The sequence below is a fragment of the Acinetobacter terrestris genome, assembly GCF_004331155.1.
GTDB classification, from domain to species: domain Bacteria; phylum Pseudomonadota; class Gammaproteobacteria; order Pseudomonadales; family Moraxellaceae; genus Acinetobacter; species Acinetobacter terrestris.
Window position 1 is genome coordinate 1 of record NZ_SJNZ01000021.1, and the last position, 56,219, is coordinate 56,219.

Here is a 56,219-nt window from a genome sequence, read left to right on the forward strand (position 1 = left end):
AAGTTTCGCTCAACATTTAGGGAAAAAAGGCTGGACAGTTCAGCGCTTACTCAGAATAATTCAAGTGAATTTATTTGAAATAAAAACCTTAAAAGCGTTATTTTCACCCGATAAAGTCCCCATCAAACAAGAGAAGCTTAAATGAGCTTCCTCTTGTAAAAATTGTGGGACAGCAGTGGCCTTAGGCTCCTTTTTATCTGGAATTGGAATTAAGAAACTAATTTAGGCTTGGACGAAACTTGTGGATTGCGCTTTTGAAATTTAAGTACACTATCCTCAAATCCGGCATTTTTTAATGTTTTACGATCAGCCAGATAATTATTGGTCACATTCCAAGGCGCATGTTTACCTTGTTTCGGCATGACATCCGCTGCACGTGCAATATAACCTGAAGATAAACTCCCCATTACGGTATCTTCCATCAATTCGGTCTGATCACCCTGAGCAATCACCTGGTCATAGCCGTTCTTTTCCATATAATTAATCAGACGACAAATATAATCAGCCGCAATATCAACTTTAAGTGTCCAGGACGCGTTGATATAACCAATGATCATCGCCATATTCGGTACATCACTGACCATAATTCCCTGATACAACATATGTTTAGAGGTATCCATAGGTTTTCCGTCAATGGTCGCTTTAATACCACCTAAAATTTGAATCTGCAAACCTGTCGCCGAAACAATAATATCCGCATCCAAATGCTGGCCTGATTTCAGCTGAATACCTGTTTCAGTAAACTTCTCAATTTGATCCGTTTCTACACTCGCCTTACCTGAGCGTAAAATCTTAAATAGGTCCCCATCAGGTACCACACACAGACGTTGATCCCATGGATTATAAGAGGGTGTAAAGTGCTTCATATCCACTTTACCCTTCAACTGCATCTCAATGGATTTGAGTAACAGTTTACGCAGTAATTTCGGCTGCTTTTGGGCAAGCGCATAAATCCCGCGTTGCATACCAATGTTACGTGCACGCGTCAGTTTGTAAGCAAGCGCTTCAGGCAAGACTTTACGCATTTTGTCATATACAAAATCAATCGATGGAACAGAAGCGATATAAGTTGGAGAACGCTGCAGCATGGTGACATGTGCTGCTCCACCTTTTGCCATTGCAGGCACCAGGGTAATGGCGGTTGCACCACTGCCGATAATCACGACTTTCTTAGCTTTATAGTCGAAGTTTTCTGGCCAATGTTGCGGATGAATGAGCTGACCTTTAAAAGCTGCTTGGTTTGGAAAATCCGGTTGGAAGCCTTGGTCATAATTGTAATAACCCGTGCAGCCTAGTACAAAATTAGCAATCCAGGTCTGTTGTTTCTGATTTGCATCTTCAATTTGCACCACCCACTTGCTGATGGAAGAATCATAATTAGCAGACACCACCCTATGTTTAAAATGAATTTTGTTTTTTAAATTATATTCATCAACAACTTCAGATAAATAACCTTTAATGGATGCCCCATCTGCAAGGACATTGGCCTTTTGCCATGGTTTAAAATTAAAACCAAAAGTCGACATATCAGAATCTGAACGAATCCCTGGATATTTAAATAAATCCCAAGTTCCACCAAAACTTTCACGACGTTCAATAATATCAAATTGACGTTGCGGACAATTCTTTGAAAGGTGTGCAGCCAGACCAATACCTGAAATACCTGCGCCCACAATCAAAATATCAATGTGCTTTTCCATGTTCTTTTTATAACCTTGTTGAACTTTATTTTATTAAACCATAAATCTGACAATACACAATGTCAAGTTTAAATAAATCTGACAAAAAATATATCAGTTCAGGACAAAATCTAAATTTGTCTGACAATAAAAATCATCAGGCATAAAAAAAGACCGGTGAAACACCGGTCTTTTTCCGAACAACTGAAGTTCTTTTTGCGAAATTATTTAACTTCGCGATCTACTAGCTCAACGTAAGCCATCGGTGCAGCATCACCTGCACGGAAGCCCGCTTTAAGAACACGTAGATAGCCGCCGTTACGTTCTTTATAACGAGGGCCAAGAACTGTAAATAATTTACCTACAGTTGCAGCTGAACGAGTACGAGCAAACGCCAAACGACGGTTTGCTACAGAATCGACTTTAGCTAAAGTGATTAAAGGCTCAGCAACACGACGTAATTCTTTTGCTTTAGGAACAGTAGTTTTAATTAACTCATGTTCGAACAAAGAATTAGCCATGTTTTGGAACATCGCTTTACGATGACTGCTTGTACGGCCTAATTTCACACCACTATTACGATGACGCATGGTGATAGTCCTACTTAATTAACGGCTACGATAAGCAAAGCGATCGTCCATGCGGAGGCTAGCCGGTGGCCAGTTCTCTAAACGCATGCCCAATTGCAAGCCTTTCGATGCCAGAACATCTTTGATTTCAGTTAACGATTTTTTACCTAAGTTAGGAGTTTTTAACAACTCAACTTCAGTACGTTGAACCAAATCACCGATGTAGTAAATATTTTCTGCTTTCAAACAGTTAGCAGAACGAACAGTAAGCTCTAGATCATCTACTGGACGAAGCAAGATTGGATCCACTTCTTCGCGAGGCTCTTGAGCAACAGGAGCTTGATCTTTCTGAAGATCAACAAAAATTGCAATTTGTTGCTGCAAGATTGTTGCCGCTTTGCGGATAGCTTCTTCTGGATCAACTGTACCATTAGTTTCAAGATCAATGATCAATTTATCAAGGTCAGTACGTTGTTCTACACGAGCATTTTCAACTGTGTAAGACACGCGCTTGATCGGGCTATAAGAAGCATCTAACTGTAAACGACCCACTGGGCGAGTTTCGCCTTCTGGGAAACGTGAGTCAGAAGTCTCATAACCACGGCCTTGAGAAACTTTCAGGCGCATTTTTAATGAGCCTGAAGCACTTAACGTGCCAATCAAATGCTCAGGGTTTACCACTTCAACATTATGAGGTAAACGAAGATCAGCGGCTGTTACGTTGCCAGGACCTTGTTTTTCTAATGTCAAATATGCTTCGTTTTGATCGAACAGCTTAATCGACAATCCTTTTAGGTTCAGCAAGAGCTCGACGATGTCCTGCTGCAAGCCTTCCAAGGTACTGTACTCGTGCTCAACCCCTTCTATTTCAACTTCAACCACAGCAGCGCCAGGTAAAGAAGAAAGAAGGATACGACGTAAAGCATTACCCAAAGTATGACCAAAGCCACGCTCTAAGGGTTCTAGAATCACTTTTGCCGAGGTCCCGCTAGCCGCTTCGACCTTGATCGCTTGCGGAGTTAGAAACTCATTTGCAGTACGCGTCATTATTGCTACCTCAAGGGATTATTTAGAATACAATTCTACAATCAAGCTTTCATTGATTTCAGCAGGTAAATCAGAACGATCCGGTGCAGCTTTAAACGTACCTTCCAATTTAGAATGGTCAACTTCCATCCAAGAAGGAATACCACGTTGAGTAGCTAACTCGATTGCGCCTTTAATACGCAATTGTTGTTTAGCACCTTCGTGAACTGCAACCACGTCACCCGCTTTAACTTGGATTGAAGCGATGTTAACGCGACGACCATTTAAAGTGATTGAACGGTGAGATACAAGCTGACGAGCTTCTGCACGTGTAGAACCAAAACCCATGCGATAAACGACGTTATCAAGACGGCTTTCGAGCAATTTCAACAAGTTTTCACCTGTTGCGCCTTTAACACGAGCAGCTTCTTTATAGTAATTACTAAATTGACGTTCTAACACACCATACGTACGACGTACTTTTTGTTTTTCACGTAATTGTAGTGAATACTCAGATTGTTTGCTACCACGAGCCCCGCCATGTTGGCCAGGAGCTTTAGCATGTTTTTTAGTTTTTACATCAAACGGTTTAACGCCTGATTTAAGTTGCAGGTCTGTCCCTTCGCGGCGAGAGAGTTTGCATTTTGGACCAATATAACGAGCCATGAATGTTTCTCCTTACACGCGACGTTTTTTAGGTGGACGACAACCGTTGTGCGGGATTGGCGTCACATCGGTAATGCTGTTAATTTTATAACCCACTGCACCTAAAGCACGAACCGCAGATTCACGACCAGGACCAGGACCTTTTACAAGGACGTCCAAGTTTTTCAAACCGTAATCTAAAGCAGCTTTACCAGCGACTTCAGCAGCTACCTGAGCAGCGAACGGAGTTGATTTACGTGATCCACGGAAGCCTTGTCCACCTGAAGTGGCCCAAGCCAATGCATTACCTTGACGATCGGTAATAGTAACAATGGTGTTATTAAAAGAAGCGTGAATGTGTGCAACACCTTCAGAGACGGTACGAGTGACCTTCTTGCGTGTGCGAGTATCTTTAGCCATCTTTTAGCTTCCAGAAATCTTATTTCTTAATAGGTTTGCGCGGACCTTTACGGGTACGTGCGTTAGTTTTGGTGCGTTGTCCACGGACAGGCAAGCTGCGACGATGACGAAGACCACGGTAGCAGCCTAAATCCATTAAACGTTTAATGTTCATGGAAATTTCGCGACGTAAATCACCTTCGGTCGGAACCTTAGTAATTTCTGCACGAATCGCATCAAGCTGAGCATCATCCAATTCACGGATCTTAGTAGTAGTTGGAATACCTACAGCAGCTAAGATGTTCTTAGCAGTGTGGCGACCGATACCAAAGATATACGTGAGGGAGATAACAGCATGCTTGTTATCCGGAATGTTTACACCGGCAATACGAGCCATTCACTTTCTCCAAAAAGGCAGTAGAGATAATCAACCGCCCGACAAAAACCTTGAGGGGCGGATATTAACCCAATTCGCCTACTGAAATCAACAGGTCTTGATTAGATTAACCTTGACGCTGTTTATGACGAGGTTCTGCGCTACAAATCACGCGGATAACCCCATTACGACGGATAACTTTACAGCTACCACAAATTTTTTTAACAGAAGCTTGTACTTTCATGATGAAACCTCAAGTGCGCTTATCCCTTAGGATGAGCAGTCGTTTTTCTCATTAACGTTTGATTATCGTATTGATGCGAGGTGAGATGTGCTTGTAGCTGAGCCATAAAGTCCATCACGACTACCACAACGATCAGCAAAGAGGTACCACCCAAAGAGAATGGAATACCAAATGAGCTCTGTAATACCATCGGCATTAAACAAATCACTGTGATATAAATCGCGCCAATAAAGGTCAAACGATTGAGAATATGATCTAAGTAACGAGCAGTTTGCTCACCTGGACGAATACCAGGCACATAAGCTCCGCTGCGTTTCAAGTTCTCTGACACTTCTTTAGGGCTAAATACTAGCGCAGTATAGAAATAACAGAAAAAGATAATTAACGCACCAAAGAGCACCAAATACAACGGCTGTCCAGGCGACAACACGAGCGCCAAATCTTGCAAGCTACGTTTGATAATTCCTGCACTCGGATCAGCACTCCCCACCCATTGACCCAAGCTCGCAGGGAACAAAAGCAATGAACTGGCGAAAATTGCCGGAATCACACCCGCCATATTAATTTTTAATGGCAAATGTGTCTGCTGTGCAGTAAATACACGACGACCTTGTTGTTTTTGAGCGTAATTGACTGGTATACGACGTTGTGCTTTTTCAATAAACACAATCGCTGCTAACACACCAATCGATAACAAGCCAAAAATGACCAAGCCAATAAGACTTGTTTGACCATTATCTACCGATGATAAAGATTGCATAATTAAATTCGGCAATCCAGCAACAATACCCGCAAAGATGATCATGGATATACCATTCCCTACTCCGCGTTCAGTAATTTGCTCACCTAACCACATCAAGAACATGGTACCCGCAACCAGTGAAGTCACAGCAGGAATGTAGAAAGCTAGGCCTCCAGTCAAAGTAATCCCTTGACTAATAAGTCCCGCACACATCCCGACAGACTGCACAAGTGCAAGCAACAATGTACCTTGTCGCGTATATTGATTTATCTTACGCTTACCTTGTTCGCCTTCTTTCTTTAAAGCTTCCAGCGAAGGAACAACCGTAGACATTAACTGCACAATAATTGAAGCAGAAATGTAAGGCATGATCCCTAAAGCAAGAATTGACATCCGCTCTAATGCACCACCTGAAAACATGTTAAACAAACCAAGGATCGTGCCCTGGTTTGCATTAAAAAGATTTTCAAGTGCAGCATTATTAATGCCTGGTACTGGAATATGTGCTCCTAGTCGAAAGACCATTAATGCACCAATAAGGAACATCATTCGGCGAATAATTTCACGATATTTCACATGAAACGGCTGCCCTTTCATCATGTTAACATGACCTGAAGAACTAGGAGACATAGACACTAGCGATTACTCCTCGACTTTGCCGCCAGCAGCTTCAACAGCAGCTTTAGCGCCTTTAGTCAATGCAACACCTTGAATAGTGAATGCACGAGTAATATCACCAGAAAGTACGATACGAGCACGAGTCATATCTCTACGTACAACATTCGCTGCTTTCAAAGTTTCAAGTGAAACAATATCACCCTCAACTTTAGCAAGCTCTGATAAACGTACTTCAGCAGTTTTTAAAGCGAGTTGGCTAGTAAAACCGAATTTAGGCAAACGACGATATAACGCAGTTTGACCACCTTCAAATCCTGGACGAGTACCACCGCTCTTACGTGAGTTCTGACCTTTGACACCACGGCCACCAGTCTTACCAACGCCAGAACCGATACCACGGCCTAGACGAAGGTTGTCACGTTTAGCACCTTCTGCAGGTGCAATAGTATTTAAACGCAGAGTCATGGCTTATTCCTCTACACTAACCATATAGTAGACTTGGTTGATCATACCGCGGTTAGAAGGAGTATCAACAACTTCTACTGTATGACCAATACGACGCAGACCTAAACCTTGCAGGCTAAGCTTGTGATTTTTCAAGCGATGCGATGAAGATTTAGTCTGGGTAACTTTAATCGTTTTCATGATTGATTACCCTTGAATTTGTGCTACTGAAAGACCACGTTTCGCAGCGACTTTCTCAGGAGAAGTCATATCACGCAAACCTTTGAAAGTTGCGTTAACTACGTTAGCAGCATTTGTAGAACCATAGCATTTTGTCAATACGTTATGTACGCCAACAGCTTCTAGAACTGCACGCATAGCACCACCAGCAATTACACCAGTACCTTCAGAAGCAGGTTGCATGTAAACGCGGCTTGCACCGTGACGAGCATTAATAGGGTGTTGTACAGTACCGTTAACAAGATCAACAGTAATCATGTTACGACGTGCAGCTTCAAGTGCTTTAGAAATAGCAGCTGGAACTTCACGTGCTTTACCACGACCAAAACCTACGCGACCATTACCATCACCCACAACAGTTAATGCTGTGAAAGAGAAGATACGACCACCCTTAACAACTTTGGCTACACGATCAACGGCAACCAGCTTTTCAACAAGACCTTCGTTTTGTTCAACTTTAGCCATGATTAGAACTCCAAGCCGTTTTCACGAGCAGCATCAGCCAAGGCTTTGATACGACCATGATATTTAAAACCAGAACGGTCAAATGCAACTTTTGTTACACCAGCTGCTTTAGCACGTTCTGCGATTAAAGCACCTACTTTTTGAGCTGCTTCAACGTTACCAGTTGTGCCAGCACGTAAAGTAGCATCTAAAGTTGAAGCTTGCGCTAAAACTTTGCCACCATCTGCTGAAATAACTTGAGCATAGATGTGACGCGGAGTGCGGTTTACACACAAGCGAGTCGCACCCAATGCACGGATGTGCAAGCGTGTGCTTTTCGCACGACGCAAACGGGATTGTTTCTTTTCGTTCATAAGAACCTCGCGCCCTATTTCTTCTTAGCTTCTTTACGAAGAACAACTTCATCCGAATAACGAACACCTTTACCTTTATAAGGCTCTGGTTCACGATATGAACGGATATCTGCAGCTACTTGACCCAACATATGTTTGCTTGCTGATTTCAAAACGATTTCAGTAGCAGTTGGAGTTTCAGCAGTTACACCTTCAGGAAGTTTATAATCGATAGGGTGTGAAAAACCTAGGTTAAGATGAACAACATCACCTTTAACCGCAGCTTTATAACCAACACCGATTAGTTGTAACTTACGTTCGAAGCCTTCGTTAACACCTTTAACAAGGTTGTTAAGAACAGCGCGAGCAGTACCAGCTTGCATCCAAGAATCTTTAGATTCTTTAACTGGAGCAATATGAAGCTGACCTTCTTCCTGTTTTAGCTCGACCAGCGCATGCAGGTTGAAAGACAATGTACCTTTATTGCCTTTCACTTCGACCTGCCGGCCGTTCTGAGTAACTGTAACGCCGTTAGGCACAGTTACTGGGGCTTTAGCCACACGAGACATGAGGATTCACCTATTAAGAAACAAAAGCAATAACTTCACCACCGATACCAGCAGAACGTGCTGCGCGATCAGTCATGATGCCTTTGCTTGTAGAAACAATTGCAATACCTAAACCTTGCTTAACGCTTGGAAGTGCATCTTTACCGCGATACTGACGTAGACCTGGACGGCTTACGCGTTTCACAGTTTCGATAACTGGTTTGCCTTCAAAATATTTTAACGTAATTGTTAAAGTTGCTTTGCCTTCAGCATCAGCAACTTCTACGTCAGAAATGTAACCCTCTTGTTGAAGAACGTTAGCAATAGCAACCTTCAACTTAGAGTTAGGCATAGAAACAGTTTGTTTCTTCGCCATTTGTGCGTTACGAACACGGGTTAACATGTCGGCAACGGTATCTTGCATACTCATTATAGTCGCTCCTTACCAGCTTGCCTTAACCATGCCCGGTACATCACCTTGCATGACAGTTTCACGTAATTTGTTACGGCTTAAGCCGAACTTACGGAAGTAACCATGAGGACGACCAGTTAAACCACAACGGTTACGAAGACGTACTGGAGACGCATTACGTGGTAATGCCTGAAATTTCATCATCGCTTCGAAACGTTCTTCATCTGTTGCATTTACATTTGCAATAACAGCTTTTAATTCAGCACGTTTTGCAGCGTATTTAGCAACAGTTTTTTCGCGTTTCAATTCGCGATTAATCATACCTTTCTTAGCCATATCGACCTCTTATTTAAACGGGAAGCCGAATGCACGCAATAGCGCACGGCCTTCGTCATCGGTGCGAGCAGTCGTAGTAACGGTAATATCCATACCACGAATACGATCAATCTTATCAAAATCGATTTCAGGGAACATGATCTGTTCCTTCAAACCCATTGAGTAGTTCCCACGACCGTCAAATGATTTCGCAGAAAAACCACGGAAGTCACGGATACGAGGGATCGCAATAGAGATCAAACGGTCTAAGAATTCGTACATACGTTCGCCGCGTAAAGTAACTTTACAACCAATCGGCCAACCATCACGGATTTTGAAACCAGCGATAGATTTGCGAGCTAAAGTAAGTACTGGTTTTTGACCAGCAATTGCTTGCATATCAGAAAGAGCGCCATCTAACAATTTCTTGTCAGCTGATGCAGCACCAACACCCATGTTGATGGTAATTTTTGTAATGCGTGGAATTTCCATCACATTCTTAACGCCCAATGTTTCTAACAATTGAGCTTTAAGTTCTTCGTTGTAACGTGTTTTAAGTCTGGCCATGGCCTATATCAACCTATTACTTCGCTACCGCCACTGATTCACCATTTGATTTGAATACGCGAGTTTTCACGCCTTCAGCATCAAATTGGTAACCAACACGGTCAGCCTTTTGGGTTGTAGCATTAAAAACTGCCACGTTTGAGATATGAAGCGTCGCTTCCTGAGTTACGATGCTGCCTTCAACACCAGTAGCTCGGTTCGGCTTTTGATGCTTCTTAACCAAGTTAAGGCCTTCAACCTTAACACGGTCATTTGAAACAGACAGAACAGTTCCCTGATTGCCTTTTTCTTTACCTGCGATCACAATAATTTGATCGCCTTTTTTAATCTTAGCCATGAGTGCCTCTTATAGAACTTCAGGAGCCAATGAAATGATTTTCATGAACTGTTCAGTACGAAGTTCACGAGTCACTGGTCCGAAAATACGAGTTGCAATCGGCGCTTTGTTGTTGTTCAAAATAACAGCAGCATTGTCATCAAAACGGATGATAGAACCATCCGGACGACGTACACCGAATTTTGTACGTACAACTACAGCATTCATCACGTCGCCTTTTTTAACACGACCGCGAGGAATAGCTTCTTTTACAGTAACTTTAATAATATCGCCAACAGAAGCATAACGACGGTGTGAACCACCTAGTACTTTAATACATTGTACGCGGCGAGCACCACTGTTGTCTGCTACGTCGAGCATACTTTCGGTTTGAATCATTGCCCTACTCCAAAACCGAGCATCACCGGTTACAATTTCGAAAGGCTCAAAGAGTACTCGAAATTAACCGATGATGCAACAAGAACGTCTAATTACTCAGCAGCTGCTTCAATAACTTCCACTAAAGCCCAAGCTTTAGTTTTAGAAATTGGGCGGCTTTCTTTAATGGTTACCAAGTCGCCGGTTTTAGCAACATTGTTCTCATCATGAGCGTGTAATTTAGTTGAACGGCGGATTAATTTGCCATACAACGGGTGTTGAACGCGGCGTTCAATAAGTACAACAATAGACTTGTCCATTTTGTCGCTTACGACCTTGCCGGTTAACGTGCGAACTGTTTGTTCACTCATTGTCCGTTCCCCTGTTTTTCGGTAAGGAGTGTCTTAATACGAGCAATAGTCTTACGAGTAAGCGCAACTTCATGCGATTTACCCAATTGACCAGTTGCCTTAGCCATACGAAGACGGAATTGGTTAAGCTGTTGCTCATCAAGCAAAGCTGTCAACTCTTCTACCGACTTTTCACGTAGATCATTAGTTTTCATTACATCACCGTCTTAGTAACGATAGTGGTTTTAAACGGAAGCTTAGCAGCTGCAAGCGTAAACGCTTCACGTGCCAATTCTTCGCTAACACCATCCATTTCGTACAAGATCTTACCTGGTTTGATTTGGCAAACCCAGTATTCCACAGAACCTTTACCTTTACCCATACGAACTTCTAATGGTTTTTCAGTAATTGGTTTGTCCGGGAAAACACGGATAAAGATCTTACCACCACGTTTCACACGACGGCTAATTGTACGACGCGCAGCTTCAATTTGACGAGCAGTCATTTGACCACGCTCGAGAGATTTAAGCCCAATAGTACCGAAAGATACAGTGCTACCACGATGCGCTAGACCAGTGTTACGGCCTTTTTGTACCTTGCGGAACTTAGTACGTTTAGGTTGCAACATGGATTATTCTCCTTTTTCAGCAGAACGATCATTGCGACGACCACGACGCTCTTGACCTTCACCACGACCGCGACCGCGTTTAGCTGGACGTTCTTCAGCAGGAGCAGGGTTCATGACTTGTTTCATGCCACCTAAGATCTCGCCACGGAATACCCAAACTTTAACACCAATCGTACCGTAAGTAGTTTCAGCACGTACAGATGAGTAGTCGATGTCAGCACGAAGTGTATGCAAAGGTACACGACCTTCACGATACCATTCAGTACGGGCAATCTCTGCACCACCTAAACGACCAGAAACTTCAACTTTGATACCTTTAGCACCAGCACGCATAGAGTTTTGAACCGCACGCTTCATAGCACGACGGAACATTACACGTTTTTCTAGTTGAGAAGCGATAGCTTCAGCAACCAAACGAGCGTCTAAATCTGGGCGATCGATTTCGTTGATGCTTACTTGCGCAGGAACACCCATAATAGATGTTAATTCGCGTTGTAATTTCTCAATATCTTCGCCTTTTTTACCGATAACGATACCTGGACGAGCAGTGCTAATTGTAATTTTAGCAGCGCCTGTAGGACGTTCGATAAGAATTTTGCTGATCATCGCGTTTTTAAGTTTTTTGTTCAAAAACTCACGAACTTGAAGATCTTTAAGCAAATATTCAGCGTATTGTTTCGGACTCGCATACCAGTTAGCGTTATGACGTTTCACAACACCTAGGCGGATACCGATTGGATGAACCTTCTGACCCATATCAAACCCCTACCTTAACGGTGATGTGACAAGTACGCTTAGTGATACGATCTGCACGGCCTTTAGCACGTGGCATAATACGTTTAAGGCTCACACCTTCATCAACGTAAATCGTAGCAACTTTAAGGTCGTCTACATCTAAACTGTTATTATGTTCAGCGTTTGCAACTGCAGATTCCAACGCTTTTTTCACTAAAACTGCAGCTTTTTTATTGCTGAAGTTCAAGATATTTAAAGCGTGAGCAATAGATTTGCCACGAATCAAATCTGCAACCAAACGTGCTTTTTGTGCCGAGATAGCGGCACCGCGTAATTTAGCAGTAACTTCCATCATAGCACCTTAACGTTTAGATTTCTTGTCAACACCGTGACCACGATAGGTACGAGTTGGCGCGAATTCACCGAGTTTATGACCAACCATATGTTCAGATACGATTACCGGAACATGGTTACGACCATTATGAACAGAAATTGTTAAACCAACAAAATCTGGGAGTATCATCGAACGACGCGACCAAGTTTTGATCGGCTTACGGTTATTAGCCGCGATAGCCGCTTCAACCTTAGCGAACAAGTGCGCATCGACGAATGGGCCTTTTTTCAGAGAACGAGGCATTGTCAGATTCCTTTACTTGTTACTTAACGCGACGGTCGCGAATGATCATCTTAGTCGTACGCTTGTTGGTACGTGTTTTGTACCCCTTAGCTTTTTGACCCCATGGGCTTACAGGTTGAATACCTTTATTACGCCCTTCACCACCACCATGTGGGTGATCAACTGGGTTCATAGCCATACCACGTACGGTAGGACGAACGCCACGCCAGCGTGAAGCACCCGCTTTACCGAGTGAACGAAGGTTGCTTTCCTGGTTAGAAACTTCACCAAGTACAGCACGGCATTCAACGTGAATTTTACGCATTTCGCCAGAACGTAGACGAACAATTGCGTAAGAACCGTCACGACCCAACAACTGAACAGAAGTACCAGCTGAACGAGCTAATTGCGCGCCTTTACCGATTTTAAGTTCGATGTTGTGAAGAGTAGAACCGATAGGCATGTTACGAAGTGGTAAGCAGTTACCTGGACGAATTGGAGCATCGTTACCAGATTGTACTTTATCACCAGCACGCAAACCTTTAGGAGCAATGATATAACGACGTTCACCATCAGCATACAAAACTAAAGCAATGTGTGCAGTACGGTTAGGATCGTATTCGATACGCTCTACAGTAGCAGGGATACCGTCTTTGTTACGTTTAAAGTCAACTAAACGGTAGTGCTGTTTATGACCGCCACCAATGTGACGAGTCGTAATGTGACCGTTATTATTACGACCACCAGTACGTTTTTTAGCTTCAATCAACGGTGCATAAGGCGCGCCTTTGTGAAGATGGTCGTGAACGACTTTCTCTACAAAGCGACGTCCTGGTGACGTTGGCTTACATTTTTGAATAGGCATAATTCTCGTCCTTATTCCGCTGCGCTTTCAGCGGTATCGCCCAAGTCAGCCATTTGAACATCTTGGCCAGCTTTCAGGGTGACGTATGCTTTTTTAACATCAGAACGACGTCCTAATGTTTTACCAAAGCGTTTAGTCTTACCTTTAGTGATCGTCGTGTTAACTTTAACAACTTGAACACCAAAGAGTTGTTCCACTGCTTTTTTGATTTCAAGTTTAGTTGCGTTAATAGCAACTTTAAAAACTTGAACACCAGCAGCTTCACCTAGAACTTGCGCTTTTTCTGAGAATACAGGTCCTTGTAGGACTTGATAGATACGTTCGTTGTTCATCCGAGTTCTACCTCAATTTTCTTAGCAGCAGCTACAGACATAACAACTTTGTCGAACGCGATCAAGCTAACAGGATCAATTGCAGCAGCATCAACCACATCTACATGCGGAATGTTACGTGCAGCAAGATATAGATTCTCATCTACAGCATCCGTAACGATTAATGCGCGAACAGCATTTAAGTCGTTAAGTTTAGCAAGCAATTCTTTAGTTTTAGGAGCTTCAACAGTAAACTCTTCAACCAATACCAAGCGATCTTGACGAACAAGTTCAGCTAAGATGCATTGCATAGCACCGCGGTACATTTTACGGTTAACTTTTTGAGACCAATCTTGTGGACGAGCAGCAAAAGTTTTACCACCACCAACCCAGATTGGGCTACGAATAGAGCCAGCACGCGCACGACCAGTACCTTTTTGACGGAATGGTTTTTTACCACCGCCAGATACATCGCCACGTGATTTTTGAGCTTTAGAACCTTGACGACCACCAGCTAAGTAAGCTGTAACAACTTGGTGTACAAGAGCTTCGTTAAACTCACGTCCGAAAGCAACTTCAGACAATTCAACAGCAGAGCCGGAAACAGTATTTAAATTCACAATATTTCCCCTCAGGCCTTGATCGTTGGACGAACGATAACGTCGCCACCAGTTGAACCAGGGATTGCACCTTTAACAACAAGAATTGAACGTTCCATGTCGATAGATACAACTTCAAGACCCTGTACTGTTACGCGTTCATCACCCATGTGACCGGCCATTTTCTTGCCTTTAAACACGCGTCCAGGAGTCTGGTTTTGACCAGTAGCACCTAAAGAACGGTGAGACAATGAGTTACCGTGAGTAGCGTCTTGAGTACGGAAGTTCCAACGTTTAACACCACCTTGGAAACCTTTACCTTTAGATTGACCAGTTACGTCAATTACTTGACCAACGGTAAATAAGTCAACACCAATGGTACCGCCAACTTCACGACCTTCAAGCTCAGTTTCTGAAACGCGGAATTCTTTAACCAAACGACCAGCAGCAACACCCGCTTTAGCGAAGTGACCTTTCTGGGGGTTAGTTACGCGAGATTCGCGACGTTCACCAGTAGTGATTTGAATCGCTTGATAACCATCAGTTTCAAGCGTTTTGATTTGAGTGATGCGGTTAGGATCAACCTCAATCACCGTAACAGGTACAGAAACACCCGCATCTGTAAAGATACGTGTCATACCGCACTTGCGACCGACTAAACCAATAGCCATGTGCATAAACCTCTAAAAAAGCGGCTTAATTAACTTAGAGTGTTAATTAACCCGAAAGCCTTAACCCAATGCGATCTGAACATCAACACCAGCTGCAAGATCTAATTTCATCAATGCATCAACAGTTTTGTCTGTTGGTTGAACGATATCGATCAAACGCTTGTAAGTGCGGATTTCATACTGGTCGCGCGCGTCTTTATTAACGTGCGGTGAAGTTAGAACGTTAAAACGTTCGATGCGTGTAGGCATCGGAATTGGACCACAAACTTGTGCGCCAGTACGTTTTGCTGTTTCTACGATCTCTTGAGCAGATTGATCAATCAGACGATGATCAAAAGACTTCAAACGGATACGGATTCTCTGGTTAGACATACCAGTAAACTCCAAGCCAAAAATATAAAGAATCACCTCTGACGCATCTCACCCTATTGGTAAGTGTCAAAGGCAGTGAAAATCACTAAGGTCATGATCGATGCCACGACTGTCACGATATTAACTACTTTATTCGTAGTTAACCCCTTTTATTAAAGGGCCGCTCATTATAGCTATTGTTTAACGCTTAAGCAAATCTCTTTTCAACTTTTTAGTATCTTTCTCATCGCAGAAATTTGTAACATTGTTTAAAAATAAATCAACGTGCAGTTTTTTGCAAAACGTACTCTATTGCTTGATTTAATATTTGATTTCCTTGAATAAAATTACTTTTCGGCGACTTTTTCAATTGTTGTTCAGATTGTAAGTACTCTCCTGAAAAATTTATCAGCTCTTCATCATTTTCCAAAAACAGCTTCAATGTTTCTGGCATGATTTCCGGATGGAACTGGAATCCCAAGACATTTTTTCCAATTTGGTACATCTGATTGCGGCACACATCATTTTCTGCCAAATGAATCGCGCCTTTCGGAATTTCAAAGGTTTCACTATGCCATTGCATCACATTAAATTGTGCCGGCAATTCAAAGCACGCTTCAGGCACATGATTCACTTTGCGTACCCCCGTCCAGCCCAGTTCCTGCTTTTCATTACGGCGCACTGCTGCACCCAGTGCATTTGCGATCAGCTGACCACCCAAACATAAACCGATTGCGGGTTTGCCCATCGATAAATAACGTCGCAACCAGCGTTTTTCGACTTTTAACCAGGGATAATTTGCTTCATCGTTCACACTCATCGTCCCACCCATAATAATGAGTAAATCGACATCTTCCACATGCGGTAAAGCTTCAATATCCAAAGGACGGTCTACCGGTAATGCGAAAAACTCGGTCGCACTAATTTTAGCATGGTGCTGTTTTAAAAATTGATAACAACTGCCGAAGCCTTCACCAGCAATATGCTGAAAATAATGTACTTTTAAATGCGACTTCATTCGCTCCCACCTATTGTTGTGTTCTGATATAGGTTTAGCAAAAATGAAGCCAACTTTATGTGCAGATTAACGTTTCTATACATTTGGGCATTTATATAGCCTAATCTGCGCGTTTCTCTTAAGCTAAGGCTAATTTTGATACGACTTAGAGCAGAACCTTGAAAAAAAATCCACAAACAGAATTGATTCATGCACCACGAAAAGCCCCGCAATATATTTCTACGGTTCAACCTCCCCTGTTTCGTGCATCGACCATTATTTTTGAGAACACCGATGCACTGTTTAATCGCCATTGGACAGATGACTATGATTATAGTTATGGCACCCACGGTACCCCAACCACTTTCACCTTAGGCGACAGCATTGCCCAGATTGAAGGCGGTGAATATTGCCTGCTGGCACCGAGCGGTTTATCTGCCATCAACCTGGTAAATTCCTGCTTTTTAGCGCAAGGAGATGAAGTTTGGGTTGCAGACAATATCTATGGTCCAAACATGGAACATTTGCGCAATCTGGAAACGCGCTATGGCATTACAGTTAAGGTTTACAACGCAATAGATGTAGACAGTTTCCAGCCCACAGACAAAGCCAAACTGATCTGGTTGGAGGCTGCAGGTTCAGTCACTTTAGAATTTCCCAACTTGGTGGGTCTGGTAAATAAAGCCAAACAAGCCAATGTCTTGACTGCACTGGATAATACCTGGGGTGCAGGCCTTGCCTTTAATGCCTTTGATTTTTCGGATCAACATCTAAGTGTCGATCTCACTGTGCATGCGCTGACGAAATACCCAAGCGGTGGCGGCGATATCCTGATGGGTTCGGTGGTGACCCGTGACAAGAAGCTGCATCACAAACTGTTCCGTATGCATGCCATTCAAGGCATCTCCATTTCTGGTGATGATGCTGCACAAGTTCAACGCAGTCTTGCTTCAATGCAAGTACGTTATCAACATCAATCACAAAGTACGTTGAAACTGCTGGACTGGCTAAAACAGCAAAAGGAATTTATTCAGGTGCTGCATCCTGCCGATGAATCCTCTGCTGGTCATGATTATTGGAAAGAAATTTGCAGCACAGGTCAAAGTGCCGGCCTGGTCAGCGTTATTTTTAAACCTGAATATACCCTTGCCGACATTCGCAAATTCTGTGATGCCTTAGAGCTGTTTAAGCTGGGTTTTAGCTGGGGTGGTCCTGTCAGCCTGGTCATGCTATACAATTTAAAAGATATGCGCGCACTTGAGCACACCCATTTACAACCCGGATTGTTGGTTCGTTTTTGTATAGGGCTAGAACATCCGAACGATTTGATACAAGATATAGAAAATGCGTTAAAACAATTAAATACACCACAACTCGAATAATTTAAGACACAAGAACATAAAACAGGAATAGATATGGGTACACCAATCGTTATTGCCAAGAAGACCTCAAATACACAACAAGAGATTGTTTTACATTCACAGTTCACCAACCGTCACGGCTTAATTGCAGGTGCAACCGGAACGGGTAAAACAGTCACTTTAAAAGTGCTTGCAGAAAACTTTTCCCGAATGGGTGTGCCGGTATTTTTAGCCGATGCCAAAGGCGATGTTTCCAGTCTGGCCAAAGCCGGCGCAAGCAATGCTAAATTTGATGAACGTATTAAAAGCTTAAATATTGAATCCATCCCCTTTGCAGCATCACCAGTGGTGTTTTGGGACTTATTTGGCCAGCAAGGTCATCCGATTCGGACTACGGTGTCGGAAATAGGACCGCTATTGCTGTCGCAAATGCTTAACCTGAATGACACGCAGGAAGGGGTTCTTTCAGCGGTTTTCCGCATCGCAGATGATCAAGGCTTACTCTTGATTGATTTTAAGGATTTAAAATCAATTATTAGCTATGTGTCTGAACATGCCGCGGAATTTCAGGCTGAATATGGCAATCTTTCTCCGGCGAGTTTAGGCGCCATTCAACGTAATTTATTGGCACTTGCAGACCAAGGCGGCGATCAGTTTTTTGGTGAGCCGAGTTTAAATATTCTGGATTTTATTCAGACAGACAGCCAGGGACGTGGCTACATCAACATATTGGCAGCCGATAAGTTAATGAATACCCCTAAACTATATGCCACATTCCTACTCTGGATGTTATCGGAACTGTTTGAACAATTGCCAGAAGTAGGCGATCTGGACAAACCCAAACTGGTGTTCTTCTTTGATGAAGCGCATTTACTGTTTGATAATGCCAGCGCAGCACTACAAGAAAAAATTGAACAAGTGGTGCGTTTGATTCGCTCTAAAGGGGTTGGAATTTACTTCGTGACACAAAATCCACTCGACTTACCTGAGAGCGTACTCGGCCAACTGGGTAACCGAGTCCAGCATGCCTTACGTGCATTTACGCCAAAGGATCAAAAAGCGGTCAAAACGGCAGCAGATACCTTTCGCGCCAATCCTGAATTTAAAGTCGATCAAGCCATTACCGAACTGGGTGTGGGTGAAGCCTTAATTAGCTGTCTGGATGAACAAGGGATTCCACAAATTGTAGAGCGTGGCTGGGTGATGCCGCCCTACTCTTCATTTAGCCCGATTAACTTAGATGAACGTAAAATATTGATGAATCAAAGCATTGTTGCCGGTGTTTATGAGCAAGCTGTTGACCGCGAAAGTGCCTATGAAATGTTGCAGCAAAAAGTAGCCCAACGTCAGCAACAGGCAGTTGCCGAGGAAACAGCGAAACAGCAAGCGAAACAACAACAAGCCTTAGCCAAACAACAAGCCAAAGAGCAGGAAGCATTTGCAAAGCAGCAAGCACGCGAACAAGAGCGTATTGCCCGTGAACAGCAGAAAGAGGCTGAACGCACAGCCAAACAACGTGAAAAAATGGCTCAAGACATTGTCGGGACATTTGCGAAAAGTGCGGCACGCAGCTTGGGGGGCAGTACCGGACAGAAAATTGTCCGGGGTTTACTCGGCTCTCTTTTCGGCAGAAAATAACTCTTTTTATTCCTATCAAGATTTTTAAAATTATGGGATATTCAGATATCCCATAATTATTTTAGGGTTTTTCTAAAAGATGTATTTACAACCGATTTGATAAGATGTATTTTAAATACATCTTATAGCCACAACGCAGATGTTCTAGCCATGACTCCACAACATATTGAACTTGTTAAATCAACTGTCCCTGTCCTTCGTGAAAATGGTGTTGCGCTTACCAGCTATTTTTACAACCGCATGCTGAATAACAATCCAGAATTAAAAAATGTCTTTAACCTAGATCACCAAACTAGCGGTCGTCAGCCGCGAGCCTTGGCTGCTGCAGTATTGGCTTATGCAGAACATATTGAAAACCCGAGTGTACTGGCTAAAGCAATTGAGCACATTACAACCAAACATGTGAGTCTGGATATCCAGCCTGATCATTATGCCATTGTGGGTGACAACCTGTTGCATTCAATTAGCGAAGTGTTAAATGTACCGTTTGAATCTGACCTGATTGCTGCCTGGAAAGAAGCTTATATGCAATTGGCAGGTATCTTGGCTGGGGTAGAAAAACAGAAATATGAAAACCTGGCTGCACAAAATGGTGGTTGGGCTGGATGGCGTGCCTTTGAAGTTGCTGCAGTTGAAGCAACTGACAGCGGTAAACGTTTTACTTTAAAAGCACAAGATGGTCAGCCAGTAGTTGCTGCTGAAGCAGGAAGCTATATTTCTGTGAAAGTTCAAGTGCCTAGACATGATATTCAACAGCCACAACAATTTACGTTTGCTGACGCCCAATCTGCAGATCAATTTATTTTTGATGTAAAACCTGAAGTAAATCATACAGAATATTCTGTTGCCAACATCTTGCTTGAAAACTACAAAGCAGGTGATGTGGTTCAGGTTTCTGCGCCAGTTAAAGGCTAAATGCTTAATAAATAATTAATTGCTTGTTATTGAAAGTTCCTTTCGGGGAACTTTCAAGCTACGCTATCTATATATCTTTCCTCACCTTTTAAAGACTCCATGCAACTCAATAAATTTACTGATTATGCCTTGCGTCTATTGATGTACATCTCCAGACCCAGAGACACCCCTTATACCATTGCAGAAATTGCACAGGATTTGCATGTCTCTCAAAATCATCTGGTTAAAATTGTCCATTTCATGGGAAAAAAGGACTGGATCATTACCACACGTGGAAAAGGCGGTGGGATTCGCTTAAATGCAGAAACTTTAAATTTAAATCTGGGTCAGATTGTGCGTATCCTGCAAGGCAATAACCAGATTGTGGAATGCAATACTCCACCCTGCGTACTGCGTAGTAACTGCGGTCTTAAAGGCATTCTAGATCAAGCACTTGAACAGTTCTACCAATCTCTGGATCACTATCGTTTAGGCGAAGTGCTCAATCCAGGCAGCTCAAGTAAAGTTGCCACCTCTTCCCCTATTGCGCTGATTAATCTTTAAATCGCCAGCCGAAGTTTTACAGCTTTCAAAATGCAAAGGTCGCTTGCCTAGACGACTTCCTTTATAATGTTTCTTTGTAGATCATTTATTGAAGTTGAGTTATGCACCACAGCAGAGGAAAATCCAAAAACAGTAAGACAGCCAATGCGCCTAAGCAAAAGATCAGCTATGAGAAAAAAGTTGATTCTGCCATTACTGAATATTCCGTGCGTTCACTCAACTGGTTACGCCAAGCCGAATTCTTGATGAGTGCGCCAAAGCTTAATCTGTGTGTAGAAGATACAGGTTATGAAATTGCTTTTGCCGGTCGTTCAAATGCCGGTAAATCCAGTGCCATCAATGCCTTAACCAATCAAAAACAGTTGGCGCGCGCATCGAAAAAGCCGGGTCGTACCCAAATGATCAACTTCTTTAGCTTGGGCAATCCGGATCAGCGTCTGGTCGATTTGCCGGGTTATGGTTATGCAGCCGTACCTGAAGCAATGAAACTGGTGTGGCAAAAAGAACTTGAAAACTATTTGATTCATCGCCAAAGCCTGCAAGGTTTGGTGCTATTGATGGATATTCGCCATCCACTGCAACACTTTGACGTGATGATGCTGGAATGGGCCTATTCACGTCATTTATTTGTCCATGTCCTGTTAACTAAATCAGATAAACTCAACCGCGGTCCCGCTTCTAAAGTACTTCAGGAAGTTAAAGCGGCATTGAAAAAAATGAAACTGGACTTCTCTATTCAATTGTTCTCATCAATGAACAAACAAGGTTTGGAAGAACTTGCCAGTGTCATGGGTGGGCGTCTAAATTTCACCTTGGACCAATCAACCAAATTCGATTTAGACAACATTCCGGAAGTGAATGCCAGCGATATTGAGGAACCTTTAGAATCGATGGATGCAGATGATGAGGCAGAAATTGAAATTGCTGAAGATGCCACCGATGAAAGCCGACAAGCTGACTAATACCGATTGTCTGACAAAAATCATCATCTATTGATATTTGAATGTCCTCTATTGCTAACCACAATTGAGGGCATTTTTTTATACTGATTCTTAAGTCAATGTGGTCTTAATCATAGACAAAATAACCTGATCACAGACAACATAAGGACAGGATGATGAAGCTTTTATCATTATTGAAAAAGTCTAAAATCGGCTCTTCAATTCAGTACCAAATCAAGCCGCGTAAAGTCAAATTTGAATGGCAGCAAACGCCTGTCGACTGGATTCCAAATCAACCCTTTGTCAGTTATTTTGTCAATGAAATTAATATGATTTTACCTGCCGGCGAATTCTGGTTCTGTCGCCTGTATAACAAAGTTTTGCCGCAAATTAGCGATGAAAAACTCAAACAGGATGTCAAAGCCTTTATCCGTCAGGAAGCCATGCATGCACAGGCGCACGCTTCCGCCAATAAAGAATATCTGAGCGTGCGCAATATTGATGTAAAGCGCAATCTTAAACTGATGGATTTTCTCTTCGGCAAGTTACTGGCAGACCAACCGCTCGGTTTAAACATACCCAAACCGCTTGAACATCAGTGGGACTTATTTCGTCTCGGCATTATTGCCACAGTTGAGCATATGACCTGCGTGCTGGGGAAATATGTGTTGTATAACCAATATTGGCAGCAGCTTGGCGCCGACCCAGCCATGCTCGATCTGGTCAAATGGCACGGCGCAGAAGAAATAGAACACCGCACGGTGGCGTTTGATTTGTATCGTCATCTCGGCGGCGGCTATATTGCGCGTTATTATTTAAGCGTGGTGGTGATTGCAGGTGTACTGGGCTTATGGGTCGATGGTGCAGCCCATATTATGAGGCAGGATGAACGCTTTAAATCGGTTCGTCCCAGCGTGTTTAAACCATGGATTTGGCGTGAATGGTATCGCATCTCACAACACGATAACCGCTTGATGCCCAGTCCACTCTGGCTGGTTTCCCAACAGCTGGGTTATTTAATGCCGTGGTACGATCCGGTGCATGAAGCCAAAACAGAAGATGCGCTTGCCTATTTGGATCACTCCCCTGCCGCAAAACGTGCAGCACTAAAAGTCGCTTAAGGCAATCCAACAAATACTCAACAGTAGGGCTTTATGCCCTACTTTTATTTGCACTACAATAAATCCAGATAAGAAAAAAGATAAGGATAAAAGATGAAACCCTATATTTCGGTCATCACGCTTGCCGTCAATGATCTAGAACAGTCCCTGAAATTTTATTGTGAAGGTTTAGGCTTGCATAGCCGAGGTATTCTGGGGCAAGACTTTGAGTTTGGCGCAGTCGCTTTTATAGAACTGCAATCTGATTTAAAACTTGCCTTATGGCCGCAACAAAGTATTCAGCATGATACAGGTCTGGAAATCAGCCCCATGTGCCCGACCCAAATCACCCTTGGCCATAACGTCTATAGCCCACTAGAAGTGGATCAGGTCTTGGCGCAAGCAGCGCGTGCAGGGGCTGAAATTATCAAACCTGCACAAGCCACATTTTACGGTGGATATGCAGGCTATTTTCAAGATCCCAATGGACACTTATGGGAAGTGGTATGGAATCCGTGCTGGGAAAATGATTAGCTTGTAATTTCATCATCACGGGTATGACGGTCGACCACCACACTAATCATCATGTCGCCTTGCACATTCACCACAGTGCGCACCGTATCCAGTAAACGGTCAATCGGCAATAAAATGGCAATAGCTTCAGCTGGCAGGCCTACCGATTGCAACACCATAATCATGGTCACCATGCCTGCACTTGGAATACCCGGCGCACCGAGCGACGCAATCATTGCGGTCATGCAGACAATCAGCTGCTGGCCAATCGTTAAATCCAGGCCCATCAGGTTGGCAATAAATAAAGCCGCCGCAGCTTCATACAGCGCCGTGCCATCCATGTTCAGTTGAGTTCCCAATGGAATGACGAAACCTGCTGCTGCCGGACGTACACCCAAGTTTTCCTGAGCACATTTCATCGACAGTGGCATTGTGGCAGAACTGGAACTGGTGGCAAACGCCGTAATCAGTGCGCTACGCGCCCCTTTAAAAAAGGTGATCGGATTCATTTTGCCGAAAATCCACAGCAGCAGCGGTAAAACCACAGCCCCGTGGAAAATGGTGGTTCCGGTCACCACAGCAGCAAATTCAACCAGACGACCGAGTACCGAAATATCTTCGGTTGAAATCAGTTTCGCGAGTAAGGCAAAAATACCAATCGGTGCCAGTCGCATCACCCAGATAATCATGAACATCATCATGTCGAAAAACTGCTGGCTGAGCTGACGTACAGTTTTAAAGCGCTCACCACCATGCACCAAAGCCACACCAAAAAATAAAGCAAACACTACAACAGCAAGGACATTGCCTTCAGAAAAGGCTTTAAAGGGATTAATTAAGGTGTTTTGAATAAAATTGGTAAAAAATGAGCTGGGCGTTAAAGTATCCGGAGTTTGATGGGTATTCATCGCATCCTGGAACATGGCGATGTCCACGCCCTTGCCGACATCAAACAGATGCGCACAGCTAAGGCCTAAAATTAAAGCCAAGGTGGTGGTGGTCACGCAGCAGGCCAAGGTGATTTTCCAGACTTTGCCCAATTGCCCACCCGATTGTAAATTGGATACGCCGACCACAATTGAACTAAAAATAAGCGGAATTAACAGCATCTTTAACAAGCCAATAAAAATACTGCTGGCAATTCCCAAGCCATATAAACTGGCATCAAAAAATGCAGTGTCGGGATAAAGATTCAGAATAAAACCGAAAGCCACGCCTAAAATCGCAGCAATCAAAATTTGGGTATTTAAGCTCATCTCTGCATGCTTTTATTGTCAAGTCTTGCAGGCACTATGCCATGCCCTATTTTTAGAATCGAGAATTTTTTTGTCACAAGTTCAGCATAAATATGCAAAAGTAGCATTTGCACTTCATCTGAATTAGCAACGACTTGCTGAAGCTATTGCATAAAATCTGCACTTGAATAACAACAAATCTATCCATCATTAAAAGAGCATATAAGCGAGCATGGTTGTGAAAAACAACCCTCATCACCACAATTTTTTCAGCATTGGGCAGACTTTCACCCCTTCAAGTCATGGCTGTCATAAAGATGTATCCGAAGACATTCCCCGTTGCCACTAAAATATCTTTATAAAAAAACCGGACGTTACGTCCGGTTTTTTAAAAGCAACATATAAGCTGTTATTGGGTTTCAATTTCGCGAATGCGAATTAAACCTTCTTGGGTGGTACTACAGACCAGCTCACCGTTTTGCCACATGCGACCGAAGTTCAGACCTCGCGAACTCGCACTCACGGTTGCATCCATGTCGTAAAGCATCCAGTCATCGGCACGGAACGGCTTATGGAAATACATGGCATGGTCAATACTGGCACATTGCAAACTTGGCGACAAATAGCTTAAACCATGCGGACGAAGCGCCGTGGTCATTAAGGTATAGTCTGAATAAAATGCAGCAATGGCTTGATGTAAAGAAGTCTCATCCACCTCTGCCGAAATTCGGTCATGGGTGCGTAAATAGTGCGCATAAGATGGTGCTTCAGGCTGCGGCTGAAAGGGATTGCTGGGTTCAATCGGACGGATATCAATGTGACGATCGCGCATAAAGCTGGCACGCACATTTTCCGGTACAAATTCCACGAACATTTTCTTTAATTCAGCTTCTGATTTTACTTCTTCTGGCGCCGGATATTCAGGTTCACTAATTTGATAATTCAAACCTTCTTCTGGATGGGCAAAAGAAATCATCGCGGTAAAAATGGTGCGGCCATGCTGAATGGCACGGACCTGGCGACTGACAAAGCTCTTGCCATCACGTAAACGGTCGACTTGATATAAAATAGGCGCATTGACATCGCCACCATACAAAAAATAAGCATGTAATGAATGTGCAGGACGATCGGTGGTATAGGATGCCGCGCGCAATGCCTGCCCTAACACCTGACCACCGAAAACACGTTTTCCGACCAAGTTTCGGCTTATGCCTCGGTAGACATTTTCTTCAATTTTCTCAAGGCTAAGTAATTCAACCAATTCTTGGGTTAGCGCATTCATAAATGACCTATTTGCTGGGGGATACCTGAAATGTAGGCGAAAAATTTAGATCGTTCAGATAAACTATTGCAGCTATTTTGCCATAAATCCAGATGAAAACCCTAGAGTTAGGCTGACTGCTGTGTCACATTATTTTTGGTGTATATCGGCTAAAAATACGATTTTTAACGATAAAATTTAACACTGGATATGCATTTTGTCAGAAAATGACATACTGTTTTCAATTACAATGATGCAAAACAATTTCCCCCTCAGAAAATCTGTGGTTTCGGTCATTAAGTAGGAGTGTATATGTCCAAGAGTGGCTTTGGTCAAATGTATCGTCAGCTTTCAAGTAAGCTGCTTGACCTCGTGGTAACCCCACATGTTCTTGGTGAGGTTCCTACTGAACCGACAACTACAGAAGCAAATGCAGCAACAGAGCAACCGATTAAGCAAAAAATCATCTGTTATGTTTTACAAAATTACTCACGTAGCAATGCACTGATTGTCGATGGGGAAACACGACGTCTCAAGCTTCCACCTGCCCTAGACTCTCTAGTAGTCGGGAATCAGAGGGAAAAAGCATCGGTGTTGTTCTTGCAGCATCACAATGAAAATAATTTACTCAATCCTCCGCCACACGCTTTTCCGCCACGCTTACTTCGTTTAATCGATATTCTGGAAAATCATCCTGAAGTGGATATCGAACTGATTCCGGTGACTGTGCTGTGGGGACGCTCGCCTGACAAAGAGGATTCCTGGTTCAAGCTGCTGTTTACCGATACATGGGCGACCCCGGGTACAATCAAGCAATTGGTAAATATTGGCTTGCATGGTCGTCAGTCTTATTTAGAATTCCATCAAGGGCAATCTTTACGTACGCTGATCGATTTTGCTAAAAAGACCCATCCCAACTTATCGCCAGCAACCTACATTCTAAATACCCTGAATAACTATTTAGATGGACAACGTGAAGTTGTACTCGGCCCTGACCTGTCAGACCGCCGTAATGTGATGCATTCACTGATCAAATCTACTGATGTGCAAGAAGCCATTCGCCGTGAAAGTATCCGCAGCAAAGTCAGCATGATTGAATCTGAACGCCGTGCGATTGGTTATTTAAACGAAATTGTCTCTGATTATTCACATTCTGCGGTGCATTTTGCCGATATGGCGCTGACCCGTTTATGGACGCAGCTTTATGACGGCGTAGAAGTGCATAACTTCAGTACTGTGCGTGAACTTGCCAAAGATTACGAAATTATCTATACCCCATGTCACCGCAGTCACATCGACTACTTGTTGCTATCTTATGTGATTTATAAGCGTGGCATGATGGTACCGTACATTGCTGCGGGCGATAACCTGAATATGCCGTTTGTAGGTCAATTATTACGTGGTGGCGGTGCATTCTTTATTCGTCGTACCTTCCGTGGCAATGGCTTATATACCACGGTATTTAAAGAATACCTGTACAGCATTTTGTCGCGTAATACCCCGCTTGAATACTTTATTGAAGGGGGTCGTTCACGCACAGGGCGTTTGCTGCCAGCGAAAACCGGCATGCTTGCGATGACCGTACATAGTCATTTGCGTGGTCGATCAAAACCGATCGTGTTTTTGCCAACCTATATTGGTTATGAACGCCTGATGGAAGGTTCAACCTATGTCGGTGAAATGCAAGGCAAGCCGAAAGAGTCGGAATCGATTGTCGGCATTTTAAAAACCTTGCGTAAAATCGAGCGTATTTTCGGTAAAGTGCATGTGAACTTCGGCGAACCGGTGTTTTTAGATGACATGCTGAAAAAACACGGCGCAGATCAAATCAAGATTGAAAAAAATGATGATCCAGTTCCGCAAGAAGTGTCGGATGCAGTCAACGGTTCTGCCCATGCGATTCTAGAAAACATTAACCGTGCCGTGGTGATTAATCCTGTTTCACTGCTTTCCCTGATTCTACTGGCCACACCAAAACATACCTTAGATGAAGAGATCTGCATTAAACAGCTGGATGCATATCGCAACTTGGTGACCGCCCTACCTTACGATGAACGCACACAGGTCACACCGCTTTCAGGCAAAGAAATTATTGCCTACGGTCTAAAACTAAAGCTGATTAAACGCATCAAACATGTGCTGGGCGATATTATTGCCATTGAAGACAATCAAGCAGTTTTACTGACTTACTTCCGCAATAACATTCTGCATGCCTTTGTATTGCCGTCTTTAATTGCGGCTTTGGTAGAACATAACGGTTCAATCCGTCGTGGCGATTTGATCAATGTGATTCGCACGCTGTATCCATTCTTAAAAGCTGAATTGTTCTTGAAATGGCAAGATGATGAGCTGAAAGATCAGATCTGTGCCTATGTTGAAGCATTAATCAAGGCAAAATTGATCTCTGAAGACAGTGAGGGCAACCTGGTCTCCCCTGCACCAAATTCGGAAGATCATAATCAGCTTGTGGTTCTGGCGGCACCTGTGATGCAAAGTCTTGAGCGTTACTATATGACGCTAGCGCTTATCACCCAGCGTGGTTCAGGCAACATTTCGACCCGTCAGGTGGAAGAGCTGAGTCATCTGGTCGGTCAACGCTTGTCAGTACTGTATGAGTTTAATTCACCTGAATTCTTTGATAAAGCCCTGTTCCAAAGCTTTATTAAGGTACTGACTCAACAGGGCTATATTCGTAACAACGAAGATAACGCCATTGTGTTTGATGAGAACTTCCAGAATGTAGCGCAGTACGCCAACCTTGTTCTGGATGATGTAACTTTGCAAATGCTTCAGCACATTACGACCTTTAGCGATGAAGAGCTGAAAGAAGCTTTGGATGCGGTTGCTGCTCAACAAGCGAAGCGTCGTTTGAAACGCAAGAAGAAATAATATTTTCTGTGTTGCTCCAAAAATCAGCCTGCTTTTAAGCAGGCTGATTGCTATAAAACAAAAATAATTTAATAAAATCAATAGGATTTAATGTTAATAGTATTACCACTCCTTTATTCCTATAATTTATTTTTTCTAATATCAGAATCAATAATGAAATATTTACTAATCGCTCTTACATTATCTTTACCAATGACTACATTTGCAGGAAACTGTGACAACAGTTGGCAATCGGCAAAAGATGGATCTGATGTGTGCTGAGAAAACAGGAGGTTTTAACTTGGTAAACTATAGACACTCATCAGGAGTTTACCATGAGCAAGAAACAGAAGACTTACACCGCAGAATTTAAAGTTGAAGCAATAAAATTGATTGAAGCCAATCAAGGCAATGTATCGGAAACAGCCAGACAACTTGGCATTTCAATGCAAACTCTTTCAAATTGGAATAATAAAGCAAAGACTGGCACCTTAGCAGGCACTAAACAATATTCACCTGATCTAAATGCCTTACTCGAAGAAAATAAAAAGCTCAAACAACAGCTCAAAACAGCTGAAATGGAACGTGAATTTCTAAAAAAGGCAGCAGCGTACTTTGCGAAAGAAAGTCAGTAAGGTACGCCTATATGAAACAGCAAAGACATTTATTCCCGATTAGCTTTATGGCTAGATTACTTCACGTTTCAGTGTCACGATTTTATGATTGGCTAAAACGAGGCATGAATAAAAGATTGGTTCAGCGAAATCAACAGACAATTTTGGTCAAAATAGCTCATGAGGAAACTAAACAAAGCTATGGCTATATTCGATTAACTAAGCATTTACAAGCGCAAGGTATCAAAATCAGTACGTATGCTGTACGTCAAATAAAAAAGCTCAACCAGCTGTATTGTAAGCGTCATAAGCGTTTCAAAAGAACTACGAAGAGTGATCATAATCGAGCGATCTACGCAAATTTACTAGAGCAACAGTTTTCAATGACTAAGCCCAATCTTGCATGGTCAAGCGATATTACATACATTTGGACTGCTGAAGGTTGGTTATACTTGGCAGCAGTAAAAGACCTGTACACGAAACAAGTGGTTGGCTATAGCTTAAATGAGCGTATGACCGCACAACTTGTTTGCAATGCACTGACTATGGCGATTCGTAATCAAAAACCAACGAAAGGCTTAATTGTTCATTCGGACAGAGGCAGCCAATATTGCAGCCATGAATATCGAAAGATACTGGAAAAATGTGATTTTCAAGGTTCAATGAGCAAACGTGGGGACTGTTACGATAATGCACCGATTGAAAGTTTCTGGGGCATACTCAAGAATGAATTAGTGCATCATTGCAACTATAAAACCAGAGATGAAGCTAAAGCAGATATTACAAAATACATTGTGTTATTTTATAATCAGCGAAGAATTCAAAAGAGTTTGGATTTTAAAACGCCAAATCAAATAGCAGAGAACTTTTATCGGTTAGCTGCCTAGCATATCCCAAGTGAAAGTCTCCTGCTAATTCAGCACATATCAGAATACTCAGGTTTTCTTAATGAAGATGTATTCATTATGCTTCATGGATTTTTAATAGCGACATTGGAAAATTATTTAGCAACAAGTTTTATCAAAACAGTGTTAGCCGATGACGAACTTATATTCAAACAAGCAATCCGAGATGGCAAAGTTAAAGATAGCAAATTTAAAATTGAAGATTTGCCTGAATGGAAAAATATTTTAAAAGATAAAGTTAAACAATCTTTAGAAGAAATGTCATTTCATAATATTGAAACAGTAATGCCACTTTATCGTAACGTTTTAAATTGCACGTTACCTGAGAATTTAAATTGGTTGATTAATGCAGTTAAAACTCGACATGATTGTGCACATCGAGCAGGCTATACCGTAGAAGGACAAAAACTATCTATATCAAAAGAAAATATCTTTGAATTAATTGAGCAGTTGAATACCTTTTCGAAATGTATTGAGGATCAAGTCAATGTAAATCCTCAGTACACTTAAAATAATGTCACTTTCAAAAAAGTATTCTAGATCACCAAACTTGAAGACTTAGGACGCATCCAACTTTCCAAGCCCTTTTTATGCGTAACTAATACCCTCATCCCCCGCCTTCTCCCAGTGGGAGAAGGAGCTTTCATTAAAAATCAAATCCTGTTTTAAAATTAATATTGAAAGTTCCCTGTCCTTTTAGGAGATGAGCATCCTCAGAATATATTCTGAGTGCGAAAGGGATAGGTATTTTCAACAGAATTACTTTCTAATTGTCCCCAACTTATTCCACACATCAGGCGTTAAAAATGTCATCACCATCTTATTCAGGTCGACATAACGCAGTACACCTTTCAACTGCTGATTCACCTCAGGATTTTTCACAATCGCTTCACCCGTAGTCCGACCTAATTCCTGAAAACTATCACCTACCGCTTGCAAGCCTTCTGCCTGAATCACGGCTTTGGTTTGACTCGAGCATTGCTCCACCAAGATGCGCTGTAAAACGGTCGCCAGGCTTTTATCCAGTTGCTCTTTCTGAACATCGGTCACCTGACTAAAGCTTTTTAAATCCGGATGGGTCGATAAAGCCACAAAGGTCCATTGCAGTACAGTTTTCTTATCTGTCTCGGTTGTCGATTTCACTAGACAATCACTTAATTGATCGACCGTTGGCCCTGCTGTCGCCAATTGCGCGGAACCCAACAATGCAACTGCCATTAAAGCTAAAAAACCTATACGTGACATGCTATGACGAGCAGTGGTTAAAACTTTGCGAGACATAAGGCGAACTCCAGAGAAAAATCATTCTCTTTGTATCATAACGTTGAAGTCTTTACCTGTTATGACTCTGTAAACTGAACTCACTGAAAATTGACTTAAAAATTAAAAAATGATGTTTTTCCATTAAATTAAAATATCAAATCCAACACAATGAAATTCATCTGGGCTATGGGTTAGAGATCAGCCTCGATCCAATCATTGGGATCACCCAAATGATTGGATGAATCGTTTAAAATTCCAATTTAATAGCGTCACATTACTTGATCTGCCTCAACATATTCTTCGCACCGGCATGATTATAATTATTGGCTAAATTCTGCAATATTTTAACTGCCTGCCCTTTCGAATTAGCAAAACGGCTGCTATAACTTGGTACATTGGTTAAACAGCGCGCGACCAGCATTCCGGATTCAGTATAAACTTTGGTTCCGTCGGTTCCCTGTAACTTGCCGTAGTTATAAGCACGTTGCGCATTATTACAGGCAGCAACCTGATTTTTACCACTATTCAAATCACGGCGTGCCGCAACATAAGATTTGAGCTGTTGCTGCTGTAATGTTTCCGCAACTTGTGCAGACTGTTTTAAGGGCAATTCAGGCGTAGGCTTGGTTTCTTTTTTAGTTTCAAGCTCTTTTTTAACTTCCATTTCTTTTGATGTAACCGCTTTATTTTTTAAATTTTTAGCGCTTTGATTATTTACAGTGGTTTTTTTTGCAGCACCATTATTTGCAGAATTGGCACTGGAATAAAATTTTTGAGCGTCTACAGCCGTCATTATTTTAGTTTGGAGCACCACCATACGTGCTTCACTACCATCATCCAGCTTGCGTTCAGCCACAGGTTCAATAGATACAATCCAGCTTTGCCCATCACTTTGCACACACTTATATGCGCCTATGCCCTGCTTGACACTGCTATAGGTAGAGAGCATTTTTTTATCCCACTGATTCTTGATCAAATTCATTGAACTTTTATGTAAAAGGGAAAACTTGCCACCCTTGGCAGAACAATAACTATTTAAATGTTTTCTTGGATATAAAGATTGGGGATCTTTATTGCTTTGCTTGGGTCCCCAAGAATAGACATATTCTTTCGCCCGACCATTTGCAGCATTAATATTCTTCTGAACAATGAGTTCCTGAGGTGAGTTAAAATTTTTAACTGAATCCGAGCTAAAACTGTCAATACTGGTACAGCCGTGTAAAGCGATGCCCACTCCACCCATCAAGATGAATGTTCTGAAATTCACGTATCAATTCTCAATTATGCCGTATGAATGAAAATATATGAAAATACAAAAAATAACAAACTCATAACTTTGATTTTATTATTGATTTTACTGAACTGTTTTTCGAATTTCTTATTCAAAACTGGCTAAAAAATGCCAATCCTTAAGTGCTTTATGCTTAAAATTTGAACTATACAACAGTTCAATTGTATTTTTAAGATTTTTATCATGGGTTGAGAAAAACTCATTTCCGTAACTATTCGACAATTTTAATGCTGAGCTGAGCAGTTTTTATCTTTTTAATCCTAGGATTTTTTTCATCTTATTGGCCCTATCACTGACATAGTGTTTTTCAATAATCGCGTCATGAGCAGCAGATGCTCCAAACAAATATTCATTCCCTCTTTATCTATTTATAAAATGAATCACTTCACCACAGCTTCAATCAGATACAAATCCCAGACTCCCCCCGGGAAACCTTTACACATGCCTGTCCAGTGGTCTATCGTTTTGACAAAAGTTTGGCCGTTCCAGATCCATTGACTCGTTGCCCAGCAATCTCCAAGACCACGACCCTTTTGTGCACTGCGGATTTCACCGGAAGCAAAATCTGAGGCAAATTCGGTCACAAAGGTGGCTTTTCCTTTTAAAGATTCATCCAGAACCCACGCGCCATAGCCTTCATTATAGGCACCACGCCAGCATAGTGTTGTTGCCAGGACTTTTTGATTGGTGAGTTTATAAATTTCTATAGCTTGAGGTTTTGCCACAGTATCATCAGGAATACCTTCACAAAATGCATGCGCATCCTGAAGTACGGGTTGGGCAGCCATAAGAAGCGTGTGTAAGGCTTGGTACTGTTCAGTATTGGGCTGCAGGGTCAAATAAGGTTTTGCCGCTGTATTAACCTTCTTAACCATCGGCTTTGGCTGGGCAGCCAATACTTTGGATTCATTCGCTGCACCCTTTTTTACCAATGCGCCGACTGTGCCAGTTCGCTTCTGGAAATCATCCATTTTCAGTAAAGTCGCCGTCATACCTGCATCTGAAACCTGCCAGCTATAATGGTTATTTTTAAACACGATTTTTACGTTTTTCTGGGTGTACTGTAATAATCCATGGGTTTGCTGGGTATTCAGGGTTCCGGTTAAAGGCTCAGTCGAAGTATTTACATTGACTGCACCAAAATCTCTACCATTTAGATAAAAGTGAATATTTTTAAGTTTTTTATTATCTAAAGTCTGACCATCACTGGATAAGGCAAATTTTGCCTGAACTGCCTGTTTTACCCCGGCCTGACGCGTCAGCAATATTGAAGCAGGCATCATTTGTGCACTATCCGGCTGATACCCTGCCGCACGGCACGTTCCGGTATTGCTACAATGAACTTCCCAGTCCCGATAAGAAAAAGACTGGCCTTGAATATCTTGGGCCACCGTGAATGGACTCAACGCGGTTAAACAAATTAGTGAAATCAAACTGTAGAAAATGTTCATCTTTTCTTATCCCAGCCTTTTTTATCAATATACCGCTTAATGATGATTTTCAATGTTGCTGAATCATTTCAAAATGCTGTTATTTATCCCTTCAAATACCCATCCAACCTGACTCAGCTTACTGCTATATGAAGCCTATTTAAAAAATAAAAATCAAAAAGCCCGCAAGATACCTAATGCAAGTCAGTTAAGAAATTGGCTGGCATTTTCTATTTTGAATTAATCATGTTATTTGATACGCGAATACGTCATTCGCAACTGTTTGAGGCAGGATTACATGAAGGAAATTACTGTTTCTGTAATGGATTTGCTACTTGATGGTATTGAACGAGTTTTGCGATGAAAGGACTTTAAATAAATTATTTAAAGTCTTTGTAAGATGCTTTTCTTGCGAAGCTTCGCTTCTCATTTGGCTAAACAAAACAACTGACGACTCCAAATATTTGATTTTTAAAATAAGACTCCGCTATGAATAAGCCAAAAGTTAAGGAGTTTATGGTCAAACTCCTTAACTGATCAGCATTACGCACGATGCGGGCTTTTATTTCAATTCAAACTATTTATGCAAGGTCGACTCAAACGCTCTTAAACGTTTATAAATCGAAAGCAGTTCAATAATGGTGGGCCATGACTCAATTAAATACTGGAATGATTCACGCACCTTGCCAAACACATTGGCAATCTGCATCATCAGGCCCAGCGTGATTGCACCTGCGGCAATACTCGGGAACAGCACAAATAAACCGTACAGATTATCCAGTTGCATATACCAGATACGCACCATATTAAAATAAGCATAATGGAAATATAAACGGAAATAGTTAAAACGTACGCGGCTAAACAGTTCTTTTAAAGTCAGCGGATCGGCACGCTCTGCATAATCTTCACCATATACCAGTTCTTTACGGTACGCGGCTTCCACCTTTTGGTTATTAAATTCTAAACCCGGCAATTTATAACCGACCACCATCAGCACGACTGTACCAAAGACCGCCCAGCTAATGGCTGCCCAAACCAGTGCATAGGGAATTTCACCAATCACAGGCAGTTGTTTCACATGCGATGACAACTGCAATAACACCGGCAAGAACGCCATTAAAGTCATCAAGGCTTGAATGAAACTCACCCCCAGACTTTCAGTAGTTTTGGCAAAGCGCATGGTATCTTCCTGAATACGCTGCGAAGCCCCTTCAATATGACGTAACTGTTCCCAATGTGCGGTGTAATAGTCATTCATGGCTGTACGCCAGCGGAAAATATAATGACTGACAAAGAACAGGTTAAATACTGCAATCGTGACATAAACCATGGCGACATACAGGAAGGTCATGGTTTCACCGTAGAGTAAATTGACATCTCCACCGCCACTGCCGAGCATTTTCTGAATCAGGTCGTAAAACGGGCTGTACCACGCATTCACAACGACATTGACCTGCACTGAAAACCAGATATTAAACAGAATAAAGGCAGAACCCCAGACTGACCATCCTTGCCATGGATTGCTGGATTTGATTCTCCAGAACAGGGCAAAAATAACCGTTGAGACCAGAAACCATAGATAAAACCATAAAAATGAGGGTGTCCAGAAACGACTTACGCCAATAGGCAATTCCGCCTCATGATATCCGGGTGCAAAACCTAAAAATGTTCCCCAACCACTTCCACCTGAATACCACAAAGCTACATTGATTAAAAACCAAAGCAGCAACGACAAAAAGAACCACTTCGGGTTCGGAAAAAAAGATCTAAACATTGCGTATGGATATTCCTTTATTTTTTAATGTACAACCTAAGCCACCCACGCAAACTAAACAATTTTAGCTGCCATGGATGAATCCGCCATTATTCTAGTATTTTCATCTTTGTAACAACTTATTCCCTGTTTGGGAAATGTTTTTTCGCGTGAGTCAGCTTCAGCAACCCGACATTTCAATAAACAATACGTACTTTTAAATTAACCCAGCGCTGATATTTTCATCATTTCACTTCATTATGGATACACAGCGCAAAGGAAATCAGTTTTACTCATCTCTTTTAATGGAATCAAAGTAGCATTGCAAAGCTAACAAACCGATCCACTAGATAACTGACTAGGCTAATGTTCATTCATTAAATCAATATTAAAACAACATTAGAAAAACCATCCAATGAGCTCATGAGTTTTACTTTATTGCTCAGCGAATAACTTTGAAACATTTATAATTTTTATTTAATGTGCATATCACATAAAACTTCCATCTGATTTTTTTTGATTTAATTCTCAATGCTGATAAAATTAGTTAAACATCTATCAAATCATGCTAGTATTTTATTAGCTTAGTGAAACGCTCGGGGAAGCAAAATGGACAATTCAGTCATCGAATTATTAAAACCAGTCGTTCTAAAAAAAGAAAATTGCAATCCTTTGGTTTTTGAACAAGGGACTATTTTAAAAGTCGTAATGCATACGCCTACCGGTCTGCTTGTATCAGATGATTCAAACTTTAATTTCACCGTTTCTTTAAATGATAAAAATGAAGTATGGCGCGAACTATAAAATTCGATCCACACCTTCCAGATTTAAAAAGCTGTCTTGTATGATCTAAATTTGAGTGCAATTCCCCCAATCCAGATACTAGATCATAAAGTTTTCAATTTATTAGAATAAATCCAATATGTTCTGGTGCTGTCATTTTCAACAGCACTAAATCATTTGCTCTGCTGAACAAGTTCTTTTATTTTTAAGTTTCTATCCTCTGCTTATTTAAAATTTCCCAATCTAGTGATTCTATATTTCATTCATTCGTAGAAAATTTGAACTCACCCCATCCTTCTATTTAGTTAGCTGCTCTTTCACTGGCTGTGCTTTTAATTTCCTCTATATCCACAACTCTATACCCATAAATAGAGTGCATTAAACATTTCTTTAGGAAAAATGTGCATCCAGAAAAATACACCATCCTGTGTTTGGATGATGTATTTGCTAAGATCATTTCAGAACTTTGCTTCGTTAAATTTCAAATCAGCAAGATTCAATTCAATGATCTTTATTTTATTATTTTCTAAGCGTACTCATAAAACTCACGACCGAAAACAGCCAGATAAATAAGATAAAATTGCGTTCTTTGCTGAAATGACTGACATCCGTACCATGCAAAATATTATGACGGGTCATGGTCACGCTTGAACTACTGTCCATTTTATAAGCGGCCAATTCTGCAAAATAAATATTCATTTCACAGGCAATTTTAGATTTATGCCACAAACTCTTTATTTCATGCCCTTTTAAACCCGGGACAATCTTATACACATCGACAAATTTGGTCTGGTTCTGCTTCAAGAAACCACGTTCAATCAGGACATCGGTCAATAGACCTTCCAGTTGAGCATATAAAAGCGGGATGCAGCCTGCAAAACACTGCAGCTGGTACAGTTTAAACGCTTCTTGAATCACCACACGGCGCTGTGCTTTATTTTCGGTATCAATCTCTAAAGCATCAAAGGCTGCAAGCAGTTCAGTCTGGAAATAATCGGTATTGATCACATCTAGAAGATCGAAGCTTGCCACATCGTCTTCATGTTGATTGATCAAACTCCAGACATGAGTCAGGTTTAATGCATCATTGGCAAATTTGGCATCGACCGGTTGATCCAGATCATCAGCAAGCACATCAAAATAAGCTTCTACTTGAGCATGTTGACGTAATGCTTGCATTAAATGGGTATGTTCACCGGCAGACATTTCCTGAAGATATTGCTCGGCGTTTTGCAAAATGCCTTTCCCGAGTTTGTTCTGAGCATTCTGATTTTGTGGAATTCGGGTCACCGGCTGGTCGTAATCAAAATCGTCTTCATCAATCATGGTTTCACTCTTGGCACATTACTTTCAGCGGCTATTATCACAGGTATTCAATACAGCACATAGCGCTATAAAATAAATACCAGAACAAACGATTGAATCCTCATCGAGATTCAATCAATGTCATACCCATTAAATAACAGTTCGCTTGATTTGGACATTGCCTGATATGCGGATGAACCATGTTTTGATGGTATCGGAACGATCTTGAATTTTTCGGACTTTCTAGCCCCTTCAATCATGCCCTGACTGAAGGGGCTTTTTAGTTAAAACCATTATTTATGATTTTTATTTTGCTCAGACTTGTGCTGCTCAGACTGAGCATTTTTATGATGATCCTTGTTGGAATCATCTTTCTGATGAGTTTGACCTGAGTCCTTGTCCTTCGACGAAGCATTTTGATCCTGCTTTTTGGATTCATCTGACTGAGCTTGGTCATCTTTCTTCATTTTGCTCATTGTGTCAGTCGCCATCTGTCTGAGTTCACCGAATTTGACACTGGCTTCACTCACTAGCTCAGTAATCTTCTGTTTGGTATCTTCAAACTTATGCAGCGCCTCATCTTTTAAATTTGCCATAAGGTCCTGCTGGCCATTCTGCCCCTGTTTAGAATTCTGTTTATCTGACTGTGCCGATTTATCCTGATCAGATTTAGCATTTTTCGAATCTGAATCCTGCTCACCATTCTGCTGACTGTTTGAGTTGCTATTTTTTAGCTCATTCAGAATCTTTTCGCCTTTTTTCAGTAGTTCTTCACCAATGGCGATTGCCTTGGCTTTTAAGTCATCCATCTTGATGGTTTCAGTTTTTTGATCTGACTTGCCTGACTGAGCTTCTTGAGCATGGTCAGAATGAGTATGATCAGAATTATCTTGCTGGTCTGCATCTTTACCATTTGGCTGAGCGCTTTGCTTAGCGTCAGAATTTTCATCAGTATTGTGCTTCTGGGCTTCTAGTATTTCCTGATATTCTTGCTTGTGCTGTTTATCAATCTCGTTCTGCTTTTGCTCTGTTTCAATCTTGTCGTGCAGTTCACGTGCCTGTTGTTCTTTATCTTGGTTCTGCTTCGAAATACTAGTCTGGTTATTCTGATTCATGAGTACCCTCCCTGAGGTATATAAGAATTATCAGACATTTTTTTAGCACAAAGCATTTAAAGAAGCGGACGAATTAAGCAAACTGCAACAAAGCCTGTACATGTTGTTGCTATTGATGGCAAAAAGTAGCGCTAACGTAACTCGATCAATTGTTTAATCGTCGCTCATCGAATGATATCAAATTTTGTATTTGAATATTCCGGTCGCTTGATTGGGAGTGCTTCAGCTAAAGCATTTCTTTGTAATCCCCTCTGCATCATGTAAAATTATGGCCCATTGCATAATGAATACGAATGAGAGAGTGAATCCGTGCGTAAAATCCTAGTCACCAATGCCCTTCCTTACGCCAATGGCCCAATCCATATGGGTCACTTACTCGGGTATATCCAGGCAGATATCTGGGTTCGTGCCATGCGTGCAATGGGTCATGACGTGACTTATGTCTGTGCGGATGATGCTCACGGCACAGCCATCATGCTGCGTGCTGAAGCCAATGGTATTACACCTGAGGCGCAAATTGCCAATGTGCAAAAAGAACATATCCGTGATTTTGATGGTTTCGGTGTTCACTTTGACCATTATGATTCGACCAACAGCGAAGAAAACAAAAATCGCTCGTCTGAGATTTACATCAAAAACCGTGAAGCAGACAACATCGCAGTGCGTCCTGTAAAACAGTTATTTGATCCTGAAAAAGGCATGTTCTTGTCAGATCGTTTCATCAAAGGCACATGCCCGAAATGTAAAGCGGAAGATCAATACGGCGACTCATGTGAAGTTTGCGGTGCAACCTATAATGCAACTGAATTATTGAATCCAAAATCGACTTTAAGTGGTGCTGCACCTGTTGAGAAATCATCAGATCATTACTTCTTCAAACTTCCAAATTTTGCTGAATACCTGCAAAAATGGACCCGTGATGAAGGTCGCCTGCCAGTATCTATTGCCAACAAGTTAGATGAATGGTTTGAAGCCGGCTTAAATGACTGGGATATCTCTCGTGATGCACCGTATTTCGGTTTTGAAATTCCAGATGCGCCAAACAAATATTTCTACGTTTGGGTAGATGCGCCGATTGGTTATATGTCAAGTTTTGAGAATTACATCAAAACCAAACGTCCAGAATTGAACTTTGAAGATTACTGGAAAAAAGATTCTAAAAATGAGGTGTATCACTTCATTGGTAAAGACATCGTGTATTTCCATGCATTGTTCTGGCCGGCAATGCTTGAAGGCGCAAATTACCGTACGCCATCTGGCTTGTTCGTGAATGGTTTCTTGACGGTGAATGGTCAGAAGATGTCTAAATCTCGCGGTACGTTCATTAAAGCCGAAACCTATTTAGAGCATTTAAATCCTGAATACTTACGTTATTACTTTGCGTCTAAGCTTTCGGACAAAGTTGAAGATTCTGACTTGAATCTTGATGACTTTGTGCAAAAAGTGAATTCAGACTTGGTCGGTAAAGTGGTTAACATCGCCAGCCGTTGCGCAAAATTCATCAACACTAAATTTGATAATAAATTATCAGCGACATGTACTGAACCTGAACTGGTGCAAAGCTTTATTGATGCGGGTGCTTCAATTGCATCTCAATATGAAGCGCGTGAATTCTCGGCTGCGATTCGTGAAATCATGGCGCTTGCTGACCGTGCGAACCAATACATTGATGAGAAAAAACCTTGGGCGCTTGCAAAGCAGGAAGGTCAAGAGCAACAAGTTCACGATGTTTGTTCAGTCGGTATTAACTTGTTCCGTCAATTGGCTGTTTACCTTGCGCCTGTGTTGCCGACTTTGGCAAAACAAGTACAAGACTTCTTGCAATTGGAATCTTTCGATTTCGCTTCGCGTGAAACGATTCTTGTCAGTCATGAAATTGCATTGTTCCAACCATTAATGCAACGTGTAGACCCGAAAGCTGTGGCTGCAATGGTCGATGCCTCTAAAGATTCTTTAGCAGCCCCTGCTGCTGAACCTGCAAAAGCCGAAAAGAAAAAAGAGAAGAAAGCTGCTCCTGCGAAAGTTGAACCGAAAGTTGGCGAAGCTGAAATCATCACCATTGATGACTTTGTAAAAGTTGATTTACGTGTAGCTGAAGTTTTAGAAGCGGCTCACGTTGAAGGTTCTGACAAACTTCTTCAATTAACTTTAAATGTCGGTGAAGCTGAGCCACGTAATGTGTTTAGCGGTATTCGTGAGTTCTATGAGCCTCAAGACCTAAAAGGTAAATTGGTGGTGATGGTGGCTAACCTTGCGCCACGTAAGATGCGTTTTGGTATTTCTAACGGTATGGTGCTCGCTGCGGGTAATGGCGAAGGTGTTTGGGTGATTTCACCTGAATCTGGTGCTAAACCGGGTGATAAAGTGTCTTAAGGTTTAGTTTTGAGATGAGTAAAAGCCTCTACTGATGTAGGGGCTTTTTTTATAAATATTATTTCTTTAAGATGGGATCACAAAGCATAGGTACAAAGCTGTATTTATCATCTTTTTTAGTTACAAGTATAATTTCATCACTTGAAACTGCTATTACCTTACTGCCGTTTGGAGTAATACATCTTGAAAACTTCTTTGCTTCAAAGTCATAAATATATGATTGAGCCTTTTCAGATATGAAGTTTGAATATTTATCTTTATATTTATCTCCAAAGGTAAATAAAAGCATAAAGATAAAAGGATATATTAAAAATCTAGCAGCACAGCTCCATTCAGAATAATTTTCCTTTAAATCATCTCTTTCTTTAGCCCAAATAACGTACATCATATAAAATTGGAAGATAAATATAAGGGCTAAAAAAAGAATAAAAGTAACTAAAATAAAAACGACTGGAATTAAGGTTATTGCTACAAAATTCGTGACCCTATTCAGTCCAATTGATTCATATCCAATAATTTGATTAACAATCTGATCCGCAAAACCATATGTAATATTTGTTAATAGTGCATATAAGACAACTAAGCAAACTTTTCCTAAGGTGGTTGCCCATATCCTGTGGTATATATATATAAAGTCCGAAGTTATACCGAAAATCCAACATAAACTTAACAGAAATAAGCTATTGTTGAACAAATCTTGGAAGGGTGTTAAATACCAAAATAAAGTATTTAAAGCCAATACACAGCCAATCAAATAGAATTTTTGACTTCTATTTAACTTTTGATATATATCCCAAATTTTTTGTTGTGCTTGAACGAACATTTTTATGCCTCTATTTTTTATAAAGATATTACGATGGTAAAAGCTTAAATTGAATATAATTTCACCACATGTGCGTCTTAATTTGTCGTTCAAAACTTATATTTATTGTGATAAAAAGAAGTAATCTTTTAAAACCCATAAGAATCCTATGAAAACTTTAAAACCACTTTTCCTCGCTCTTACCTTAAGCACAGCAACCCTCACCACTATTCAAGCTGCTGAATCTATCATCCAACCTCAAAAACAGGTCGCTGGTTTTTATCAGCATCAATTGGGCAAAACTCAAATCACCGCCCTACTCGATGGAACCAATTACCTCTCTCCAGCTTTATTTAAAGATATTCCAGCAACTGAAGTGACGCAAATCTTAAAAAAATATCATGCTGATCAGGCCAAAGGTGTTCAAACTTCGGTGAATGCTTTTCTGGTCAATACCGGTTCAAGCTTGGTTTTAGTGGATAGTGGCGCATCAAGCTGTAATGGTCCAGATTTTGGTTCGGTACATAAAAACCTTATTGCTGCGGGTTATAAGCCAGAGCAAGTGGATATCATTTTACTGACCCATTTACATCCGGATCATGTTTGTGGCATCAGTGCTAAAGGTGTCGCCAGCTTTCCAAATGCAACGGTCTATGTTGCCGATGCGGAAGCAAACTATTGGCTAGATCCCAAACAGGCAGCAAAATTACCGCAAGATAAACAGGCCAGATTCAAACAAACTGTAGAGAAAATTCAGCAAGCAGTTCAGCCCTATCAAGCCAAAAAACATTTTAAGACCTTTAAATTAGGCGACAAGGTCAAAGGTTTTGAAGTCATCAGTACACCGGGACACACACCGGGACATTTCAGTTTTGCATTCAAGTCTGGCAATGAAGAAATCGTATTTGTCGGTGATATTGTGCATTCACATAGCATTCAGTTTGACCACCCTGAAACTGCGATTGATTTCGATGTGGACCCGAAAAAAGCGGTGCAAACCCGTTTAGCGCAGTTTTCCCGTTTAGCTAAAAATGGACAGACCGTCGCTGCTCCGCATTTACCGTTCCCGGGCATTGGACATATTTACTCTAAAGATGGTAAGAGCTATCAGTGGATACCGGTGCATTTTAAAGATTGATGTAAAAGTAAACACCTAACAGCCCTGTCCGAGTTCAGCGGGGCTTTTTTATGGATATTAATTTTCAGTTTATCCAACTGATAACAGATAAATTACTTGCAGTATATTTGGGTTTAAATAGCAGAATATGAAAAAGAAGTTTTGCAAACTCCGCTGTAATTAAGCTGCTGTTTTGCCTATAGTATATGCGGGGCAAATTTTAGGGATTGTACATCGATATGGCTGTTCATTTTTTTCATACATCAGATTGGCATTTGGGACAATTCTTTTATAACCATTCACGCCAATATGAACATGAACAGTTTTTAAACTGGTTGCTTGAACAAATCAAACAAAAACAACCCAATGCCCTACTAATTTCAGGCGATATTTTTGATGTGATCAATCCTGCATCTGCCGCACAAAAACAGCTTTACCAGTTTTTAGCCGATGCGCATGAACTTGCCCCACATATGCAAACGCTGATGATCGCAGGTAATCATGATTCAGGTTATCGCATTGAACAGGTCGAACCTTTACTGGAAAAATACAATGCCAGAACGGTTGGTGTGGTGCGCTGGAAGGAAGACAAGACTTTAGATCTCGATCGTTTACTGCTGCCGATTTATGACCTGGATAAAAATATTATCGCCTGGTGTTTAAGCCTACCCTTTTTACGTGCTGCGGAAATTACCGGTTTTAATGAGCACACCACCAATAGCCAAAATGCGATTGCCTATTTGCACCAGCAACTGATTAGCGAAGGCAAAAAACGTAAAACGGATGATCAAGCGCTGATTTTAATGTCGCATGCGCATATGCAAGGTGGTGAAACTTCCGATTCTGAACGCCCGATTATTATTGGCAATGAAGAAGCGCTGTCTACTGCGTTATTTGATGATGTGATTGATTATGTGGCGCTTGGACATTTGCATAAACCACAAAAAGTTCAGCATCCGCATATTCGCTATAGCGGCTCACCAATTCCTTTATCTTTCAGTGAAATTAACTACAAGCACCAAGTGGTTGAAGTCAAAATTGAACCCTCTAAAGCGGATGAAACTGCTTTTCAGTTTGAAGCACTGCCCATTCCACGCAGTATTCAATTGCATCGCATTCGGGGTGAATTGAATGAGGTATTTGCACAGCTTAAAGCGCTCGCCAGCGGTGAAATTGCCAATATTGATCAACGTGAATATATCGATATTGAATATCATACCGACACGCCGCCATTGCCCAATTTAAGACAACAGTTTGAAGATGCCTTGCCTAAAAACCGCTATCGTCTGGTAAAAATTTCACGTCAGTACAAAAATCTTGCAATACAAAATAATGCGACAAAAATTCAGCTTGAACCGCCAACGCCAGAAAAACTGTTTGAACAGATTTGGCAAAACAAAGGTTATGTGCAAGATGATGCGGTGTTAAAAGATTTTCAAACTCTGGTTCAAGAAGCCCATCATTCACTTGAAAATAAAAATACGCTTTAGGGATCTGCCATGAAAATTTTATCTATACGTATAAAAAATCTGGCATCTCTTGCTGGTGAACACTTTATTGATTTTGAAAGTGAACCTTTGGCCAATGCCGGTTTAATTGCCATTATTGGCAAAACCGGTGCAGGCAAATCCACGATTCTAGATGCCATGTGTCTTGCACTGTTTAACCAAGTGCCGCGGCTCAAAGGCAGCGATGGCAAACTGGTCGATGTGGATGGTTCAGAATTACTGACCAACTCCCCTTTAACCGTGCTTCGCCGTGGTACCGGACATGGTTTTGCCGAACTTGTTTTTGTGGCACAGGATCAGAAACATTATCTTGCGCGTTGGGAAATTAAACGTGCGCGTGAAAGTGCCACGGGTAAATTACAAAGTGTGCAACGCCATTTAAAATGCTTAACTGATGGTGTGGTGATTGCGGATAAAGCCAAGGCAGTGGATGCCAGCATTCATAAAATCACCCAGCTCAGTTTTGAGCAGTTTACCCGTGCAGTTTTACTGGCGCAGTCTGAAGTGACCGCATTTTTAAAAGCGCGTGACAATGAACGTGGCGCTTTACTTGAATATTTAACCAACTCCAATATTTTTGCCAAAATTGGTGAAATTGCTTTTCGTAAAACGGCAGATATTGAAAAAGAACGTAAAAAACTCGAAGAAATGTTAGGCCATATTGATCTTATTTCGGATCAGGAACTCGCTGATTTACAGCAGCAGCATCTGCAAATAAAACAACAGCTCACACAACTTGAGCAAGAAAAAACCCGACTTGAATTACAACAGCAATGGTTTGAACATAAACATAAACTTGAGCAAGAGATTGCCGTTAAACAACAGTATTTTGATGCACAGCAGTTGAGTCATCAGCAGCTCTCAAAAGAACGTGAGCAGTTACAGCGCTTGGAAATATTTTCCAGTATTCGTCCTGTAGTATTCCAGCAGCAGCAGTGCATTCAGGCACAACAGCAACTTGCCCCGAAAATATCACAGTCTGAGCAGCAATTTTTAGTGCTTGAAACACAATTCGAAGCCAAAAAAAAGATTTATCTAGAGGCTGAAACTGCCCTCAAAACAACCCAGGAATTTGAACAGCAACATGACCCTGCCTTACAGCAGGTTCGTCACTGTATTCTGGAACGTGACTTTATTGGGCAAGACTTTCGTAAAGCCAATGCCAAACTGGATGAGCTGAAACTTCAAAAGCAGCCCCTAGAACAGCAACTCAATGCAAGCTTAGAGCACGCTCAACAGCTTGAACACAAGCAAGCTGCAATTACGCAGCAACTGCAACATAGCCAACAGTTTTCAGCTTTGGACCACGGTTTAGATGTTCATCTCGGGCAACTGCAACGCTTTATTCAGCCCTATCAAAACATTGAAAATAGTTTAGGTAATCTTGCGACTGCCCGACAAAATTTTGCACAGCAACAGCAGCAGCTTGAACAGCATATTTCACAGTTTGGAAATGTTGCAGCATTAGAACAACAGTTAGCAGCAATCCGTCAGCAACGTGAACAGCAACTGGCACAACTCAATCAGTTCAGTCTGATCGAGCAACGGCTTGCTCAATGGTTCTCAGATCAGCATGAAAAAGCTGCAGCTCAATCACAGTTAAATACTTTAAGTGTCAGCTTGCAACAACAGCAAACTCAGTCCCAGCAGACAGAACAAGACTATCAAACGGCAAAATTAGAGCGTGAAAAACTGCAACAGTTTTTACAACAACAGCGTCTGTTGCATACGGAAAATATTGAAAATTTACGTGATAACTTGCAATCTGGTGAAGCGTGTCTGGTCTGTGGCAGTACCCATCATCCTTATAAAGAAGACCAAAGCGTTATTTCTAAGACCCTGTTTGATCTGCAACAGCAACAAGAACAACAAACTATTGAACTAGAGCAAGCGGCATTTAAAGGATGGCAAGAGCAGCAACTTCGTTTGACTCAATTACAGACTGAACATACCCAGACTGAAACTAGAATCACGCAATTAACAACAAAACTTGAAGCGACAAAAGTCGCATTAGAACAACTGTTTAAACTTGCTGCATTACAGCTTGAGTTAGAGCAGCCGCAGCAACGTCTGAATCAAGAATTTTTAGCAGCGCAAACACAACTCAAACTGACTTTAAAGCAGGCTGAACAGCAGATTTCAAACATGCTTCAAGCCTCTAAAGATCAACAGACATTATCTAATCAGATTCAGGAACAGCAGCATTTGCTTGAGTCTGCTCAAACCTTGCAAACTCAAGTAAATAATGTTTTTTCTTGCCTAAATTCAGCACAACAACAAGTATGGCAACAGAATACTGTGCATACGGCGCAACAAATTCAACAGGATTTGCAGCAACGCTTTAAACACCTGCAACAGTTACAACAGCTCGATACAGATTTAAGCGCACAACAACAGGGACTGCAAAAAGCACAGTCTGATCTTGGCTATCTGTTAAAGCAGCTTGAGGAGACTCAAAATGCCGTAACTGAACTTTCTGAAAAAGGCCAACACAACAGTAAAATTGCCTGTTCGCTTATTTTTGATATGACCGGCACACAGCAAGATAAGCCGAATGATTGGCTAAAAGCGCATGATCAAAAGCGCCAGCAACAGCAAGCCACTTATGCTCAATTGAAACAACAGTTTGAACAATTACGTCAAAATTTTGAAACGCAGAAGAATCAGTTAAACCAGCTTAAAGTCCAGCAACAACAGCATATGGATGGCAAAGAAAAATCGGATACTGAAATTCAGCAATGGTTAACACTGCATCCAGATTTTGAAGCAGATCAGTTAACCCAGTTACTGCTCATTGATAGCACCCAAGAGCACCAGATTCGTCAGCAACTCCAGCAAGCCGAACGCATGCTGAATGAAGCGTCGTCGGCTTTAAAAACCATGCATGGACAACTTGCTGAACATTTAAAATTACAGCCAGACTGCGATTTCACCGCATTACAACAGCGATTAGAGCAGCATCTCGCGGTATTAAAAGCCCAACGAGATGTGTATGACCAGCTCAATTTAAAACTTGAAGTGCATCAGCAAAATGTGCACAAACTGCAAAAATATGCCGATCAGATTCAAAACATTCAGCAACAGGAACATCGCTGGGGCAAAATTTCAGGCCTGATCGGGGATGCAAAAGGCAAAGATTTCCGTGATTATGCACAGCAATATAATCTCGACATTCTGGTGGAACATGCCAATCAGCAATTGACCATGTTATCGCAGCGCTATACCCTCAAGCGTCTGGATCATTCTTTAAGCCTCGCGATTGTCGATCATGACATGGATGGTGAAACCCGTTCGGTTTCTTCACTTTCTGGCGGTGAATCCTTCCTGACCGCCCTCGCCTTGTCTTTGGCCATTGCCAATATGGCGTCAGGTTCGATGAAAATTGAATCGCTGTTTATTGATGAAGGTTTTGGGACTTTAGATGCATCCTCTTTATATATGGTGATGAATGCCTTAGATCAGTTGCAAAGCCAGGGGCGTAAAGTGGTATTGATCTCGCATATTCAGGAAATGCATGAACGCATTCCTGTGCAGATTCAGGTGAAACCCTTAGGTGCAGGTGCTAGTACCATTCAAGTGGTTGGGTAATTTTAAAATCCGAAAGTCATAAAAAAGCCTAGAAGATACTCTAGGCTTTTATTTGCAAAAAACTATGCCATGGGACGTAAAGTCAGAATCTGTTCACTGCGCCCGAATGGTCCATCAATATCATGCAACACCGAACTGGTCAGGCCAATGCCGTCGTCCCCATACTGCTGTACGGTTTCCAAGCCCAGCCACTGACCTTGCGGTAAACGGTGCATATGGATCTGCAAATCCAGATTAGGAAAGCCCCAGCTAAATGGCCAGTCTTGACGTGGCACAATACCATTGGCCGTATCCACCATGCCCATCAAGCGAACAAAATCGCTGGTCGGTTCACCTTCAACCATGTCATGCGGTGTTCGCAACCAGACAATCCCCTTACCTGTAAAACGCTCATGACTTCTTGCTTCGATGGACTGAATATATCCACCCGGCCACTGACGAATCCCTTCCCAGATCGGGGCATTTTCAGGGCCAGCCGCATCTGCATCTTCCAGACCTTTTATCAACTGGCTATTTTGGGTCATCATGCGCCAGGTTCTTGCGACCACACAGGTTTTACCCCCAGCCATCATTTCTGATTCAATCAGTTCAATGGTCTTGCCCGGGCGAATCACTCGGGTGGTGATACTAAACTCACCTGCAGGAATCAGACCTAAAATATCCAAACTGATTCGGCCAATGCGCATATCACCACGTGGTAAAAACTGGTCCAATTCCGCACAGATAATTCCGGTCGCTGGTGCCATATGCTGTTCATGTTCATTCCATGCGCCTTGGGCCAGTATTGTTGATCGGTAATGCGTCGTGACTTTTCCGGTGGTATCGGTATTTCGCCCGATGAGTTGATAATATGCTGCCATAAACTTGCCTATTTCCTTGGTCGAATCAATGGTTTCTATACAGATTATTCCTTTAGCTAGTTCTTCTTGTACTCAACTTTAGTGGAAAGTTCAATTTTTAAAACAAAAACTGAACCCTAAAGTTCAGTTTTCAAAACGATCAAATGGAGCTGAGTATGGTTTAGTTAGAATAATCCCGCGCGCCGAACAAGGCCGTTCCCACCCGCACCATGGTGGAACCTGCAGCAATCGCCTCAGTCATATCCCCTGACATGCCCATGCTTAAGGTATCCCAGTCTTCAGGATGCGCATGTTCTTTTTTAACCCTATCAAAAAGTTGCTTCGCATCTGCAAAAGCAGCAGTATTGTTGGGTGCTGGAATCACCATCAAGCCACGCAATTTTAGCTGTGGCAGCTGGCTAATACTTTTTACCAGTTCCGCTACTTCATTCGGCTGACATCCATCTTTGCTGTCCTGTGCATCAATATTGACTTGTAGACAGATATTCAGCGGTACTTGAGATGCTTCACGCTGACTGGATAAACGCTCGGCAATAATCAAACGATCCACTCCATGCACCCAGGCAAAACTTGCAGCCAAATGCTTGGTCTTATTGCGCTGGACATGTCCAATAAAATGCCATTCGATGTCTAAATCATTTAAATTTTCAATTTTATCCAAGGCCTCTTGCAAATAATTTTCGCCAAATGCACGCTGCCCGGCCTGGTACATTTCGCGTAAGGACTCACTTGGCTGAGTCTTCGAAACAGCCAGTAACTGTACGGTTTCCGGCTCACGCTGGGCCTGTTTACAGGCATCTTCTATTTGCTGTAAAACTTTATTTCGTGACGCTTGAAGACTATTCATTGACAAGGTTCTCACTTTCATTCATCTTTTTTTACTTTCCCTTTAAACTAACTGTTGGTTAAGCTCTGGGAAAGCCTTATTATTCTAACAAAATAAATAACATTTAAATGATCTCGGGGAAATTATGGACATCACTGAACTTTTAGCCTTTTCTGCTAAAAATGGGGCGTCAGACTTACACTTATCAGCAGGTATGCCACCACTCATCCGTGTCGATGGCGAAGTCCGTCGTATCAACTTACCCGCTTTAGAACATAAAGAAGTACACAAACTTGTGTATGACATCATGAACGATAAACAGCGTCGTGATTTTGAAGAAAAACTTGAAACTGATTTTTCTTTTGAAGTACCGGGTGTGGCGCGTTTCCGTGTCAACGCATTTAACCAGAACCGCGGTGCAGGTGCAGTATTCCGTACCATTCCATCAAAGGTACTGACCATTGAAGACCTTGGCATGGGTCAAATTTTCAAAGATATTTGTAATTTCCCGCGCGGGATCGTGTTAGTGACTGGACCTACAGGTTCGGGTAAATCAACCACGCTTGCTGCAATGATCGACTATATTAACGATAACCGTTATGACCATATTTTAACGGTCGAAGATCCAATCGAATTTGTACACGAATCAAAAAAATGTTTGATTAACCAACGTGAAGTGCATCGTGACACGCATGGCTTTAACGAAGCATTACGTTCAGCGCTGCGTGAAGACCCTGACATTATTCTGGTCGGTGAGATGCGTGACCTTGAAACCATTCGTTTGGCATTGACTGCCGCTGAAACGGGTCATTTGGTCTTCGGTACCCTACATACCACCTCTGCGGCAAAAACCATTGACCGTGTGATTGACGTATTCCCGGCAGAAGAAAAAGACATGGTTCGTGCCATGTTGTCTGAATCATTACAAGCTGTAATTTCTCAAACATTATTGAAGAAAAATGGTGGCGGTCGTGTCGCAGCGCATGAAATCATGATCGGTATTCCTGCCATCCGAAACCTGATCCGTGAAAACAAAGTGGCTCAAATGTATTCTGCCATTCAAACCGGTGCCAACTACGGTATGACTACGCTGGATCAAAGCCTGAAAACGCTGGTCGCTAAAGGCATTATCAGCCCGCAAACTGCGCGCACCATGGCAAAACAACCAGAATCATTCTTATAAGTTTAAACGGATTTAGGATCTTATTATGGATTTTAACGACTTACTGAATTTGATGATTCAACAGCAGGCATCCGACTTGTTTATTACTGCCGATGTTGAACCGTCTATGAAAATTAATGGTCAGATTGTTCCAATTGCAAAGACCAAGCTGACTGGCGAAATTGTCGGGCAACTTTTAAACGCGATTATGAGTGAAAAGCAGCGTAAAGAATTTGCTGAAACGCGCGAATGTAACTTTGCCATCAGTAACCGTGACAAAACTGCCCGTTTCCGTGTCAGTGCATTTCAACAGCGCGATGAACCCGGTATGGTATTGCGTCGTATTGAAACCGTCATTCCGACCATGGAGGAACTGAAATTACCGCCTATTTTAAAAGAATTGGCGATGACCAAGCGCGGTATCATTCTGTTCGTGGGTGCGACAGGCACAGGTAAATCCACTTCTTTAGCATCTATTATTGGCTATCGCAACCAGAATTCTAAAGGTCATATCATCACCATTGAGGACCCGATTGAATTTATCCATGAACATGCGGGCTGTATCATTACCCAGCGTGAAGTGGGCATTGATACCGACTCTTTTGAAGTTGCCTTGAAAAATACCCTGCGTCAAGCACCCGACGTCATCTTGATTGGTGAGATTCGTTCGCGTGAAACCATGGATTACGCGATTGCCTTTGCTGAAACAGGCCACTTGGTATTTGCCACACTACACGCCAACAATGCCAATCAGGCGATTGACCGGATTATTCACTTCTTTGATGCGGACCGTCATAACCAATTGTTTATGGATTTGTCACTCAACTTAAAAGCCGTGGTTGCGCAACAACTTATTCCTTCTGTGGATGGGCAGTCTCGTCGTGCAGCAATTGAAATTTTGATCAACTCGCCGTTAATTGCGGACATGATCCGTAAAGGTGATGTGCATGAAATTAAAGAATTGATGAAACGTTCACGTGAATTGGGGATGCAAACCTTTGACCAGGCCTTGTTTGACTTGTACAAAGCCAGACAGATTACCTATAAAGATGCTTTGAAACATGCAGACTCACCCAACGATCTGCGTTTACAAATCAAGTTGTCCGAAGAAGGTGCCGAGCGCTTATTGCATGCAAGTAGCAACATCACCTTTGATGGTCAGGCTTAACGTTCAAATTTAAATACAAAAAAAACAGGCTTCAAATCAAGCCTGTTTTTTAACTAATTCTAAGTCAGTATTATTTTTTACGTAATGCCTCTTGGCATTCAGCTGCATCACAATAACCGTATAGATTTAAAGAGTGACCTGTCAAAGTGAAGCCATACTTTTCAGCCACTTCATGTTGCTGATGTTCAATCACGTCATTGATGAATTCAACGACTTTGCTGCAATTCAGGCAAACAATATGATCGTGGTGATCTTCTTGCATGATTTCAAAAACTGAATGATTGTTTTCAAAATGATGGCGCTGAATAATACCCGCAGCTTCAAACTGTGTTAACACGCGGTACACAGTTGCTAAACCGACATCTTCACCTTGTTCAAGTAAAGTTTTATAAATGTCTTCTGCGCTTAAATGGTGTTGTCTTGAATTTTCTAGTAATTCCAATATTTTTATTCGTGGAAGCGTAACTTTAAGTCCAGCTTTGCGTAAATCTTGATTTGAAATAGGCATGTAAAAAGGTCTCTCAACAAATTTAAAGTTGGAATATGCAACAAAGTTTAGATGCAGTATGATCTATCCGTGGATCAAATGCATCATAATTAATTTGGGATAGTGTAGCAAAATGCAAAAAATCATGTTGACGTTGTTCGTCACTTCACTGCTCGCAGGCTGTTCGACCTTGGGCGTTTATAAAGTTGATATTCCGCAAGGGACGCCATTAACTCAAGCACAAGCTTCAAAAATTCAGGTCGGTATGAGTCACCAACAAGTTCGCTTCTTGCTCGGTAGTCCTACAGTTTCAGACCCAATGAATCCTTTACGTTGGGACTATATCTACAACTATACACCAGGAACTTACGCTAAAAAAGCCAAAATCCCGGCTGCTCACGGTCAACATTTAAGAATTTACTTCGATCAAACAGGGACTGTCATCAAGATTGAAGGTCTGGAAACCATTCCAGAATCTCAACCCGGCTTGCCAGGATCAAAAGAAGCGATTCTAAATGCGCCACCACTATAGCCGCTTTGAAATAAAAATAAACCCCTCAATGAGGGGTTTTTCTTATCACTTCAATTGTTTAAAGCGATTTCCGCGACAATAAAGTCCGACCGGATTTTCTGCAGCACGTTTCCGGCGAATATCCTTCGGATTGATCGTTAATGCACGATAAATCTCGACACGATCACCGGCTTGTAATATTTGATTCGGATCTTGCAACCGCATCCCAAAAATTCCCAATGCAAGTGGTTCGGGCAAAGCAATTTGTGCCCGAATACCACTTCGTTCAATCGCATCTAAAGCAGTCATACCTGGATGAAAAGGAACAGCCAGATGAAACTGTCGATCCTGAGCCGCATACGCCACCCAAACCTGTTGCATCTCGTTCATTAGACCAATTGTCCAATGATGGCAATCATCGCCACGATGATCGATACAGGCAGTACCACACGCACTGCAATACGCCACAAGTTATAAAATAGCTCATTGCTAAAATTCATGGATTTACGTAAATGGCTAATTTTCATGATCCATCCGGCAAAAATAGCATAGATCAAGCAAATCACTAAGCCCCACAGCATGAGTATGGTATTAAAAATTGGGCTGATTGCAGGAATCGCCCAAACCAGCACAGCAACCAAAATCACCAGCCATTGAATCGCGATATTCAGTTGACGTTGTAATAATTGTTCACGCGCCATATTGAGTAAAAGTGCAGATGTACTGACTACAGCAACTACAAAGGCAAAAACTGGAATTTGAGCATTGGCCGCAAAGAAGCCAAAAGCAACTACTGCCAATAATTGCGCAATCCAGATGGGTAATGCTATTTTGGTGGCAACATCTTGTTGTTTAAGCGCAGGCAAACTACTTTGCCAGTATAGGCCCATGCCTAAACCGCTCGCCACGAGTGCCAATACGGTCGCACTGCCCCACTCGCTAAATTCAACCGGCGTGACTTGCCAAGCAGGCAAAGCCGTTCCCATCACATTGGCCAGAATTAAGGAAGCTAAAACACCGACCACACTGAGGATGACAATCATCTTTCGCGGTGCAAATGAAAGTGCAATTGCAACAATCGCCAAGCCAACGAACAACAGATTTGGTGCAATTCCATTAAAAGCAAAATGACCCAATAACTGGCTTGCATTAGACAGCATGCCGCCTGCCAGGAAAGGAATAAACACAACCGCGAGCCATCCGACTACGCGCCATTTTTGCGATGCATCTGCATCACGTGTCAAACTAGACAATGCATTTAACGCTGTGGTTTTTGAGCGTTTCGCCAAGGCAATTTCTAAATAACAGACCGGTAATGCCAAAATAAGCATAGTACCTAACCATAACAACCAAAAATCAAGTTGACGCTCAACCTGAATTCCGACTATCGGTGCTAATGTGGCAATGATGATAAAAGATAAACAAAATGCCATCAGCGGTGATAGCCATCGTGACATAGCATTGTCCTGCATGATGCGTTCCTTAAAAAAGTCTTTGGCTATTTTGCCTTTGTCAGGAGGGAAAATCAAAAAGAAAAAAGCAAACCATCATGCCTAATGATTTGCTGCGCAAGGTTATTATGACTTGTATTTGTTATTATCTGGTTTATTTTTCTTTATGAAAAGAAACGAGCAAACCAGTTTTTACCTGTTTTCTTTTCTTTTTCTTTAATGATGCCCATCATATTTTCTTTTACGGCACCCACATAATCAGCATCATCGTGCTGAATATGATTAATCAGCCATTTTGAAAGCACTTCATGTAATTCACTTTCAATCGCTTGACCCATTTCAAAACGGTCACGGTAAGATTCAATTTTTTTAATAAATAAATCATGGACACGTTTATGCGGAACGCGGTATTTATAACCGGCTTCTTCTTGTAAAGACTCTTCAAAGGTAAAATGGGATTGCGTATAATCAATAATGTTTTCAAGAATCTGTTTAATACGGGCACGATCCGTATGTTCTACCACATCATTAATTTCATTGATATAATCAAGAATTCGTTTGTGTTGATCGTCAATCACATCGATACCAGTATTATATTCCGGAACCCATTTCATTTTCATTACGACCACCTATAAAATATATATGATTCATCACATAAATTCATAATATATTGATTTTTAACAAATAAAAATGAACCAAAACAGTTGGTTTTAAAGAAAATCCATATAAAACAATATAACCCAATGATATGTAATGATTTAATTACAAAGACCAACCAAAAGAATAAAGTATTTTTTAACCAAAATAATTTCCCAAGGTTATTATTAAGAATAAAAATATTACTTTAAATCTCATTAAATGATTAAAAATAAAATACTTAAATTAACCCGAATCGCGGATAAGAAATTGACTTGAAAAATAAGAAGACTAGAGCCATCAGTTGAGTTACCACACCAAACTCACAACTCTAGTCCTCATGTTCAATAGTACCGAATTATTCTGCATCATTGATGATTTCTTTCTTAAATTTGAAGCAACTTATTGGAAATTTCTCAAACAATGCCATCATTCTGTAAGAATCAGACCTGCTCATC

General features: G+C 41.7%; 62 protein-coding genes and 3 pseudogenes. 20 read left to right on the top strand and 45 right to left on the bottom strand.

The features are described from left to right. A pseudogene (locus E0H81_RS11660) lies at positions 1–159 on the top strand (IS4 family transposase); the annotation flags it as partial. Between the two features lie 50 nt (positions 160–209). On the opposite strand, the gene E0H81_RS11665 reads toward E0H81_RS11660, so the two are convergent. The 30 genes and pseudogenes from E0H81_RS11665 to E0H81_RS11810 form a co-directional block, all read right to left on the bottom strand. Next, positions 210–1,700: a flavin-containing monooxygenase gene (locus E0H81_RS11665; RefSeq protein WP_131319104.1), complete on the bottom strand. Its 1,491-nt coding sequence runs from the start codon at positions 1,698–1,700 to the stop codon at positions 210–212. A gap of 203 nt (positions 1,701–1,903) precedes the next feature. Beyond that, a complete protein-coding gene (rplQ, locus tag E0H81_RS11670) occupies positions 1,904–2,269 on the bottom strand; it encodes a 50S ribosomal protein L17 (protein ID WP_067726622.1) in 366 nt (121 codons plus the stop codon). An 18-nt stretch (positions 2,270–2,287) separates the two neighbouring features. After that, the gene (locus tag E0H81_RS11675) at positions 2,288–3,295 is read right to left on the bottom strand and encodes a DNA-directed RNA polymerase subunit alpha (protein WP_131319106.1); all 1,008 of its coding nucleotides are present in this window, start codon (positions 3,293–3,295) and stop codon (positions 2,288–2,290) included. 18 nt (positions 3,296–3,313) lie between these two features. Continuing rightward, positions 3,314–3,940 carry a 30S ribosomal protein S4 gene (rpsD, locus tag E0H81_RS11680; protein ID WP_131269171.1) on the bottom strand — a complete coding sequence of 209 codons (627 nt, stop codon included), beginning with the start codon at positions 3,938–3,940 and terminating at the stop codon, positions 3,314–3,316. A 12-nt stretch (positions 3,941–3,952) separates the two neighbouring features. After that, positions 3,953–4,339 carry a 30S ribosomal protein S11 gene (gene rpsK / locus E0H81_RS11685; protein ID WP_001040166.1) on the bottom strand — a complete coding sequence of 129 codons (387 nt, stop codon included), beginning with the start codon at positions 4,337–4,339 and terminating at the stop codon, positions 3,953–3,955. Positions 4,340–4,358: 19 nt separating this feature from the next. Next, a complete protein-coding gene (gene rpsM / locus E0H81_RS11690) occupies positions 4,359–4,715 on the bottom strand; it encodes a 30S ribosomal protein S13 (protein ID WP_053579520.1) in 357 nt (118 codons plus the stop codon). Positions 4,716–4,821: 106 nt separating this feature from the next. After that, positions 4,822–4,938: a 50S ribosomal protein L36 gene (gene rpmJ / locus E0H81_RS11695; protein WP_000867907.1), complete on the bottom strand. Its 117-nt coding sequence runs from the start codon at positions 4,936–4,938 to the stop codon at positions 4,822–4,824. 19 nt (positions 4,939–4,957) lie between these two features. Next, on the bottom strand, positions 4,958–6,277 hold the full coding sequence (gene secY, locus E0H81_RS11700; protein WP_171458497.1) for a preprotein translocase subunit SecY: 1,320 nt from the start codon (positions 6,275–6,277) through the stop codon (positions 4,958–4,960). Positions 6,278–6,322: 45 nt separating this feature from the next. Then, a complete protein-coding gene (gene rplO, locus E0H81_RS11705; RefSeq protein WP_067726631.1) occupies positions 6,323–6,763 on the bottom strand; it encodes a 50S ribosomal protein L15 in 441 nt (146 codons plus the stop codon). A 3-nt stretch (positions 6,764–6,766) separates the two neighbouring features. Continuing rightward, on the bottom strand, positions 6,767–6,943 hold the full coding sequence (gene rpmD, locus E0H81_RS11710) for a 50S ribosomal protein L30 (protein ID WP_067726633.1): 177 nt from the start codon (positions 6,941–6,943) through the stop codon (positions 6,767–6,769). A gap of 6 nt (positions 6,944–6,949) precedes the next feature. Next, on the bottom strand, positions 6,950–7,447 hold the full coding sequence (gene rpsE, locus E0H81_RS11715) for a 30S ribosomal protein S5 (RefSeq protein ID WP_067726635.1): 498 nt from the start codon (positions 7,445–7,447) through the stop codon (positions 6,950–6,952). A gap of 2 nt (positions 7,448–7,449) precedes the next feature. Then, on the bottom strand, positions 7,450–7,800 hold the full coding sequence (gene rplR, locus E0H81_RS11720) for a 50S ribosomal protein L18 (RefSeq protein ID WP_004281497.1): 351 nt from the start codon (positions 7,798–7,800) through the stop codon (positions 7,450–7,452). A 14-nt stretch (positions 7,801–7,814) separates the two neighbouring features. Beyond that, positions 7,815–8,348 carry a 50S ribosomal protein L6 gene (rplF, locus tag E0H81_RS11725; protein WP_067868556.1) on the bottom strand — a complete coding sequence of 178 codons (534 nt, stop codon included), beginning with the start codon at positions 8,346–8,348 and terminating at the stop codon, positions 7,815–7,817. Positions 8,349–8,361: 13 nt separating this feature from the next. Next, entirely contained in the window at positions 8,362–8,757 is a 396-nt protein-coding gene (rpsH, locus tag E0H81_RS11730; protein WP_131319108.1) for a 30S ribosomal protein S8, read from the bottom strand. A gap of 12 nt (positions 8,758–8,769) precedes the next feature. Next, positions 8,770–9,075, bottom strand: coding sequence for a 30S ribosomal protein S14 (gene rpsN, locus E0H81_RS11735; RefSeq protein WP_131269172.1), 306 nt, complete (start codon positions 9,073–9,075; stop codon positions 8,770–8,772). 9 nt (positions 9,076–9,084) lie between these two features. Beyond that, the gene (gene rplE / locus E0H81_RS11740) at positions 9,085–9,621 is read right to left on the bottom strand and encodes a 50S ribosomal protein L5 (protein ID WP_067726643.1); all 537 of its coding nucleotides are present in this window, start codon (positions 9,619–9,621) and stop codon (positions 9,085–9,087) included. A gap of 16 nt (positions 9,622–9,637) precedes the next feature. Then, on the bottom strand, positions 9,638–9,958 hold the full coding sequence (gene rplX / locus E0H81_RS11745) for a 50S ribosomal protein L24 (protein WP_067868562.1): 321 nt from the start codon (positions 9,956–9,958) through the stop codon (positions 9,638–9,640). Between the two features lie 9 nt (positions 9,959–9,967). Further along, positions 9,968–10,336: a 50S ribosomal protein L14 gene (gene rplN, locus E0H81_RS11750; protein ID WP_004650480.1), complete on the bottom strand. Its 369-nt coding sequence runs from the start codon at positions 10,334–10,336 to the stop codon at positions 9,968–9,970. 92 nt (positions 10,337–10,428) lie between these two features. Then, the gene (gene rpsQ / locus E0H81_RS11755) at positions 10,429–10,686 is read right to left on the bottom strand and encodes a 30S ribosomal protein S17 (protein WP_131269173.1); all 258 of its coding nucleotides are present in this window, start codon (positions 10,684–10,686) and stop codon (positions 10,429–10,431) included. Beyond that, on the bottom strand, positions 10,683–10,880 hold the full coding sequence (gene rpmC / locus E0H81_RS11760) for a 50S ribosomal protein L29 (RefSeq protein ID WP_005012982.1): 198 nt from the start codon (positions 10,878–10,880) through the stop codon (positions 10,683–10,685). Before rpmC ends, rpsQ begins: the two co-directional genes overlap by 4 nt. Continuing rightward, positions 10,880–11,293 (bottom strand): 50S ribosomal protein L16, encoded by a 414-nt coding sequence (gene rplP, locus E0H81_RS11765; protein ID WP_067868565.1) that lies wholly within the window; start codon positions 11,291–11,293, stop codon positions 10,880–10,882. The genes rpmC and rplP overlap by 1 nt, the downstream gene beginning before the upstream one ends. Continuing rightward, positions 11,233–12,049 (bottom strand): annotated as a pseudogene (gene rpsC / locus E0H81_RS11770) (30S ribosomal protein S3). Before rpsC ends, rplP begins: the two are co-directional and overlap by 61 nt. Before the next feature lies 1 nt (position 12,050). Continuing rightward, the gene (gene rplV / locus E0H81_RS11775) at positions 12,051–12,380 is read right to left on the bottom strand and encodes a 50S ribosomal protein L22 (protein WP_039619839.1); all 330 of its coding nucleotides are present in this window, start codon (positions 12,378–12,380) and stop codon (positions 12,051–12,053) included. 9 nt (positions 12,381–12,389) lie between these two features. After that, a complete protein-coding gene (rpsS, locus tag E0H81_RS11780) occupies positions 12,390–12,665 on the bottom strand; it encodes a 30S ribosomal protein S19 (RefSeq protein ID WP_004281508.1) in 276 nt (91 codons plus the stop codon). A gap of 19 nt (positions 12,666–12,684) precedes the next feature. After that, positions 12,685–13,509, bottom strand: a complete 825-nt coding sequence (gene rplB / locus E0H81_RS11785; protein WP_067868570.1) for a 50S ribosomal protein L2 — start codon at positions 13,507–13,509, stop codon at positions 12,685–12,687. Between the two features lie 11 nt (positions 13,510–13,520). Continuing rightward, positions 13,521–13,841, bottom strand: coding sequence for a 50S ribosomal protein L23 (rplW, locus tag E0H81_RS11790; RefSeq protein ID WP_067868573.1), 321 nt, complete (start codon positions 13,839–13,841; stop codon positions 13,521–13,523). Next, positions 13,838–14,440, bottom strand: a complete 603-nt coding sequence (gene rplD, locus E0H81_RS11795) for a 50S ribosomal protein L4 (RefSeq protein ID WP_131319110.1) — start codon at positions 14,438–14,440, stop codon at positions 13,838–13,840. Before rplD ends, rplW begins: the two co-directional genes overlap by 4 nt. 11 nt (positions 14,441–14,451) lie before the next feature. Next, the gene (rplC, locus tag E0H81_RS11800; RefSeq protein ID WP_131269174.1) at positions 14,452–15,090 is read right to left on the bottom strand and encodes a 50S ribosomal protein L3; all 639 of its coding nucleotides are present in this window, start codon (positions 15,088–15,090) and stop codon (positions 14,452–14,454) included. A 60-nt stretch (positions 15,091–15,150) separates the two neighbouring features. Continuing rightward, positions 15,151–15,462, bottom strand: a complete 312-nt coding sequence (gene rpsJ / locus E0H81_RS11805) for a 30S ribosomal protein S10 (protein WP_000070912.1) — start codon at positions 15,460–15,462, stop codon at positions 15,151–15,153. 259 nt (positions 15,463–15,721) lie between these two features. Beyond that, on the bottom strand, positions 15,722–16,459 hold the full coding sequence (locus tag E0H81_RS11810) for a type 1 glutamine amidotransferase (protein WP_131319112.1): 738 nt from the start codon (positions 16,457–16,459) through the stop codon (positions 15,722–15,724). Positions 16,460–16,617: 158 nt separating this feature from the next. Between E0H81_RS11810 and E0H81_RS11815 the strand changes: the two genes are divergently transcribed. The 7 genes from E0H81_RS11815 (at position 16,618) to E0H81_RS11845 (ending at position 23,470) form a co-directional block, all read left to right on the top strand. After that, entirely contained in the window at positions 16,618–17,820 is a 1,203-nt protein-coding gene (locus tag E0H81_RS11815) for a PLP-dependent transferase (protein WP_131319114.1), read from the top strand. Between the two features lie 33 nt (positions 17,821–17,853). Next, the gene (locus E0H81_RS11820) at positions 17,854–19,437 is read left to right on the top strand and encodes a helicase HerA-like domain-containing protein (RefSeq protein WP_131319116.1); all 1,584 of its coding nucleotides are present in this window, start codon (positions 17,854–17,856) and stop codon (positions 19,435–19,437) included. Positions 19,438–19,587: 150 nt separating this feature from the next. Then, complete coding sequence (locus tag E0H81_RS11825) at positions 19,588–20,352, top strand: globin domain-containing protein (RefSeq protein ID WP_131319118.1); 765 nt, start codon at positions 19,588–19,590, stop codon at positions 20,350–20,352. 99 nt (positions 20,353–20,451) lie between these two features. Next, the gene (locus E0H81_RS11830; RefSeq protein WP_131319120.1) at positions 20,452–20,895 is read left to right on the top strand and encodes an RrF2 family transcriptional regulator; all 444 of its coding nucleotides are present in this window, start codon (positions 20,452–20,454) and stop codon (positions 20,893–20,895) included. 101 nt (positions 20,896–20,996) lie between these two features. Then, complete coding sequence (yihA, locus tag E0H81_RS11835) at positions 20,997–21,857, top strand: ribosome biogenesis GTP-binding protein YihA/YsxC (protein WP_131319122.1); 861 nt, start codon at positions 20,997–20,999, stop codon at positions 21,855–21,857. Positions 21,858–22,012: 155 nt separating this feature from the next. Beyond that, positions 22,013–22,957 carry a metal-dependent hydrolase gene (locus E0H81_RS11840; protein WP_131319124.1) on the top strand — a complete coding sequence of 315 codons (945 nt, stop codon included), beginning with the start codon at positions 22,013–22,015 and terminating at the stop codon, positions 22,955–22,957. A 93-nt stretch (positions 22,958–23,050) separates the two neighbouring features. Continuing rightward, positions 23,051–23,470: a VOC family protein gene (locus tag E0H81_RS11845; RefSeq protein ID WP_131269182.1), complete on the top strand. Its 420-nt coding sequence runs from the start codon at positions 23,051–23,053 to the stop codon at positions 23,468–23,470. On the opposite strand, the gene E0H81_RS11850 is transcribed toward E0H81_RS11845, so the two are convergent. Both E0H81_RS11850 and E0H81_RS11855 read right to left on the bottom strand, forming a co-directional pair. After that, on the bottom strand, positions 23,467–24,705 hold the full coding sequence (locus E0H81_RS11850; RefSeq protein WP_131319126.1) for a dicarboxylate/amino acid:cation symporter: 1,239 nt from the start codon (positions 24,703–24,705) through the stop codon (positions 23,467–23,469). The two genes, E0H81_RS11845 and E0H81_RS11850, sit on opposite strands and share 4 nt — an antisense overlap. 388 nt (positions 24,706–25,093) lie before the next feature. Further along, positions 25,094–25,966, bottom strand: coding sequence for an acyl-CoA thioesterase (locus E0H81_RS11855; protein WP_131319128.1), 873 nt, complete (start codon positions 25,964–25,966; stop codon positions 25,094–25,096). A gap of 291 nt (positions 25,967–26,257) precedes the next feature. On the opposite strand from E0H81_RS11855, the gene plsB reads away from it, so the two are divergent. The 3 genes from plsB to E0H81_RS11870 all read left to right on the top strand — a co-directional run bounded on the left by plsB (position 26,258) and on the right by E0H81_RS11870 (position 30,842). Further along, positions 26,258–28,834, top strand: coding sequence for a glycerol-3-phosphate 1-O-acyltransferase PlsB (plsB, locus tag E0H81_RS11860; protein ID WP_131319130.1), 2,577 nt, complete (start codon positions 26,258–26,260; stop codon positions 28,832–28,834). A gap of 314 nt (positions 28,835–29,148) precedes the next feature. Continuing rightward, positions 29,149–30,314 (top strand): IS3-like element ISAba21 family transposase gene (locus tag E0H81_RS11865; RefSeq protein ID WP_085940850.1). Its coding sequence is split into 2 segments (ribosomal slippage): positions 29,149–29,407 and positions 29,407–30,314, totalling 1,167 coding nucleotides; the frame shifts between segments, so codons are not numbered across the junction. A 78-nt stretch (positions 30,315–30,392) separates the two neighbouring features. Continuing rightward, positions 30,393–30,842, top strand: a complete 450-nt coding sequence (locus tag E0H81_RS11870; protein WP_131319132.1) for a hypothetical protein — start codon at positions 30,393–30,395, stop codon at positions 30,840–30,842. A gap of 249 nt (positions 30,843–31,091) precedes the next feature. Here E0H81_RS11870 and E0H81_RS11875 read toward each other — a convergent pair whose 3' ends face one another. The 4 genes from E0H81_RS11875 to sbmA form a co-directional block, all read right to left on the bottom strand. Next, positions 31,092–31,613 (bottom strand): hypothetical protein, encoded by a 522-nt coding sequence (locus tag E0H81_RS11875; protein ID WP_131319134.1) that lies wholly within the window; start codon positions 31,611–31,613, stop codon positions 31,092–31,094. Positions 31,614–31,869: 256 nt separating this feature from the next. Next, complete coding sequence (locus tag E0H81_RS11880) at positions 31,870–32,862, bottom strand: hypothetical protein (protein ID WP_165492620.1); 993 nt, start codon at positions 32,860–32,862, stop codon at positions 31,870–31,872. 404 nt (positions 32,863–33,266) lie between these two features. Further along, a complete protein-coding gene (locus tag E0H81_RS11885; protein WP_131319135.1) occupies positions 33,267–34,337 on the bottom strand; it encodes a DUF1176 domain-containing protein in 1,071 nt (356 codons plus the stop codon). Between the two features lie 556 nt (positions 34,338–34,893). Next, positions 34,894–36,090: a peptide antibiotic transporter SbmA gene (gene sbmA, locus E0H81_RS11890; protein WP_131319137.1), complete on the bottom strand. Its 1,197-nt coding sequence runs from the start codon at positions 36,088–36,090 to the stop codon at positions 34,894–34,896. A 588-nt stretch (positions 36,091–36,678) separates the two neighbouring features. On the opposite strand from sbmA, the gene E0H81_RS11895 reads away from it, so the two are divergent. Further along, positions 36,679–36,873, top strand: a complete 195-nt coding sequence (locus E0H81_RS11895) for a hypothetical protein (protein ID WP_131267005.1) — start codon at positions 36,679–36,681, stop codon at positions 36,871–36,873. Positions 36,874–37,371: 498 nt separating this feature from the next. Here E0H81_RS11895 and E0H81_RS11900 read toward each other — a convergent pair whose 3' ends face one another. Further along, entirely contained in the window at positions 37,372–38,178 is an 807-nt protein-coding gene (locus tag E0H81_RS11900) for a hypothetical protein (protein ID WP_131319139.1), read from the bottom strand. A gap of 272 nt (positions 38,179–38,450) precedes the next feature. Beyond that, complete coding sequence (locus E0H81_RS11905; protein WP_131319141.1) at positions 38,451–39,272, bottom strand: hypothetical protein; 822 nt, start codon at positions 39,270–39,272, stop codon at positions 38,451–38,453. Between the two features lie 309 nt (positions 39,273–39,581). Between E0H81_RS11905 and metG the strand changes: the two genes are divergently transcribed. Further along, complete coding sequence (gene metG, locus E0H81_RS11910) at positions 39,582–41,645, top strand: methionine--tRNA ligase (RefSeq protein ID WP_131319143.1); 2,064 nt, start codon at positions 39,582–39,584, stop codon at positions 41,643–41,645. A 58-nt stretch (positions 41,646–41,703) separates the two neighbouring features. On the opposite strand, the gene E0H81_RS11915 is transcribed toward metG, so the two are convergent. Beyond that, a complete protein-coding gene (locus tag E0H81_RS11915) occupies positions 41,704–42,468 on the bottom strand; it encodes a hypothetical protein (protein WP_131319145.1) in 765 nt (254 codons plus the stop codon). A 148-nt stretch (positions 42,469–42,616) separates the two neighbouring features. Between E0H81_RS11915 and E0H81_RS11920 the strand changes: the two genes are divergently transcribed. The 3 genes from E0H81_RS11920 to E0H81_RS11930 all read left to right on the top strand — a co-directional run bounded on the left by E0H81_RS11920 (position 42,617) and on the right by E0H81_RS11930 (position 48,660). Continuing rightward, on the top strand, positions 42,617–43,585 hold the full coding sequence (locus E0H81_RS11920; protein WP_131319147.1) for an MBL fold metallo-hydrolase: 969 nt from the start codon (positions 42,617–42,619) through the stop codon (positions 43,583–43,585). Between the two features lie 218 nt (positions 43,586–43,803). Continuing rightward, positions 43,804–45,054 carry an exonuclease SbcCD subunit D C-terminal domain-containing protein gene (locus E0H81_RS11925; RefSeq protein ID WP_378235461.1) on the top strand — a complete coding sequence of 417 codons (1,251 nt, stop codon included), beginning with the start codon at positions 43,804–43,806 and terminating at the stop codon, positions 45,052–45,054. A gap of 9 nt (positions 45,055–45,063) precedes the next feature. Next, positions 45,064–48,660: an AAA family ATPase gene (locus E0H81_RS11930; RefSeq protein WP_131319151.1), complete on the top strand. Its 3,597-nt coding sequence runs from the start codon at positions 45,064–45,066 to the stop codon at positions 48,658–48,660. Between the two features lie 62 nt (positions 48,661–48,722). Here the strand turns inward: E0H81_RS11930 and E0H81_RS11935 are convergent, their stop codons facing one another. Further along, on the bottom strand, positions 48,723–49,520 hold the full coding sequence (locus tag E0H81_RS11935) for a thioesterase family protein (RefSeq protein WP_131319153.1): 798 nt from the start codon (positions 49,518–49,520) through the stop codon (positions 48,723–48,725). Positions 49,521–49,680: 160 nt separating this feature from the next. Further along, a complete protein-coding gene (locus E0H81_RS11940; RefSeq protein WP_131319155.1) occupies positions 49,681–50,367 on the bottom strand; it encodes a YggS family pyridoxal phosphate-dependent enzyme in 687 nt (228 codons plus the stop codon). 124 nt (positions 50,368–50,491) lie between these two features. Between E0H81_RS11940 and E0H81_RS11945 the strand changes: the two genes are divergently transcribed. Together E0H81_RS11945 and E0H81_RS11950 are read left to right on the top strand one after the other, a co-directional pair. Beyond that, positions 50,492–51,529: a type IV pilus twitching motility protein PilT gene (locus E0H81_RS11945; RefSeq protein WP_067723908.1), complete on the top strand. Its 1,038-nt coding sequence runs from the start codon at positions 50,492–50,494 to the stop codon at positions 51,527–51,529. Positions 51,530–51,554: 25 nt separating this feature from the next. Then, complete coding sequence (locus E0H81_RS11950; protein ID WP_131319157.1) at positions 51,555–52,676, top strand: PilT/PilU family type 4a pilus ATPase; 1,122 nt, start codon at positions 51,555–51,557, stop codon at positions 52,674–52,676. A gap of 70 nt (positions 52,677–52,746) precedes the next feature. Here the strand turns inward: E0H81_RS11950 and fur are convergent, their stop codons facing one another. Then, positions 52,747–53,184, bottom strand: coding sequence for a ferric iron uptake transcriptional regulator (gene fur / locus E0H81_RS11955; protein ID WP_131319159.1), 438 nt, complete (start codon positions 53,182–53,184; stop codon positions 52,747–52,749). Positions 53,185–53,296: 112 nt separating this feature from the next. On the opposite strand from fur, the gene E0H81_RS11960 reads away from it, so the two are divergent. Next, positions 53,297–53,695, top strand: a complete 399-nt coding sequence (locus E0H81_RS11960) for an outer membrane protein assembly factor BamE (protein WP_131319161.1) — start codon at positions 53,297–53,299, stop codon at positions 53,693–53,695. A 45-nt stretch (positions 53,696–53,740) separates the two neighbouring features. Here E0H81_RS11960 and E0H81_RS11965 read toward each other — a convergent pair whose 3' ends face one another. The 3 genes from E0H81_RS11965 to E0H81_RS11975 all read right to left on the bottom strand — a co-directional run bounded on the left by E0H81_RS11965 (position 53,741) and on the right by E0H81_RS11975 (position 55,745). Further along, on the bottom strand, positions 53,741–54,064 hold the full coding sequence (locus tag E0H81_RS11965; protein ID WP_131319163.1) for an RnfH family protein: 324 nt from the start codon (positions 54,062–54,064) through the stop codon (positions 53,741–53,743). After that, the gene (locus tag E0H81_RS11970) at positions 54,064–55,146 is read right to left on the bottom strand and encodes an SLC5/6 family protein (protein ID WP_131319165.1); all 1,083 of its coding nucleotides are present in this window, start codon (positions 55,144–55,146) and stop codon (positions 54,064–54,066) included. Before E0H81_RS11970 ends, E0H81_RS11965 begins: the two co-directional genes overlap by 1 nt. A 143-nt stretch (positions 55,147–55,289) precedes the next feature. After that, entirely contained in the window at positions 55,290–55,745 is a 456-nt protein-coding gene (locus E0H81_RS11975; protein ID WP_131319167.1) for a bacteriohemerythrin, read from the bottom strand. A 356-nt stretch (positions 55,746–56,101) separates the two neighbouring features. Here E0H81_RS11975 and E0H81_RS11980 point away from each other — a divergent pair. Beyond that, positions 56,102–56,219 (top strand): annotated as a pseudogene (locus tag E0H81_RS11980) (IS982 family transposase); the annotation flags it as partial.

What these genes read in the sequence shown, in the direction of transcription:
- rplN (WP_004650480.1), bottom strand. Translation starts at nt 10,336, where the DNA reads ATGATTCAAACCGAAAGTATGCTCGACGTAGCAGACAACAGTGGTGCT.
- rpsM (WP_053579520.1), bottom strand. Translation starts at nt 4,715, where the DNA reads ATGGCTCGTATTGCCGGTGTAAACATTCCGGATAACAAGCATGCTGTT.
- E0H81_RS11885 (WP_131319135.1), bottom strand. Translation starts at nt 34,337, where the DNA reads ATGAACATTTTCTACAGTTTGATTTCACTAATTTGTTTAACCGCGTTG.
- rpsE (WP_067726635.1), bottom strand. Translation starts at nt 7,447, where the DNA reads ATGGCTAAAGTTGAACAAAACGAAGGTCTTGTTGAAAAGCTGGTTGCC.
- E0H81_RS11940 (WP_131319155.1), bottom strand. Translation starts at nt 50,367, where the DNA reads ATGAATAGTCTTCAAGCGTCACGAAATAAAGTTTTACAGCAAATAGAA.
- E0H81_RS11840 (WP_131319124.1), top strand. Translation starts at nt 22,013, where the DNA reads ATGAAGCTTTTATCATTATTGAAAAAGTCTAAAATCGGCTCTTCAATT.
- rplF (WP_067868556.1), bottom strand. Translation starts at nt 8,348, where the DNA reads ATGTCTCGTGTGGCTAAAGCCCCAGTAACTGTGCCTAACGGCGTTACA.
- rplW (WP_067868573.1), bottom strand. Translation starts at nt 13,841, where the DNA reads ATGAACAACGAACGTATCTATCAAGTCCTACAAGGACCTGTATTCTCA.
- E0H81_RS11820 (WP_131319116.1), top strand. Translation starts at nt 17,854, where the DNA reads ATGGGTACACCAATCGTTATTGCCAAGAAGACCTCAAATACACAACAA.
- E0H81_RS11895 (WP_131267005.1), top strand. Translation starts at nt 36,679, where the DNA reads ATGGACAATTCAGTCATCGAATTATTAAAACCAGTCGTTCTAAAAAAA.
- rpmD (WP_067726633.1), bottom strand. Translation starts at nt 6,943, where the DNA reads ATGAAAACGATTAAAGTTACCCAGACTAAATCTTCATCGCATCGCTTG.
- rpsS (WP_004281508.1), bottom strand. Translation starts at nt 12,665, where the DNA reads ATGCCTCGTTCTCTGAAAAAAGGCCCATTCGTCGATGCGCACTTGTTC.
- yihA (WP_131319122.1), top strand. Translation starts at nt 20,997, where the DNA reads ATGCACCACAGCAGAGGAAAATCCAAAAACAGTAAGACAGCCAATGCG.
- rplP (WP_067868565.1), bottom strand. Translation starts at nt 11,293, where the DNA reads ATGTTGCAACCTAAACGTACTAAGTTCCGCAAGGTACAAAAAGGCCGT.
- E0H81_RS11850 (WP_131319126.1), bottom strand. Translation starts at nt 24,705, where the DNA reads ATGAGCTTAAATACCCAAATTTTGATTGCTGCGATTTTAGGCGTGGCT.
- E0H81_RS11665 (WP_131319104.1), bottom strand. Translation starts at nt 1,700, where the DNA reads ATGGAAAAGCACATTGATATTTTGATTGTGGGCGCAGGTATTTCAGGT.
- E0H81_RS11875 (WP_131319134.1), bottom strand. Translation starts at nt 31,613, where the DNA reads ATGTCTCGCAAAGTTTTAACCACTGCTCGTCATAGCATGTCACGTATA.
- E0H81_RS11830 (WP_131319120.1), top strand. Translation starts at nt 20,452, where the DNA reads ATGCAACTCAATAAATTTACTGATTATGCCTTGCGTCTATTGATGTAC.
- rpsQ (WP_131269173.1), bottom strand. Translation starts at nt 10,686, where the DNA reads ATGAGTGAACAAACAGTTCGCACGTTAACCGGCAAGGTCGTAAGCGAC.
- E0H81_RS11920 (WP_131319147.1), top strand. Translation starts at nt 42,617, where the DNA reads ATGAAAACTTTAAAACCACTTTTCCTCGCTCTTACCTTAAGCACAGCA.
- E0H81_RS11675 (WP_131319106.1), bottom strand. Translation starts at nt 3,295, where the DNA reads ATGACGCGTACTGCAAATGAGTTTCTAACTCCGCAAGCGATCAAGGTC.
- E0H81_RS11960 (WP_131319161.1), top strand. Translation starts at nt 53,297, where the DNA reads ATGCAAAAAATCATGTTGACGTTGTTCGTCACTTCACTGCTCGCAGGC.
- rpmC (WP_005012982.1), bottom strand. Translation starts at nt 10,880, where the DNA reads ATGAAAACTAATGATCTACGTGAAAAGTCGGTAGAAGAGTTGACAGCT.
- plsB (WP_131319130.1), top strand. Translation starts at nt 26,258, where the DNA reads ATGTCCAAGAGTGGCTTTGGTCAAATGTATCGTCAGCTTTCAAGTAAG.
- rplV (WP_039619839.1), bottom strand. Translation starts at nt 12,380, where the DNA reads ATGGAAGTTACTGCTAAATTACGCGGTGCCGCTATCTCGGCACAAAAA.
- rpsJ (WP_000070912.1), bottom strand. Translation starts at nt 15,462, where the DNA reads ATGTCTAACCAGAGAATCCGTATCCGTTTGAAGTCTTTTGATCATCGT.
- sbmA (WP_131319137.1), bottom strand. Translation starts at nt 36,090, where the DNA reads ATGTTTAGATCTTTTTTTCCGAACCCGAAGTGGTTCTTTTTGTCGTTG.
- rplX (WP_067868562.1), bottom strand. Translation starts at nt 9,958, where the DNA reads ATGGCTAAGATTAAAAAAGGCGATCAAATTATTGTGATCGCAGGTAAA.
- E0H81_RS11810 (WP_131319112.1), bottom strand. Translation starts at nt 16,459, where the DNA reads ATGAAGTCGCATTTAAAAGTACATTATTTTCAGCATATTGCTGGTGAA.
- rpsK (WP_001040166.1), bottom strand. Translation starts at nt 4,339, where the DNA reads ATGGCTAAAGATACTCGCACACGCAAGAAGGTCACTCGTACCGTCTCT.
- E0H81_RS11945 (WP_067723908.1), top strand. Translation starts at nt 50,492, where the DNA reads ATGGACATCACTGAACTTTTAGCCTTTTCTGCTAAAAATGGGGCGTCA.
- E0H81_RS11935 (WP_131319153.1), bottom strand. Translation starts at nt 49,520, where the DNA reads ATGGCAGCATATTATCAACTCATCGGGCGAAATACCGATACCACCGGA.
- rplQ (WP_067726622.1), bottom strand. Translation starts at nt 2,269, where the DNA reads ATGCGTCATCGTAATAGTGGTGTGAAATTAGGCCGTACAAGCAGTCAT.
- rplE (WP_067726643.1), bottom strand. Translation starts at nt 9,621, where the DNA reads ATGGCCAGACTTAAAACACGTTACAACGAAGAACTTAAAGCTCAATTG.
- E0H81_RS11930 (WP_131319151.1), top strand. Translation starts at nt 45,064, where the DNA reads ATGAAAATTTTATCTATACGTATAAAAAATCTGGCATCTCTTGCTGGT.
- rpsN (WP_131269172.1), bottom strand. Translation starts at nt 9,075, where the DNA reads ATGGCTAAGAAAGGTATGATTAATCGCGAATTGAAACGCGAAAAAACT.
- secY (WP_171458497.1), bottom strand. Translation starts at nt 6,277, where the DNA reads ATGAAAGGGCAGCCGTTTCATGTGAAATATCGTGAAATTATTCGCCGA.
- rplR (WP_004281497.1), bottom strand. Translation starts at nt 7,800, where the DNA reads ATGAACGAAAAGAAACAATCCCGTTTGCGTCGTGCGAAAAGCACACGC.
- rpsH (WP_131319108.1), bottom strand. Translation starts at nt 8,757, where the DNA reads ATGAGTATGCAAGATACCGTTGCCGACATGTTAACCCGTGTTCGTAAC.
- rpmJ (WP_000867907.1), bottom strand. Translation starts at nt 4,938, where the DNA reads ATGAAAGTACAAGCTTCTGTTAAAAAAATTTGTGGTAGCTGTAAAGTT.
- E0H81_RS11870 (WP_131319132.1), top strand. Translation starts at nt 30,393, where the DNA reads ATGCTTCATGGATTTTTAATAGCGACATTGGAAAATTATTTAGCAACA.
- E0H81_RS11915 (WP_131319145.1), bottom strand. Translation starts at nt 42,468, where the DNA reads ATGTTCGTTCAAGCACAACAAAAAATTTGGGATATATATCAAAAGTTA.
- E0H81_RS11965 (WP_131319163.1), bottom strand. Translation starts at nt 54,064, where the DNA reads ATGAACGAGATGCAACAGGTTTGGGTGGCGTATGCGGCTCAGGATCGA.
- rplO (WP_067726631.1), bottom strand. Translation starts at nt 6,763, where the DNA reads ATGACTCTGCGTTTAAATACTATTGCACCTGCAGAAGGTGCTAAACGT.
- rplC (WP_131269174.1), bottom strand. Translation starts at nt 15,090, where the DNA reads ATGGCTATTGGTTTAGTCGGTCGCAAGTGCGGTATGACACGTATCTTT.
- fur (WP_131319159.1), bottom strand. Translation starts at nt 53,184, where the DNA reads ATGCCTATTTCAAATCAAGATTTACGCAAAGCTGGACTTAAAGTTACG.
- E0H81_RS11970 (WP_131319165.1), bottom strand. Translation starts at nt 55,146, where the DNA reads ATGCAGGACAATGCTATGTCACGATGGCTATCACCGCTGATGGCATTT.
- E0H81_RS11825 (WP_131319118.1), top strand. Translation starts at nt 19,588, where the DNA reads ATGACTCCACAACATATTGAACTTGTTAAATCAACTGTCCCTGTCCTT.
- E0H81_RS11905 (WP_131319141.1), bottom strand. Translation starts at nt 39,272, where the DNA reads ATGAATCAGAATAACCAGACTAGTATTTCGAAGCAGAACCAAGATAAA.
- E0H81_RS11950 (WP_131319157.1), top strand. Translation starts at nt 51,555, where the DNA reads ATGGATTTTAACGACTTACTGAATTTGATGATTCAACAGCAGGCATCC.
- rplB (WP_067868570.1), bottom strand. Translation starts at nt 13,509, where the DNA reads ATGCCTATTCAAAAATGTAAGCCAACGTCACCAGGACGTCGCTTTGTA.
- E0H81_RS11975 (WP_131319167.1), bottom strand. Translation starts at nt 55,745, where the DNA reads ATGAAAATGAAATGGGTTCCGGAATATAATACTGGTATCGATGTGATT.
- E0H81_RS11855 (WP_131319128.1), bottom strand. Translation starts at nt 25,966, where the DNA reads ATGAATGCGCTAACCCAAGAATTGGTTGAATTACTTAGCCTTGAGAAA.
- E0H81_RS11845 (WP_131269182.1), top strand. Translation starts at nt 23,051, where the DNA reads ATGAAACCCTATATTTCGGTCATCACGCTTGCCGTCAATGATCTAGAA.
- rpsD (WP_131269171.1), bottom strand. Translation starts at nt 3,940, where the DNA reads ATGGCTCGTTATATTGGTCCAAAATGCAAACTCTCTCGCCGCGAAGGG.
- E0H81_RS11925 (WP_378235461.1), top strand. Translation starts at nt 43,804, where the DNA reads ATGGCTGTTCATTTTTTTCATACATCAGATTGGCATTTGGGACAATTC.
- E0H81_RS11900 (WP_131319139.1), bottom strand. Translation starts at nt 38,178, where the DNA reads ATGATTGATGAAGACGATTTTGATTACGACCAGCCGGTGACCCGAATT.